The 57,671-nt window shown below is 44.6% G+C and carries 46 protein-coding genes (2 of these 46 cut by a window edge); 30 read left to right on the top strand and 16 right to left on the bottom strand.

All coding sequences use genetic code 11. The features are described from left to right. The 3 genes from Q3W13_RS01565 to Q3W13_RS01555 all read left to right on the top strand — a co-directional run. A protein-coding gene (locus Q3W13_RS01565; RefSeq protein ID WP_302860794.1) for a M20/M25/M40 family metallo-hydrolase crosses the window boundary here: on the top strand, positions 1-521 show its end. The gene continues 865 nt to the left of window position 1, outside the view; only the last 521 of its 1,386 coding nucleotides appear in the window; the start codon falls outside the window, past its left edge; the stop codon is at positions 519-521. Between the two features lie 128 nt (positions 522-649). Beyond that, the gene (locus Q3W13_RS01560) at positions 650-1,966 is read left to right on the top strand and encodes an MFS transporter (RefSeq protein ID WP_302860793.1); all 1,317 of its coding nucleotides are present in this window, start codon (positions 650-652) and stop codon (positions 1,964-1,966) included. Positions 1,967-2,176: 210 nt separating this feature from the next. Beyond that, entirely contained in the window at positions 2,177-6,373 is a 4,197-nt protein-coding gene (locus Q3W13_RS01555) for a two-component regulator propeller domain-containing protein (RefSeq protein ID WP_302860790.1), read from the top strand. 54 nt (positions 6,374-6,427) lie between these two features. Here the strand turns inward: Q3W13_RS01555 and Q3W13_RS01550 are convergent, their stop codons facing one another. After that, positions 6,428-7,417, bottom strand: a complete 990-nt coding sequence (locus tag Q3W13_RS01550) for a polysaccharide deacetylase (RefSeq protein ID WP_302860788.1) — start codon at positions 7,415-7,417, stop codon at positions 6,428-6,430. Between the two features lie 95 nt (positions 7,418-7,512). Here Q3W13_RS01550 and Q3W13_RS01545 point away from each other — a divergent pair, with 95 nt between their 5' ends. Continuing rightward, positions 7,513-8,232 (top strand): pyridoxine 5'-phosphate synthase, encoded by a 720-nt coding sequence (locus Q3W13_RS01545; protein ID WP_302860787.1) that lies wholly within the window; start codon positions 7,513-7,515, stop codon positions 8,230-8,232. 79 nt (positions 8,233-8,311) lie between these two features. Here the strand turns inward: Q3W13_RS01545 and Q3W13_RS01540 are convergent, their stop codons facing one another. Then, positions 8,312-8,611 carry a gliding motility-associated C-terminal domain-containing protein gene (locus tag Q3W13_RS01540; RefSeq protein WP_302860786.1) on the bottom strand — a complete coding sequence of 100 codons (300 nt, stop codon included), beginning with the start codon at positions 8,609-8,611 and terminating at the stop codon, positions 8,312-8,314. Between the two features lie 173 nt (positions 8,612-8,784). On the opposite strand from Q3W13_RS01540, the gene gcvP reads away from it, so the two are divergent. Both gcvP and Q3W13_RS01530 read left to right on the top strand, forming a co-directional pair. After that, positions 8,785-11,694 (top strand): aminomethyl-transferring glycine dehydrogenase, encoded by a 2,910-nt coding sequence (gcvP, locus tag Q3W13_RS01535; RefSeq protein ID WP_302860785.1) that lies wholly within the window; start codon positions 8,785-8,787, stop codon positions 11,692-11,694. Between the two features lie 297 nt (positions 11,695-11,991). Next, positions 11,992-12,354 (top strand): TM2 domain-containing protein, encoded by a 363-nt coding sequence (locus Q3W13_RS01530; RefSeq protein ID WP_302860784.1) that lies wholly within the window; start codon positions 11,992-11,994, stop codon positions 12,352-12,354. A gap of 251 nt (positions 12,355-12,605) precedes the next feature. Here Q3W13_RS01530 and Q3W13_RS01525 read toward each other — a convergent pair whose 3' ends face one another. Further along, positions 12,606-14,249 (bottom strand): M28 family metallopeptidase, encoded by a 1,644-nt coding sequence (locus Q3W13_RS01525; protein ID WP_302860783.1) that lies wholly within the window; start codon positions 14,247-14,249, stop codon positions 12,606-12,608. A gap of 483 nt (positions 14,250-14,732) precedes the next feature. On the opposite strand from Q3W13_RS01525, the gene Q3W13_RS01520 reads away from it, so the two are divergent. The 3 genes from Q3W13_RS01520 to Q3W13_RS01510 all read left to right on the top strand — a co-directional run bounded on the left by Q3W13_RS01520 (position 14,733) and on the right by Q3W13_RS01510 (position 16,651). Next, positions 14,733-15,068, top strand: coding sequence for a hypothetical protein (locus Q3W13_RS01520; RefSeq protein ID WP_302860781.1), 336 nt, complete (start codon positions 14,733-14,735; stop codon positions 15,066-15,068). Positions 15,069-15,205: 137 nt separating this feature from the next. Beyond that, complete coding sequence (locus Q3W13_RS01515; RefSeq protein ID WP_302860779.1) at positions 15,206-15,892, top strand: SIMPL domain-containing protein; 687 nt, start codon at positions 15,206-15,208, stop codon at positions 15,890-15,892. Positions 15,893-16,237: 345 nt separating this feature from the next. Further along, positions 16,238-16,651, top strand: a complete 414-nt coding sequence (locus tag Q3W13_RS01510; protein WP_302860777.1) for a hypothetical protein — start codon at positions 16,238-16,240, stop codon at positions 16,649-16,651. Positions 16,652-16,753: 102 nt separating this feature from the next. Here the strand turns inward: Q3W13_RS01510 and serS are convergent, their stop codons facing one another. Then, a complete protein-coding gene (gene serS, locus Q3W13_RS01505; protein ID WP_302860776.1) occupies positions 16,754-18,025 on the bottom strand; it encodes a serine--tRNA ligase in 1,272 nt (423 codons plus the stop codon). Between the two features lie 130 nt (positions 18,026-18,155). Between serS and rsmI the strand changes: the two genes are divergently transcribed. Then, the gene (rsmI, locus tag Q3W13_RS01500; protein WP_302860773.1) at positions 18,156-18,836 is read left to right on the top strand and encodes a 16S rRNA (cytidine(1402)-2'-O)-methyltransferase; all 681 of its coding nucleotides are present in this window, start codon (positions 18,156-18,158) and stop codon (positions 18,834-18,836) included. Between the two features lie 13 nt (positions 18,837-18,849). Then, positions 18,850-20,460, top strand: a complete 1,611-nt coding sequence (gene lnt / locus Q3W13_RS01495; protein ID WP_302860772.1) for an apolipoprotein N-acyltransferase — start codon at positions 18,850-18,852, stop codon at positions 20,458-20,460. Between the two features lie 197 nt (positions 20,461-20,657). Here the strand turns inward: lnt and Q3W13_RS01490 are convergent, their stop codons facing one another. After that, positions 20,658-20,813: a lmo0937 family membrane protein gene (locus Q3W13_RS01490; RefSeq protein WP_302860771.1), complete on the bottom strand. Its 156-nt coding sequence runs from the start codon at positions 20,811-20,813 to the stop codon at positions 20,658-20,660. 129 nt (positions 20,814-20,942) lie between these two features. Continuing rightward, entirely contained in the window at positions 20,943-22,748 is a 1,806-nt protein-coding gene (locus Q3W13_RS01485) for a M61 family metallopeptidase (protein ID WP_302860770.1), read from the bottom strand. A gap of 169 nt (positions 22,749-22,917) precedes the next feature. Between Q3W13_RS01485 and Q3W13_RS01480 the strand changes: the two genes are divergently transcribed. From Q3W13_RS01480 to Q3W13_RS01455, 6 genes are all read left to right on the top strand, one after another. Further along, entirely contained in the window at positions 22,918-23,382 is a 465-nt protein-coding gene (locus tag Q3W13_RS01480) for a MarR family winged helix-turn-helix transcriptional regulator (RefSeq protein ID WP_302860769.1), read from the top strand. 8 nt (positions 23,383-23,390) lie between these two features. Continuing rightward, positions 23,391-24,470: an efflux RND transporter periplasmic adaptor subunit gene (locus Q3W13_RS01475; protein ID WP_302860767.1), complete on the top strand. Its 1,080-nt coding sequence runs from the start codon at positions 23,391-23,393 to the stop codon at positions 24,468-24,470. Between the two features lie 3 nt (positions 24,471-24,473). Beyond that, the gene (locus Q3W13_RS01470) at positions 24,474-27,605 is read left to right on the top strand and encodes an efflux RND transporter permease subunit (RefSeq protein ID WP_302860765.1); all 3,132 of its coding nucleotides are present in this window, start codon (positions 24,474-24,476) and stop codon (positions 27,603-27,605) included. Between the two features lie 5 nt (positions 27,606-27,610). Then, on the top strand, positions 27,611-28,930 hold the full coding sequence (locus Q3W13_RS01465) for a TolC family protein (protein ID WP_302860764.1): 1,320 nt from the start codon (positions 27,611-27,613) through the stop codon (positions 28,928-28,930). 93 nt (positions 28,931-29,023) lie between these two features. Beyond that, positions 29,024-29,398 carry a response regulator gene (locus Q3W13_RS01460; RefSeq protein WP_302860762.1) on the top strand — a complete coding sequence of 125 codons (375 nt, stop codon included), beginning with the start codon at positions 29,024-29,026 and terminating at the stop codon, positions 29,396-29,398. Beyond that, positions 29,395-30,249, top strand: a complete 855-nt coding sequence (locus tag Q3W13_RS01455; protein ID WP_302860761.1) for an N-acetylglucosamine kinase — start codon at positions 29,395-29,397, stop codon at positions 30,247-30,249. Before Q3W13_RS01460 ends, Q3W13_RS01455 begins: the two co-directional genes overlap by 4 nt. A 210-nt stretch (positions 30,250-30,459) precedes the next feature. Here the strand turns inward: Q3W13_RS01455 and Q3W13_RS01450 are convergent, their stop codons facing one another. Continuing rightward, entirely contained in the window at positions 30,460-31,230 is a 771-nt protein-coding gene (locus Q3W13_RS01450) for a Ku protein (RefSeq protein ID WP_302860759.1), read from the bottom strand. Between the two features lie 88 nt (positions 31,231-31,318). Between Q3W13_RS01450 and Q3W13_RS01445 the strand changes: the two genes are divergently transcribed. Together Q3W13_RS01445 and Q3W13_RS01440 are read left to right on the top strand one after the other, a co-directional pair. Further along, on the top strand, positions 31,319-31,738 hold the full coding sequence (locus Q3W13_RS01445) for a DUF1801 domain-containing protein (protein ID WP_302860758.1): 420 nt from the start codon (positions 31,319-31,321) through the stop codon (positions 31,736-31,738). Positions 31,739-32,350: 612 nt separating this feature from the next. Beyond that, entirely contained in the window at positions 32,351-34,006 is a 1,656-nt protein-coding gene (locus Q3W13_RS01440; RefSeq protein WP_302860756.1) for an ABC transporter substrate-binding protein, read from the top strand. A gap of 110 nt (positions 34,007-34,116) precedes the next feature. On the opposite strand, the gene Q3W13_RS01435 is transcribed toward Q3W13_RS01440, so the two are convergent. Then, positions 34,117-36,384 (bottom strand): aconitate hydratase, encoded by a 2,268-nt coding sequence (locus Q3W13_RS01435; RefSeq protein WP_302860753.1) that lies wholly within the window; start codon positions 36,382-36,384, stop codon positions 34,117-34,119. A 226-nt stretch (positions 36,385-36,610) separates the two neighbouring features. On the opposite strand from Q3W13_RS01435, the gene Q3W13_RS01430 reads away from it, so the two are divergent. After that, positions 36,611-36,904, top strand: coding sequence for a type II toxin-antitoxin system HigB family toxin (locus Q3W13_RS01430; protein ID WP_302860751.1), 294 nt, complete (start codon positions 36,611-36,613; stop codon positions 36,902-36,904). Positions 36,905-36,938: 34 nt separating this feature from the next. Continuing rightward, complete coding sequence (locus Q3W13_RS01425) at positions 36,939-37,307, top strand: helix-turn-helix domain-containing protein (protein WP_302860749.1); 369 nt, start codon at positions 36,939-36,941, stop codon at positions 37,305-37,307. Between the two features lie 465 nt (positions 37,308-37,772). Here the strand turns inward: Q3W13_RS01425 and Q3W13_RS01420 are convergent, their stop codons facing one another. Next, positions 37,773-38,396, bottom strand: a complete 624-nt coding sequence (locus tag Q3W13_RS01420; RefSeq protein WP_302860748.1) for a polysaccharide deacetylase family protein — start codon at positions 38,394-38,396, stop codon at positions 37,773-37,775. Between the two features lie 104 nt (positions 38,397-38,500). Here Q3W13_RS01420 and Q3W13_RS01415 point away from each other — a divergent pair, with 104 nt between their 5' ends. From Q3W13_RS01415 to Q3W13_RS01395, 5 genes are all read left to right on the top strand, one after another. Then, positions 38,501-39,940, top strand: a complete 1,440-nt coding sequence (locus tag Q3W13_RS01415; protein ID WP_302860744.1) for a TolC family protein — start codon at positions 38,501-38,503, stop codon at positions 39,938-39,940. Between the two features lie 67 nt (positions 39,941-40,007). Further along, positions 40,008-41,342 (top strand): efflux RND transporter periplasmic adaptor subunit, encoded by a 1,335-nt coding sequence (locus tag Q3W13_RS01410; RefSeq protein ID WP_302860743.1) that lies wholly within the window; start codon positions 40,008-40,010, stop codon positions 41,340-41,342. 178 nt (positions 41,343-41,520) lie between these two features. Then, the gene (locus tag Q3W13_RS01405) at positions 41,521-42,525 is read left to right on the top strand and encodes an NAD(P)H-dependent glycerol-3-phosphate dehydrogenase (RefSeq protein ID WP_302860741.1); all 1,005 of its coding nucleotides are present in this window, start codon (positions 41,521-41,523) and stop codon (positions 42,523-42,525) included. Positions 42,526-42,589: 64 nt separating this feature from the next. Next, a complete protein-coding gene (locus Q3W13_RS01400; protein ID WP_302860739.1) occupies positions 42,590-42,901 on the top strand; it encodes a hypothetical protein in 312 nt (103 codons plus the stop codon). 53 nt (positions 42,902-42,954) lie between these two features. Further along, complete coding sequence (locus Q3W13_RS01395; RefSeq protein ID WP_302860738.1) at positions 42,955-43,281, top strand: hypothetical protein; 327 nt, start codon at positions 42,955-42,957, stop codon at positions 43,279-43,281. Positions 43,282-43,479: 198 nt separating this feature from the next. On the opposite strand, the gene Q3W13_RS01390 is transcribed toward Q3W13_RS01395, so the two are convergent. Further along, a complete protein-coding gene (locus tag Q3W13_RS01390; protein WP_302860736.1) occupies positions 43,480-45,303 on the bottom strand; it encodes a DEAD/DEAH box helicase in 1,824 nt (607 codons plus the stop codon). Between the two features lie 173 nt (positions 45,304-45,476). Here Q3W13_RS01390 and Q3W13_RS01385 point away from each other — a divergent pair, with 173 nt between their 5' ends. Beyond that, the gene (locus Q3W13_RS01385; protein WP_302860734.1) at positions 45,477-46,340 is read left to right on the top strand and encodes an alpha/beta fold hydrolase; all 864 of its coding nucleotides are present in this window, start codon (positions 45,477-45,479) and stop codon (positions 46,338-46,340) included. Between the two features lie 7 nt (positions 46,341-46,347). On the opposite strand, the gene Q3W13_RS01380 is transcribed toward Q3W13_RS01385, so the two are convergent. Then, positions 46,348-46,815 carry a DUF4293 domain-containing protein gene (locus Q3W13_RS01380; RefSeq protein ID WP_302860733.1) on the bottom strand — a complete coding sequence of 156 codons (468 nt, stop codon included), beginning with the start codon at positions 46,813-46,815 and terminating at the stop codon, positions 46,348-46,350. Positions 46,816-46,927: 112 nt separating this feature from the next. Between Q3W13_RS01380 and Q3W13_RS01375 the strand changes: the two genes are divergently transcribed. The 3 genes from Q3W13_RS01375 to Q3W13_RS01365 all read left to right on the top strand — a co-directional run bounded on the left by Q3W13_RS01375 (position 46,928) and on the right by Q3W13_RS01365 (position 50,198). After that, positions 46,928-47,443 carry a DUF892 family protein gene (locus Q3W13_RS01375; RefSeq protein ID WP_302860732.1) on the top strand — a complete coding sequence of 172 codons (516 nt, stop codon included), beginning with the start codon at positions 46,928-46,930 and terminating at the stop codon, positions 47,441-47,443. 90 nt (positions 47,444-47,533) lie between these two features. Further along, complete coding sequence (gene truA, locus Q3W13_RS01370; protein ID WP_302860730.1) at positions 47,534-48,289, top strand: tRNA pseudouridine(38-40) synthase TruA; 756 nt, start codon at positions 47,534-47,536, stop codon at positions 48,287-48,289. Between the two features lie 157 nt (positions 48,290-48,446). Then, a complete protein-coding gene (locus tag Q3W13_RS01365) occupies positions 48,447-50,198 on the top strand; it encodes an ABC transporter ATP-binding protein (protein ID WP_302861025.1) in 1,752 nt (583 codons plus the stop codon). A 7-nt stretch (positions 50,199-50,205) separates the two neighbouring features. On the opposite strand, the gene Q3W13_RS01360 is transcribed toward Q3W13_RS01365, so the two are convergent. The 5 genes from Q3W13_RS01360 to hutH form a co-directional block, all read right to left on the bottom strand. Further along, positions 50,206-51,978 carry a glycoside hydrolase family 9 protein gene (locus tag Q3W13_RS01360; protein WP_302860729.1) on the bottom strand — a complete coding sequence of 591 codons (1,773 nt, stop codon included), beginning with the start codon at positions 51,976-51,978 and terminating at the stop codon, positions 50,206-50,208. A 271-nt stretch (positions 51,979-52,249) separates the two neighbouring features. After that, entirely contained in the window at positions 52,250-53,935 is a 1,686-nt protein-coding gene (ftcD, locus tag Q3W13_RS01355; protein WP_302860728.1) for a glutamate formimidoyltransferase, read from the bottom strand. A gap of 60 nt (positions 53,936-53,995) precedes the next feature. Further along, positions 53,996-55,201: an imidazolonepropionase gene (gene hutI / locus Q3W13_RS01350; RefSeq protein WP_302860726.1), complete on the bottom strand. Its 1,206-nt coding sequence runs from the start codon at positions 55,199-55,201 to the stop codon at positions 53,996-53,998. A gap of 47 nt (positions 55,202-55,248) precedes the next feature. Further along, positions 55,249-56,922: a urocanate hydratase gene (gene hutU / locus Q3W13_RS01345; protein WP_302860724.1), complete on the bottom strand. Its 1,674-nt coding sequence runs from the start codon at positions 56,920-56,922 to the stop codon at positions 55,249-55,251. Beyond that, positions 56,900-57,671: the 3' end of a histidine ammonia-lyase gene (gene hutH, locus Q3W13_RS01340; RefSeq protein ID WP_302860722.1), read on the bottom strand. The gene runs 788 nt beyond the window's last position; only the last 772 of its 1,560 coding nucleotides appear in the window; its start codon lies off the right edge, out of view — the gene reads right to left on this strand; it ends in the stop codon at positions 56,900-56,902. The genes hutU and hutH overlap by 23 nt, the downstream gene beginning before the upstream one ends.

Below are 57,671 nucleotides of genomic sequence, written 5' to 3'. Positions count from 1 at the left end.
CGCATGACGATGGCACAGGTGTAATAGGTTCTCTTGAAGCGGTACGGCTGCTGAAGGTAATGGGCTACAAACCTAAAAACTCTATCAGGGCAGTATTTTTTATGAATGAGGAAAACGGCGACCGCGGCGGCGAGAAATATGCCGACCTGGCTGCTGAAAACAAAGAGGAACACATTGCTGCCATCGAATCAGACCTGGGTGGGTTTACGCCGCGTGGCTTCTCTTTCCAGGGAGTTTCGCCATCGCTGTTAAATAAAATAAACAACAACTGGGGGCCGCTGCTTGCACCATATGGTTCGGGCATGCTGGTAGCTGGTGGCGGCGGCAGTGATATTGGCCCGCTGGCAGGCAAAGTAAAAGGCGTTGTGCTGATCGGCTATTTACCTGATTCGCAGCGGTATTTCGACGTACACCACACACCTGATGATGTATTTGAGAACGTAAGCAAACGTGAGCTGGAACTTGGCGCGGCATCCATGGCTTCGCTGATATACCTTATTGACCAGCACGGGATTAATTAATCCATAAATAATGTTCGCATATTGTCATTTCTCGCAAATCAGGACTTACGAAGCTTTAAAAACTTCGTAAGTCATTCCTCTCATTATCGCTTAATTCGTAATTTTACCGCATCACTAACAACACATCTGTGGCAGACGGCGATAGTACCCCCAAACCAGATTCATTTGCAGCATTGCGTTATAAAGATTTCCGCCGCTACCTTGGTATGCGGTTTTTCTTTACACTTGCCTACCAGATGCAAACCACTGTTTTAGGCTTTTACATCTACCAGGTTACCCATAGCAAAATTGCCATTGCCTTTGTAGGACTAAGCGAAGCTATTCCGGCTGTTGGCATAGCATTGTATGGCGGTTATATTGCTGATAAGTATGAAAAGCGGAAAATGCTGTTATTGCTCTATACGGGCGTGTTCTTATCGTCACTGACGATATTTGTAGTTACCCTCCATAGTATGAGCGGGATTATTCACCTTGGCTGGATAGTGCCGATTATGTACGCCATGATATTTTGCAATGGTGTTGCCCGTGCTTTTTATGGTCCCGCTACGTTTATTGTGTATTCGCACAGCGTGCCGCGGGAAGTATATCCCAATGCAAGCACCTGGAGCAGTTCGAGCTGGCAGGTAGCCTCGATATTGGGGCCGTTAATCGCAGGCTTTACTTACGCATTCGGGAACCGGATTGTACAAGGTATTTCGGGCATGACGGCGACCTATTCAGTGCTTATCGTGTTCCTGCTGATATCCATGGGGATTGTTTACAGCCTGCGCAAATACCCGCCGACATTTGTTGCAAAGGCCGAAAGTAAATGGCAAAACCTGATGGCGGGCCTGCATTTTGTTTTTAACAACAAAATTATGTTTTACGCCATGAGCCTCGACTTGTTTTCGGTATTCTTCGGCGGCGCTGTGGCTCTGCTCCCGGTATTTGCGCTTGATATTTTAAAGGTAGGCTCGGAAGGCCTGGGCATCATGCGTATGGCATCATCCCTTGGGGCCGCGCTGACGATGATAGTTATGGCGCGCTTTTCGCCCATGAACAGGCCGTGGCGTAATTTGCTGATAGCGGTTACAGGGTTCGGGCTCTCTATTATCGGTTTCGGTTTATCAAAAACTTTTTTTCTCTCGTTATTATTCCTGTTTGCGCAGGGAGCTTTCGATAGTGTAAGCGTTATCATCAGGGGCACTTTGATGCAATTGCTGGTGCCCGATGACATGCGCGGGCGCGTTTCGGCCGTAAGCTCCATGTTTATCGGCTCTTCTAATGAGATCGGCGATTTTGAATCAGGAGTAGCGGCCCGTTTGCTGGGTACCGTTCCGGCCGTACTTGTGGGCGGAACCATGACGCTTCTTATTGTAACGTTTACCTTTTTAAAAACACAGAAATTAATTCCGCTCTCATTAAACCAGATTCAAATGCCTGAGGCAGCTCAGGCGGAATCTTAAGGTGCAGGCCGCTACCTTCTGGCTTTCTTTCACAACATAACCTTTATTGATATTTAACGTATAAGACATCTACAGCCTGTTACCCCTATCTTATAGCCGCACTCATCTTAATTTCCAATTAAAAGGGTGTAACATGCTGATAGAAATATTGTAATGTTATATTATAAACTCAGGTCGCTTTTTTTATTGCTTTTCCTTCTGGTGGGCGTTATGCTGTTAATCACCGGCAAGTCATTGGCACAAAATAAAGTTGTGAAATTTTCCTCGTTAACTATCGAGGACGGACTTTCGCAAAGCGATGTCAAATCCATTATTAAAGATCATTTGGGCTTTATGTGGTTTTCTACCGATGACGGTTTAAACCGTTATGACGGCTACAATTTTATAACCTTCAAGCATGACGCTAAAGACCCGAACTCGCTTCCGGCAAATGATGTAACTGATCTTTTCGAGGATAAGCAGGGAAACCTTTGGATAGGCAGCGGAGGCGGCCTTAGCTTGTTTAATTACAACACTAATAATTTTACAACATTTAAGGCCAACAAAGATGATGAAAGCACGCTTTCCGACCCCGACGTTGCTTGTACTTTCCAGGACAGCAAGGGGCGCATATGGGTTGGCAGTTATTCCGGGTTAAACTTATTAAATGTAAAAACCAAAAAGGTAAAAAGGTTCATGTATGCTAAGAATCGGGATGACATAGCCGTTCATCATATAACTTCAATCACAGAAGATAACGAGGGAATGCTTTGGCTCGGCACCGAAGGGGGCCTTGTGCAATTTAACCCGGTAACAGGGGCCGCCAAGACCTACGTGCATAATGGTAAAAATAGTATTAGCGATAACTTTATTAATACCGTATTTAAAAACTCCGACGGCAACCTCTATATAGGTACCCACGGCGGAGGCCTGGATTTATTCGATCTTAAAACCAGGACATTTACCAATTTCAATCATCAGCCGAATAATCCCGCTTCGCTGGTAAATAATAATGTATTTGCCATTACGCAGGGGAAATTTAAGAAAGTATGGCTTGCTACCGAAAACGGGCTTGATTTGTTTGACGAGGTTAAACACACATTCACTAAATATACGAGCGAAGACCAACCTAAAGAAGAAAATAATTCAATAAACTGTATTTATAATGATGGAGGTATTTTGTGGCTGGGCACCTACGATGCCGGCGTAAAATATTATGACACCAACCTGTCGATGTTCGACTATTATCACAAAAGTACATTAGGCAGCAACGGCCTTAGCAATAACATTGTAACTTCATTTGCCGAAACCACCAACGGGTATTGGATAGGTACCGACGGCGGTGGCTTGAATTTTTTTAATTCCGCTAAACAAGAGTTTAATCTCCAGTTGTCGGCACCCGGAGGAACAGCCCCATTGAGCGGGAAACATATATTGACTTTATTAAATGACAGCCGGAAAAATCTTTGGTTAGGTTATTATGGCGACGGGCTGGATTTGATTAATAATAACACCAAATCACTAACACATTTTTCCGCCGGTAATAAGCCAGGTGAAATCAGCAGCCCGAATGTTTTTGCGCTGATTGAGGACAAATCCGGCAATATCTGGGTGGGACTGGACGGCGGCGGCGTTAATGTTATTTCCAATAATAAGGTTATTAAACGTTATCGTCATAATGCGCTGGATACTTTACATTCTATATCAAATGATGATATCAGATCGATTTGCCAAGACAAACAAAACCGGATCTGGATCGGTACATTCGGCGGGCTAAATTTGTATAATGCAGCCAGCAATGACTTTACATGCTTTAAACCGACAAGGGACGGCCTGTCAAGCAATGTTATCGTCTCTATATTTGAGGACCACCAGGGTATTTTGTGGACCGGCACATTGGGGGGCGGCCTGTACCGTTTCAACAGAAATACAAAAACCTTTTCAGCTTACTCATTTCCGTCAGGCTCAAATTACTCCATAATAAATTATATAAACGAAGACGATATGGGCTTTTTGTGGGTTAGTACCAATAAAGGGCTCATAAGTTTCAGGCCCGGCACAAACGAGTTCAGAAAATATACTACCGCCAATAACCTGCAAGGCTATGAATTTTTTTCAGGTGCAGGCTTAAAGGCCTCAAACGGCGAGTTGCTTTTCGGTGGTCATAACGGTTTTAATATTGTCGACCCCTATCAGCTGGCTACTAATAAAAACATGCACCATGTAGTATTTACAGATTTCCAATTATTCAATAAGAAGGTGCCGGTTGGAAAAGGTTCGGTACTTAAAAATTCAATCAGCCTGACAAAAGAAATAAGGCTTAATTACAATCAGTTGGTTTTCACGATAGAGTACAGCGCGCTGAATTTCACGCTTCCTGAAATGACTTCGTACGCCTATACAATGGAAAATTTTGAAAAAGGCTGGAATTATGTAGGCTCACAACATAAAGCAACTTATACCAATCTTGACCCGGGCGAATATATTTTCAAGGTAAAAGCAGCTAACAATGACGGTGTTTGGAGCAAGGACACAGCTTCAATAAAAATTATTATAGTTCCTCCGTTCTACATGACCTGGTGGTTCCGGACCATTGCTATAACGGCATTATGCCTGGCTATATTCGGATTTTACCGATACCGGTTATATGCTATAAGAAAACAAAAGAAAGAGCTTGAAAAACGTGTTAAGGAAAAAACTGCAGAGGTAGTGGCCCAGTCGGAAGAATTGCAAAACCAATCAGAAGAATTGCAGTCGCTTAACGAAGAGTTGCAGGCACAGTCGGAAGAGTTGCAATCGCAGTCAGATTATTTACAGGAGCTGAACAACGAGCTCATGACACAAAAAGAACAGGAATTAAAGGCGAGGCAGGAGGCCGAAAAAGCAAATAAGGCCAAAAGCATATTCCTGGCTACCATGAGCCATGAAATCAGGACGCCGATGAATGGCGTACTTGGGATGACATCGCTACTGTGCGAAACACAGTTAACTGCCGAGCAGCGCGAATACGCCGACATTATACGTGTTAGCGGCGAAAACCTGCTGAACGTAATTAATGACATACTCGATTTCTCAAAAATTGAGTCGGGCCAGATGGAGCTCGACTACCATTCGTTTGATTTGAGAAGTTGCGTAGAAGATGTGCTGGATTTATTTTCGGAATCAGCCGCAAAAAAACAGTTGAACCTGCTGTACTATATCGCGCATGACGTACCGGAATTGCTGATAGGCGACCAGTTGCGACTAAGGCAGATATTGTTAAACCTGGTAAACAATGCTATTAAATTCACCAGCAAGGGAGAAATACTGATTGAGATAAATTTACGGGAACGGGATGGAAACAACTTAAGCATCGGCTTCAAAGTTAGTGACACCGGTATCGGCATACCTAACGAAAAGCTGAAACGCTTATTTAAAGCGTTTACCCAGGTGGATGCCTCAACTACCAGGAGTTACGGCGGAACCGGCCTGGGCCTGGCCATCTGCGAAAGGCTGGTTGAATTAATGGGTGGCTCCATTGCTATTGAAAGCGAAGCCGGAAAAGGCACATCCGTGATCTTTAATCTGAAAATAGAAGAGGATAAAATTGCAAAACCGCGCATTGGCTGTAGTCTGACGAATGAACGGAGCGGTCGCGTTTTATTGATCGACCAAAGTGTAAAAGCGCTCATTGTCCTTGCCGATCAGCTTGAACAATGGAAGCTTACGCCTGTAACAGCCACATCGGCTGAAGAAGCATTGAAGCTTTTAACAAGCGAAGACAAATTCAGCATAGTGATCACCGGCACCAATATCCCCGGCGCCGACACGCTTGAATTAACAAAAGCTATTAAAAACATCGACAAAAACGTTACCATAATATTGACATGTTCGGTACTTGAAAAAAATAAAATTACCGACCCAACCGTAAAAACGCTGTTAAAACCGGTTAAACAACAACAGCTGTGCAATGCTATACAAGCCGGGCTCATGCTGGGTAAAGCAGCCTCAGCAGAAAAGACTGCCGCGACACTACTTTCAGAACAATTTGCTAAAAAATATCCGATGAGCATTTTAATTGCTGAGGATAACCTGATTAATCAAAAGCTAATTACCAAAGTTGTCAATAAGCTTGGTTACGATCCTCTGGTGGTAAATAATGGCAACCAGGTGATTGAAGCTCTGGAAAATCAATCTTATGACATCATACTGATGGATGTACAAATGCCTGAGCTCGATGGCCTGGAAACTACCCGTATTATACGAAAAAGCGAATTTAAACAACCATACATTATTGCCATGACCGCCAGCGCAATGGCAGAAGATAAAACGGCAGCTTTAGAAGCCGGGATGAATCATTTTATCTCTAAACCTGTTAATATACAGGCATTGGTTGATGTGCTTGAGAAGTCGTACGTTAACAAGGAAGTGGATAACACGGTTGAGTGAAACCGGAACTATAACTGATAGTACAGCAGGGCTAAAGCCTCAGGCCTCAAAGGTCTACTCGCCCTGGAATTCTTCATCTACGCTTTCCCTTAAATCGTAAAGCAGCCATTGTTTTCTGGCAATGGATTGCGTTTTAGCCTTCAGCAGCCTGATAAAGTCGGTTACGCCTACCGGTTCATTACCGTTGCCATGTATTAAAACGATGCTGCCTGCTTGTGGTTGCTGTCCTTTGGCCAGCCAGGCATCGGTGCCAATTGGTATCAATCCAAAATCTGTGATTTGATAAACAAGTTTCTGATCAGATACCAACCCCGGAAACCGAAAGAAAACCGACGGCATTAACCCGTTTTTCAGCATTGCCATCTCGGTTTCAAGTACTTCGTAGTTAATATTTGTTCCGGCTTCCAATAAAAAATTTTCCTTCAGTGGCAATTTCAGGCTAACACGATGATTAAAAGAGTGGTTTATCCAGGTAATAAAAATCTCATGTTTATCCTGTAGTTCCTTTAGCCATTCCAAGTCCTGTGGGTGTTGCCGCATCCAGATACCGGTTACGGACAATGCGATGGGAACCGGCTGCTCAACTTTTTTAAATTCGGTAATAATACTGTTGAATATCCTTCTATCAAGCGGTTTACGCGATGGGCACAAATCGGCGGTAAGGCTAATTCCGGTTTGTTTGGGCATACCGCTTTCGATACCTGCGTCCTGCATGTTTACCGATTGCTTTTCGGCTTTTTGCAGGGCTTTAACGTAGGGAGTCGATTTAAAAAATGCCCGTGCCTCGTCAATGGTCATTTGTTTTATTGCGTAAAAACCGGGCTCGTCAATTTTAGTTTCCAGCGTTTGCGGATTTACCAGCAACAAGTAAGTTTTACCATCATTTACAAATTGGCGCAATATCATCCAGTCCTGGGGATAATGCTTAGCCCAGCCATAATAAGCACGGTAACTGGTAATTTTTTTATAGATACCCTGCGCTTTCGCGGACAAACCTAAAATCGCAAAAAGGTAAACCAAAAAGTATTTAGGCAGTTGTTTCATTTAAAATTACCGTTTCGAATTTAGTATTTTATAAGTTTGCATGGCTAAACGTTTTTTACTAAATCCGAAATCAAACATCCGAAATCCGAATTAAAATGACCCGTCTATCCGTCAACATCAATAAAATTGCAACCCTTCGCAATTCGCGGGGCGGCAATAATCCAGATTTAATCCAGGTAGCCAAAGACTGCGAACGTTTTGGCGCACAAGGCATCACCGTGCATCCGCGGCCTGATGAGCGGCATATCCGGTACAATGATGTTTTCGAGTTAAAAAAGATCGTGACTACGGAGTTCAACATTGAAGGGAACTGCCAGGAGCATAAACTCATCGACCTGGTATTGGCAAACAAACCGGAACAGGTGACCCTTGTCCCGGATGCGTTGGGCCAACTTACTTCCAATCATGGCTGGGATACTATCGCCAACCAGCAATATCTTACGGATATCATCAAGGTGTTTAAAAACGCGGGCACTCGCGTATCGATATTTGTAGACCCGATAGTTGAAATGGTAGAAGGCGCAGCCAAAACCGGTACCGATCGCATCGAGCTATATACCGAGGCCTATGCACACCAATATCATCAAAATAAAGAAGCGGCCATTGCCCCTTACGTAAAAGCTGCAGAGGCGGCCCATCGTCTTGGCCTCGGCATCAATGCCGGCCACGATCTCGATTTGAATAACCTAAAATATTTCGCAGAAAACATACCCCGCCTGGACGAGGTAAGCATCGGCCACGCACTCATATGTGATGCTATTTACTACGGGCTGGAGAATACTATTCAGATGTATTTACGGCAATTAGCAGTCTGAACTCGAATTTTTAGAATTAGAGAATTATTCGAATGGCGTATCGAAAATTCTGATAATTCTCTAATTCCAGTTCAAACAACTACCTCACAATGGTTAAACTTCCCGAAAGCAAATTGCAATCGGTGTTCAGGTTAATGATGTAATAATAAACACCTGCGGGCAATTGCCTGCCGTTGGTTGTTCCATCGAACGGTTTGTTATAACCTTTTGATTCAAATATTTTTTCGCCGTAGCGGGTAAATACCGCCGCTTTAGTCAGCGCCTCGCGCAATGTTCCTGGTCCGGAATCGGCGTTACTGGTAACGGTAAAAGTTGCTGCGGATGCAAGGGCAGGGATAAAGAAAACAAATAATACAATCAGGAAAACAGAGTGACGCATCGCTTAGGGAAACCGGGAGCAAAATACAATTTTTATCGATTAAGGACACTGTAAAAGAAGCTATTATTTACCATCAAAATTTTACGCTTAATACACGTTGCAGGGCCCTGGCAATTTTGATACTCCGCCTATAAAATTGTACCTTTGCACGCAAAATAACTGACCACCATTTGATGAAGTTGAATATCGACTACCAGGAGAAATTCCAGGCGCGCCACATTGCTCCAAACGAGGCAGACACCGCGCAGATGTTAAAGACCATCGGCGTTAATTCGCTTGATGAGTTAATTGACCAAACCATCCCCAAAAAGATAAGGCTAAAGGCGCCGCTCAATCTGCCGGCGGCAAAAAGCGAGTTTGATTACCTGGCATCGCTGAGGCAAACTGCATCAAAAAACAAGGTATTTAAATCATTTATCGGCCAGGGTTACTATGATGTGATTGTACCCGGCGTTATCCAGCGCAACATCCTCGAAAATCCGGGTTGGTACACGCAATACACCCCCTACCAGGCTGAAATTGCGCAGGGTCGTTTACAGGCCTTATTGAATTTCCAGACCATGGTTATCGATTTGACCGGAATGGAAATTGCCAACGCATCTCTGCTTGACGAGGGTACCGCCGCCGCCGAAGCGATGTTTATGCAATACAGCTTGCGCAAAAACCAAAACGCAAACGTATTTTTTGTCTCGGAAGAGATATTCCCGCAAACCATCGATATTTTAAAAACCCGCGCGCAGCCTTATGGCATCGAACTGCATATCGGCAATCACCAGTCTGTTGAGCTGACCGATAACATGTTTGGCGCTATCGTACAATATCCCGCGGGAAATGGAGCCGTTTATAACTACGCTGATTTTGCCGCAAAAAGCCACGAAAAAGGCATAAAACTTACAGTTGTTGCCGATATTATGAGCCTGTTGCTCTTAACGCCTCCGGGCGAATGGGGCGCCGATATTGTAGTTGGCTCAACCCAGCGTTTTGGTGTGCCGATGGGTTTTGGCGGACCTCATGCTGCATTCTTTGCTACAAAAGAGGAATACAAACGGTCTATCCCCGGCCGCATTATCGGTGTAACTATTGACAGCGCGGGCAATTATGCTTTGCGCATGGCCCTGCAAACCCGCGAACAGCATATCCGCAGGGATAAAGCCACATCAAACATTTGTACTGCTCAGGCCCTGCTGGCTATTATGGCCGGTATGTATGCTGTATATCATGGTCCGGAAGGCTTAAAGCTGATTGCGGGGCGCATCCACGGCCTGGCTATTTTGCTATCTGATTCCTTGAAGCAATTAGGCTACCAGCAGCTCAACGGAGCTTACTTCGATACGATAAAGTTTGATTTAGGTGATTTGGTTGGCCCGGTTCATGCCGAGGCTATCAACAACGAAATGAACTTTCACTACGAAGGTTCAGTTGTCAGCATTTCAATTGATGAAACCACTTCAACTGAAGATATTAAAACCATTGTCCGCTTTTTTGCCCGTGTGAAAGGCAAGACATTGAATGATGTTGATATGGATGGTTTGAAAGCTGGTCTTTCAACCGTAATCCCTGCCGAACTTCAACGTAAGTCGGCTTATTTAACACACGCGCTGTTCAACTCACATCATTCTGAACATGAGATGCTGCGCTATATCAAATCATTGGAGGCAAAGGACTTATCCCTTTGTCACTCTATGATCGCCCTTGGCTCGTGCACCATGAAGCTGAATGCTACAACCGAAATGGTACCGGTTACCTGGGCTGAGTTCAGCAAAATGCACCCCTTCGCGCCAACCGACCAGGTGGGCGGCTATATGCAGGTGTTTGATGAACTGAATAACTGGCTGAGCGAAATAACCGGATTTGCGGCCATGAGCCTGCAACCAAACGCCGGCGCACAGGGCGAATATGCCGGACTGATGGTTATCCGTACTTATCATAACGACCGCGGCGACAGCCACCGTAATATCGCACTTATTCCATCTTCAGCTCACGGCACCAACCCTGCTTCGGCAGCTATGGCAGGGATGAAGATCGTGGTAGTTCGCTGCGATGATAATGGTAATATCGACGTTGCTGATCTGAAAGCTAAGGCTGAGCAATATAAAAATGAGCTATCCTGCCTAATGGTAACCTACCCGTCAACACATGGCGTGTTCGAAGAATCGATCATCGAGATTTGCGAGATCATTCACGCTAATGGCGGACAGGTTTATATGGACGGGGCCAACATGAACGCACAGGTAGGTCTGACAAGTCCTGCTAACATCGGTGCGGATGTTTGCCACCTTAACCTGCATAAAACATTCTGTATACCGCATGGCGGCGGGGGCCCCGGAATGGGTCCTATCGGCGTAGCCAAACACCTGGTGCCTTATTTGCCAGGCCACGCGGTGGTTGATATCGACAGGGGCAAATCCATCCACGCAGTATCTGCTGCGCCATGGGGCTCTGCTTCTATCCTGATTATTTCTCATGCCTACATCGCTATGATGGGCGGCGACGGTTTAACCAACGCAACCCGTTACGCTATACTGAATGCCAACTATATCAAAACACGCTTAGAGCATCACTACCCTGTGCTTTACACGGGTAGCCACGGCCGCTGCGCGCATGAAATGATATTGGATTGCCGGGCGTTCAAAAACTTCGGCATCGAGGTTACCGACATCGCCAAGCGCTTAATGGACTACGGGTTCCATGCACCAACTGTGTCATTCCCGGTTGCGGGAACAGTAATGGTGGAACCGACCGAATCGGAGCCAAAGCATGAGCTCGACCGTTTCTGCGATGCCATGATTTCTATCCGGCATGAAATTGACAGTGTAGAAAAAGGTATATCCGATAAAACTGATAACCCGTTAAAGAATGCGCCGCATACCGCTGCGGTAATTACTGCTAACGAATGGGAACATCCATATACCCGCCAAAAAGCTGCCTTCCCGCTGCCTTACGTAGCCAATTACAAATTCTGGCCATCTGTAGGTCGCGTTAATGATACTTATGGCGACAGGACGCTGATTTGCTCCTGCCCTCCGCTTACTGATTATGAATTTGAAGAAAGCGAAGTAACCACCCCGGAATACGGAACGTGAGGTTGAGCGGATGAAATTCGTCACTCTGATAAAATTAAAGCCGGCTTTTTAACTAAGGCCGGCTTTTTTTGCCTGAACTATATTCGTAAGATTTCAGATAAAAGGAATAAGCGATAAGTTATCTTCAAATTTTCAAATCGATACATCTTAAAATTAACTCCGCATCAAAAATTTTCACCGCCAAAATTCCTCCTTTTACCGATAACTTTTACCTGCTAACCTATTTCGGATTGCCGTTTTGATGCGATGGCTATAGTTTTACAGCATAATTAATTGTTAACACAAACTAATACCATCATGAACGCTTACCAAAACTCATACGCACCATTTGCCAATATGACGATGGACGAATATAGCTTTCTACACCATGCATCAGCGGGGCTCACCCATAACCAGGTAAACACTTTTATGGCCGTTTATGCCAGCCGCCGTAAAAATCCAATGGATATACTGGTTGGTGCATTATTCGGTTTTATGGGACTTGCCGGTGTACACCGGTTTATGACCGGTCAGATATTTTTAGGGATCTTATATTTACTAACCGGCGGTTTTTTAGGCATCGGTACGCTTATCGATGTCATCAGCTACAAAAACATAGCAAACAACTACAACCGCCTGCTGGCTTATGACTGTTACCAGATTGCAAAAATGAACAGTTAATTTAATTTCACCGGGAGCGCAATGCATATCAACTGAAAAACTCCCGAACTCATATATAAGGTAAAAGCTAAAAGCAGGAAGGCGAAAGGTTGTTTCCCTCCTGTTTTTAGCTTTTGTAGTTTAAGGCAAACGCTGAAAGGTTAAAGGCGAAAGGTAGTTTTGGCTCCACTTTAAATTTAAAATTCCGCAATCGGCATTCCATTTTCCGCATTCAAAACCTTTGAGCTTTTGCCTTTAAGCTTTTATCTCCTTCACTTCCCCATCGATTTTTCCCTAACCGCCTTAAACTCGGAGCCATTTTTCCATCCGGGAAAGGTGGTTTCATCAGCCAGTTTATTGCCAACTTTAAATAACAGGTTCGCTACCTGGGCCATGCCGCCGGCATCCATATCTGCGGAGTAACTGTCTGATGGCTGGTGATAGTGCTGCTCGCCGTATTCCTTTTGTTTTTCCTTGCCGTAAGCTTCGCCGTGAGCGGTACTTTCGGCGCCGTTATTCATATCTAATGCGGGTACGCCCACCTTGGCAAAGTTAAAATGGTCTGAACGGTAGTAGCCGCCTGCACCCGGATTTTTATCCCCGGTTATTTTTTTGCCATTCGCCTTTGCAAATTCTGCTACATAATCTTCTAAATCATTCTGACCTTTACCTGTTATGGCGAAATCATTGGTTTCCCCATAGCTTCCCAGCGCATCCATATTTAAATCAGCCACAGTTTTATTAAGTGCAAAAATTGGATGAGATGCATAGTATTCAGAACCCAGCAAGCCCTGTTCTTCGGCGGTTACAGCCAAAAACACAACCGAACGTTTTGGCTTTTCCTTTAATTGAGTGAAAGCCCTTGCAACACTCAAAATAGCGGCAACTCCGCTGGCATTATCAACCGCGCCATTGTAAATGCTGTCACCCTTTGCATCAGGTTTGCCGATACCCAGATGATCCCAGTGCGCAGTGTACAACACGCATTCTTCGGGCGCGGTGTTGCCTTTTAAAACACCGATCACATTATGCGATGTCGAATACTTCAGTTTGGAGTTAACGGTAAGTGACGCATTCATATTCAGCGGCATCGCTTTAAAGTCTTTTCTGCGTGCTATTTCTCTAAAATCTCCCGTAATTCCTGCAGCTGCGAAAAGATTCTTAGCAGCATCTTCGGTCATCCAGCCTTCCACCTTGCAGCGCGACATATGCTTGTCTTTTTCCTGCAGGTAAAGCTTAGCGCCGGTAAAACTGTTGGCTACCACGCTCCAGCCGTAGCTGGCAGGCTCAGTTTGGTGAACAATGATAACACCTGCGGCGCCCTGCCTTGCGGCCTCCTCATATTTATAAGTCCAGCGGCCGTAGTAGGTCATGGTATCGCCCTTAAACAAGGTGTTGCTGCCCGACTTAAAACCAGGATCATTTACGAGCACTATCACCGTTTTGCCTTTTACATCAAGCCCGGCATAGTCGTTCCAATGATATTCCGGGGCCACCACACCATAACCCGCAAATACAAGCGGCGAGTTGGTCAGCTGTACCGATGGCATCTCCTGGCGTGTAGATGCTACAAAGTCGGTCATATAATTCAGGCTAATATTACCTTTTCCCCCGCTTATGCTCATAACAGGCGAAGGGGTGCTGGTAATTTCCACCATCGGCACATCCTGAAAGTAACTGCCGTTATTCCCCGGCTCCAACCCTATTTTCTTCATTTGCGATGAAATGTAGGCGATGGTCTTGGTTTCACCGTTAGTGAACGGTTTACGTCCCATCAGCGAATCATTTGCCAAAACTGCGATGTGGCTTTTAATTTCATCGCCGGTAATCGCATCAGGCTCCTTTGCTCCCTGCTTGCAACCTGCGGCAATTGCAAGCGAAGCCATGCATAAAATGGTGTAATAATTTATCTTCATATTTTGAGGTCTGTTTACGTCAAATGTAACTAAAAAGGATAATCCTTCGCCTGTACTGCTACATATGTTACATTTATGGTAAGCACAGCATAGGGAAAGGTAAATATTTTTTTCTCGCTAAGAAGCAGTTTAAAAATATAAATATATGGGTTTTAGCCCCACCCAAACCCTCCCCGGAAGGGAGGGCTTAAAATATCCCTAAGCTAAAGTCTTCCCAACGGGGGGAGATTTGGAGGGGCTAATGTCCTGTAATAATTATTGGCAACCGTTTTTAGACAACTTCTAACAATAAATTCTATTTTTTTACGTTTATCAAGTCATATTACCGGACAGATTTTTCCATCTTCTGCCCGAAAACGGACAATATGCTGTATCAGAATAGGGCAACCGTTTAAACCAAATCAACACAACATGTTATAAACCAACATCTTACAACAACGGCACGTGGTTTGCGCATTTTTAATTTCTAAATAGTAAGTTAAAATGAGCCAGCAAAAACCGTTGATACGACGCACCTTTTTACAGGAGCGTTATGAGATTTTGATTAAAAGGCAAAGGGAAGGCAAGGCTACGTTTAACGAACTCACCGAGCTTGACGACATTGTAAACCGCGATCCGGCCATACGCGAGATAGTGCTGATTGAAAATCACTTTATTCCTGGTGCAGACGATAATAATCACATAGATACTGATCCAACAAACGAGGTTATGAAGCAACCACAGCGCAGAACTGTGTTCACCTGGTTAAAAGATCTTTTTGAGCGTATTTTCATGCTGCCGGTAACCGAAGCGGATGGAAAAATAGCGGCTTATTTATGACAGGTTGCTCACTATTCCCCTGAGACTTGCTTAATTTATCAAATAAGAAAACCAATACTCCTTTTCCGACTTTCCGGACTTTCGGACTAAAATTAAACCTACCTTTGCGGTATTAGTCTACTTAGAAAAGGAACAACATGAAAAAACTACTGATTTTAATAATGCTGGTTGTCGCAACCAGCAGCGTTTTTGCACAGGCGGTAGATTTACGCCGCAAAATTGAAGTAACCGGCGTTGCCGAAAAAGAGGTTACTCCTGATATTATTAATATATCGATCTCCCTCCAGGAATATATGGACGGCAAGAAGAAAGTCACTATCGACCAACTGGAAAATCAATTGGAAACAGCTGTGAAGGCAGCAGGCGTACCTAAAGAAGATTTTACTGTTAACAACGTATCTGCCTGGAACAATACCTGGAACAAAAAGAAAACACCAGATTTTTTAGCAAGCAAGCAGTACGGCATAAGGGTACACGACCTGAATAAGTTTAACCAGATACTGGATAAGATAGACCCTAAAGGAATTCAATCTACCAATATCGATAGTTATGACTATTCAAAAATGGAAGACCTGAAGCGTGAATTGAAAATACAGGCGCTTCATGTGGCAAAAGAAAAAGCAGCTTACTTGTTAAGCAGCATTGGCGACAAAGTGGGCGACGTGATCAGCATCACAGAGGTAGATAACGGCGGCGGCTATCAAATGCCAAGACCGGTGATGTACTCGATGGCCAAAACCGCAGGCCCTGCCGAATCGGATATTAACTTTAAGAACATAAAACTGAGTTTTCAGATCAATGCGGTTTTCGAAATCGTAAAATAAAAGCAGACTTCAGCAGGATATCAAGTTGATATTCTGCTGATTCTTTTTTACAGAGATTGTGAGTTTGATAAAAAATAAGCGCTTTTTATAAGTAAAGCGAAATTAAAACACCTTCCCGAAAGTAACATACCTGTTACACAACCAAACATATCCCTCTCTCAAAAAAGATTAAACAGATAATAAAATTAACTTTTGATTAATTTTCTGTAAAAGGTGTGGTATATTTGCCCCATAATACGGCTAAATTGTAAGATCCTGCCGGATTTATTTACGTTATCGTAATATTAATTACTTGACAATGTGAATTTTACAATTTATATTTAAACACCCTAATTTAGTCTGAGCATGATCCGTACACGCTTCAAAAAGGTGCTGTTGGTGGCACCTGAAATTTTTCCTAATCAGCTTCTGGCTGATTATACCAACGTAAAACATATCTCTGCAGCAGGCAGTGTATTTCCTTCAATACATGAGATGAACCCAGATGTGATAGTATTTGACTATGACTTTATGGGCAGAGACTTTGAAAGGACCCTGAGACGGATACAGACTAATAAATTTTATCATAAAATAAAGATCTGCTGCTTTAAAAATTCGGCCAACACAAAGATTGACAGCTTTTTAAAAGTGCTCGGAGTAGACCACTTTATTTACCGCGATGAACTCACCGCAGAAACCAAAAATAAATCGCTGCTAAATACCTTTAGTTCGGTAATTGATGCATCCATTGTAAAATGGGTGATCAATGCAACGCATTAAATAATCGGAACCCTTAATGTTGGAGACACAAGTATGTGCCTCTGCACAACGGCGCCTATTATTTGACCGGCGATCCAAATCTTTGGTTTAAAAATCTACAACTCAATCAATCCACTCAAACCTGGTATAAGGCACAAGCGCATCCGGAATTTTAATACCCTTGTCTGTTTGATTATTCTCCAGCAAGGTGGCCACAATACGCGGCAAGGCCAGGGCGCTGCCATTTAACGTATGCGCCAGCTGTGTTTTACCCTCAGCATTACGGAAACGCAGCTTTAAGCGATTGCTTTGAAATGTTTCGAAATTCGATACGGAAGATACTTCCAGCCAGCGCTGCTGTGCTGCGCTCCATGTTTCCATATCATAGGTTAAAGCGGATGCAAAACCCATATCTCCGCCGCAAAGGCGCAGCACACGGTACGGCAGGCCGAGCTTTTGCAGCAACCCCTGCACATGCAGGCTCATTTGCTCCAATACTTCGTATGATTTATCAGGGTGGGCAATTTGTACAATTTCTACCTTATCAAACTGATGCAGGCGGTTCAGGCCCCGCACGTGCGCGCCGTATGAACCGGCCTCGCGGCGGAAACAAGGTGTATGCCCGCAGTTCTTGACAGGCAGGTCCTCGCCTTTTAAAATTACGTCACGGTATATATTTGTAACCGGTACTTCGGCAGTAGGTATCAGGTATAGCTTATCCTCGCCTACAAAATACATCTGGCCTTCCTTGTCTGGCAGCTGACCTGTTCCAAAACCTGATGCCTCATTTACCATCAGCGGAACGCTTACTTCGCTGTAACCGGCCTTTTCAGCTTCGTCAATAAAGTAATTAATGAGCGCCCGCTGCAATTTAGCGCCTTTGTTTTTATACACCGGAAAACCTGCTCCGGTGATCTTAACGCCAAGCTCAAAATCAATCAGGTTGTATTTTGCGGCAAGCTCCCAATGCGGCAGGGCGTTTTCGGGCAAGGCCGGCTTAGCACCGTTTTCAAGTACTACTTCGTTTTCTTCAGGTGTTAAGCCTTTGGGAACCGAACTGTGAGGAAGGTTGGGCAGCAATACCAATTTCTGCTGTAATTCTTCTTCAATGGCATTTAACTGTTCATTTAACCTTTTAATATCCTCTTTCCAAACGCTGGTTTTAACTTTAAGTGCCTCGGCATCTTCCTTTTTGCCGGTGCGCATTAACTCGCCGATCTGCTTTGCGGCAGCATTTGCTTCTGCAGAAGTATTATCCAGCGTGGTTTGGGTCGACCGGCGCTTGTCGTCCAGTTCAATAACTTCACTAACCAGTTCGGGCTGTTTAAAATTTTTTACAGCCAAACGTTCCAAAACCTGTTCCCTGTTATCGCGGATATAGCTAACTTGCAGCATTATTTAATTTTTTAGGCAAAGATATAAATTAGTCGATAGTCCATAGACCATAGCCCATAGTTTTTGAAGCGTTATTACACATCTTTAAAATGAAAAGTACTATGGTCTATCGTCATGGATTAAAGAAACCATGAACCAAACAGGCAAACTATACCTCGTACCTACCCCTATTGGCAACCTGGAGGATATTACCCTCAGGGCTATTCGTGTCTTAAAGGAGGTGGATTTGATTTTGGCGGAAGATACGCGCACCTCTGCGCCTTTGCTGAAGCACTTTGATATTCATCAAAAGGTTTATGCGCATCACCAGCATAACGAGCATCAATCCTCTAATGAAATCGTAAAGTTTTTAAAGGAAGGAAAAAATATCGCGCTGATATCTGATGCCGGTACGCCCGCTATTTCTGATCCCGGGTTTTACCTGGTGCGCGAAGCTTTGAAGAACGGGATCGAGGTAGAATGCCTTCCCGGACCAACAGCATTTGTGCCTGCCCTGGTAAATTCCGGCTTCCCTACAGACCGCTTTTGCTTCGAAGGTTTTTTACCGCTGAAAAAAGGCCGGCAAACGCGTTATAAGGCGCTGGCTGATGAAGAGCGCACCCTTATACTATACGAATCGCCGCACCGTTTGTTAAAGACGCTGGACGAAATGGCTCTTTATTTTGGCCCCGGGCGGCAAATATCTGTATCGCGCGAGCTGACGAAGATGTTCGAGGAGACTGTGAGGGGGACTATAAGTGAGGTTAAAACCTATTTTGAAACGCACCCGGTGAAGGGCGAGTTTGTGATATGTGTGGCGGGGAAAAATTAACAAAAACTTATTAATGAAAAAAAACATCCTTCTTTCCATTCTTTCCGGCTTAATGCTTTGGATAGCCTGGCCACCCACTCCTTATACCACCTTTTTCTTGTTTTTTGGATTTGTGCCTTTACTGCTGGCTGTCGAGAATATCATACGGTCGGACTATAAAAAGAAAGGCAAAAAGATATTTGGCACGGCGTTCCTCGGTTTTTTGGTGTGGAATGCCTTATCGGTTTACTGGGTTTATAATGCGCTTAAGATGGTTGGGGCGGTGGCAGCAGTGCCCGTATCCCTTATACCTTACTCGTTGGCTCCATTGCTGATGGCCGCCGTGGTCTGGCTGTACTACCGGCTCAGGCTTACCATCAAACGTGGCTGGGCGCTGGCCGGGTTGGTTTGTTTTTGGGTTGGGTACGAATATCTGAACCAAACCTGGGACCTCCATTTCCCATGGATGACACTGGGAAATGGCTTCGCGGTAACTCATCAGTGGGTACAATGGTATGAATACACCGGGGTTTACGGCGGCACCGTATGGATTTGGGCGTTAAATATATTGCTGTTCCTGATTTATACCGGCTTAAGGGAGGCTCCCAATAAAAAACTAAGGACAAAGCTTATTATCGCGTTTTCCGTAACGCTGGTGTTGCCGTTAAGTTTTTCGTTGTACCGCTATTATGGCTACCATGAACAAAAAAACCCTTCGAACATTGTTATTGCGCAGCCAAACATCGACCCATATGAAAAATATGGCGCTATTCCTCCTTTGGTCCAGCTTGATATTCTGAAAAACCTTTCGGACTCACTTGGCCAAAAAAATACTGAATTTTTTATATGGCCGGAAACTGCGCTGGCAAATGAGATTAATGAGGACCATATCCGTACGGATGCCGCCTTTAATAAGGTACAGCAGTTTTTAAACAAATACAAAAACGGTAATGTATTAACCGGCGCCGAGACTTATAAAGTTTACAACCGGCCAACTACCAAATCAGAATTTTACGACGAACAGTCGCGGCTCTACTTTGATCATTTTAACGCAGCCATAAACATCGAGAACTCGGCCGAGGTACAGTTTTATCATAAATCAAAATTAGTTCCCGGCGCAGAGGCTTTACCATTTCCTACTACACTCGGTTTTTTGAAACCGGTTTTTGCACAATTAGGGGGAGCCACCGGCATGTATGGCGGCCAGGATGAGCCGGGCGTATTTTATTCGCAGAGCGGGATAGGCGCGGCGCCGGTTATTTGTTTTGATTCTATCTGGGGCGATTGGGTGGCAGACGCGGTTCACGAAGGCGCTCAATTTATTGCCGTTATTACCAACGACGGGTGGTGGGAAAATACAAGCGGGAAAGACCAGCATTTTGATTATGCCAAACTTCGCGCTATCGAGACCCGGCGCTGGGTATGCCAATCGGCAAATACCGGAATTTCGGGTTTCATCAATCAACGTGGCGACGTAGTGCAGCACAGCCAGTGGTGGGTAAAAACTGCCCTTAAGCAAGACATTAACCTTAACTCAGACATGACATTTTACGTACTGCACGGGGATTATATCGCAAAAATTGGGAGTCTGCTGGCAATTTTGGGGATGGTGTTTATTGTGGTGAGGAGGTTTTGGGGGAAGTAAAATTACATCAAAAACTACGCGAGGTACAAAACAACCTCGTCACGACCTGTAGCGAGCTATATATGCCGAGCAATACATGGCAACGGGATTGCTTCGCTCGTTCCTCGCTCGCAATGACAAAATTTTAACAGAACTTAATCAAGAAGGCCCGGCGAATTGCCGGGCCTTCTCTAATTGTTGTGTTTTCTGGATTATCTTTAAACAGCCGTTGGCCTGCGGATTAGGCCCAGCAGCAGGGATATGATCGCGATAATTAGCAGCACATGTATCAAGCCGCCTATTGTTGTAAAAAAGAAACCTATTGCCCAGCCTATAATTAGTATAACGGCAATAATGTATAATAATGAGTTCATGGTTGCCTTGTTTTGATTTTTAGTATTAATATCAAAAGCAAGTGAATTGTTTTACTTTTTTTAAAGGCCGGAAAGGCCGGAAGTCCTAAAGAAAAAGCTAACAGCGGCAACTTTTAAAACCACTAAAACTTATTCAACCAATCCCAGCCATTTTTTCCTCACCACCATTTGCTCCGGGGTAACTTCAGTAAACGATTCTATTTTATATTTCACGCGGTCATTTCTCAAAAGGGTAACCGGCAGGTTCAGGTGCAGGCCATCACGCAGCACCCCCACCACTATTTTATCGTCTACCTTTTTGCCATTCAGAATGGTAGCCATATCGGTAATTGGCGTACCGTCTATGGTCATCAGTTCATCGTTAACGTTAATACCATCGGCCCAGGCAGCGCTGCCACGCAGCACGGCGGTCACAAATTTGCGGCCGGTAGCCTCTGTGGTCACTATGCCCAGGCTTGGCTCATTGGTACCGGCTGCTTCATCAATGGCTTTATAGCCTGCATAAACCAGGTACTTATTATAATCAAGCGGCGTAACACCGTATATGTAATTATTATAAAAATCATCCAGGTTTTTTCCTGCAAATTTTTCGAGGCCCTTTTTAAATTCCTGGTCAGTATAACCCCGCTTTTTCTCTTTGTAATAAGTATTGTACATATACTTCATTACGTCATCAAGCGAATGTTTACCTTTAGTAGCGTTGATAATTTCCAGGTCAAGCAGCAGACCTGCCATTGCGCCTTTGTCATAATAGGAAATACCTGTATTCACCGAGTTTTCGTTCGGGCGGTAAGCCTTTATCCACGCATCAAAGCTGGCGTCGGCAAGGGGTTGTATCTTAGCACCGGGCTGGTTATCAATGGTATTCATTTCGCCGGTCACCGCGCTCAGATAAGTCTCCGGCGTAGTTATTTGCGCGTGGCGTAAAATTATATTCTGGTAGTATGCGGTAAAACCCTCCGCGATCCAAAGGTCGGTTGTATAGTTTTCGTTATCATAATCAAACGGACCAAGTACTATTGGGCGCAGACGTTTTACATTCCACAAATGGAAATGCTCATGGGCAACCAACCCTAAAAAGTTACGGTAGCCACCCGGATTAGCATAATTATCGCGGGACGCCCCAAGGGTTGTTGAACTAAGGTGCTCCAGGCCGCCGCCACCGCGCTGGTGATTGTGCACTATAAATACATAATGCTTGTTGGGATTTTCGCCAAACACTTTGGTTTCCTGCTCAACTATTTTCGCCATATCAACCTTTAGCTTCTCCTTGTCGTAATTGCCGCCGCCAACCATGCAAACTTCATACTTAACGCCGGCAGCATCAAAGCCGAAAACGTCCTGCGTGCCCACTTCGATCGGTGAATCGAACAGAATATCAAAGTTTGGCGAGTAGCGTGTAAAGGGATCTCCGTCTACAGGTTCCAGGCTGGTTGATACAGTTGTCCATCCTTTATAAGGAACAATTTTTATGGTGGATGGAGTATTGAGCATTTTATCCGGGTAGATGAAAATACCCGTGGTTGACAGGAAGCCATGCGATGCATCCACGAAGCTGGTACGCACCGAAATTTCAAAACAATAAACCTTATATTTAACAGTGATGCTTGATAGGCCGGCAGTGTTTATACGCCAGGTATTTTTGTTTACTTTGGGCGATGCGATTTCTTTTCCATTCGCAGCTGCCGAGAAAGACTCCACATTTTTTGAAAACTCGCGCACCAGGTAAGAACCTGGCGTCCATACCGGCATTTTCAGGTCAAGAAAGTTTTGACTGATGCCGGAAATGTTCATCTCAACATCCGCGTAATGAGCTTGCGCCTCGGGGAATGTTACTGTATAAGATATTTTAACAGCGCCTGCTGCCTGGGTAGTACCGAAATTCATAAAAAGCAATATTAATAAAAAGAGGGCGGTTAGCTTAACGGTTTTCATTCTCGGGCTTATTAGTGATAATTTATCAACTCAGAATATTTTTTGGATTGGCCAAATTGGTTCGGGGTGCAAGTTATATCTTTTTTTGCTGCGTCACAGTTTCTTTACTTGTAAAATGGTTGATACATACAACTATTAAGTGCGCTAACAAATACTTTTGGGCTCGGTTATGGAATTGAAACTGATTGAGCCACTGTCGCGTAAATTAAATCATTTAGGAAGGGCCTACATAAGCCAGCTAGCAAAACAGCTTGGTCCGTTGGGGGTCAGCCGGTATTATTACGCGCTAACGTACATATGTTATCACGACGGCCGCTTAACCCAAAAAGCGCTGGCCAATGAATTAGGAAAAGACAAATCGCTAGTGGTGAATATTGTGGATACGCTTACCGAACAAGGCTTCGTATACCGGGAAACAAACCCTGCAGACAGGCGCGAGCATTTGCTAAAGGGTACTGCAAAAGGTAAAAAAGCGGCGCCGCATATAATTGAGGCTTTTGACGCGCTTAACAAAAGCATAACCGCAAACATCAGCGACGATGAGTTGAAAATATTTAACACCGTGCTAAGAAAAATGGAAGCCAATATGAAGCAGCTAACATCGACAGAGATTAACCCCCAAATAAAATCCTAATTATTACCATGAGAACAAGGTATATTATATACATAGCGTTGGCGCTGCTTATCGGCTTTTTAATTTATAACAAGTTTTTTAGCGAGAAGGGCAAAGAGGCCATGGCGTTGCGGGCCAGCAAAGGCGGCGCCAAGCGAAAAAATGGCCCTGTGCCGGTTAATCTGATGATTGTTAAGGATACGACGGTTGACAATAACATTGATGTTACCGGAACCATTGACGCCAATGAAAAGGTTAACCTTGTAAGCGAAACTGCCGGCGCCATAACCGGTATTTATTTTAATGAAGGAAGCACAGTAAAAAAGGGACAATTGCTCGTAAAGGTTTATAACCAGGACCTGATAGCGGCTTTGAAACAGAATGACTACCAGGTTGCTCTGGCCAAACAAAACGAATACCGAAATAGCATTTTATTGCAAAAAGAAGCCATAAGCCAGCAGGAATATGATACCTCATTAACATCACTAAATACCTTAAAGGCACAGAGCGAAGTTTTAAAGGCGCAGATCGCCAAAACCGAGATCAGGGCGCCATTTTCGGGCGTTATTGGTTTAAGGAACATCAGCCCCGGCGGATATTTATCACCGTCAACATCAATCGCGAGCCTGGTTAATATCGACCCGGCAAAGGTTACCTTTTCGGTACCGGAACGCTACCTGGCGATGATTAAAGCGGGCACCAAAATTAATTTCACTATTGAAAGCTCGCGCAAGAATTTTTCGGCTACGGTTTATGCTATTGAACCGGCCATCGATCTTAGCTCCCGTACTATCACGGTACGCGCAAAAGCGCCGAACCCCGATAACCTTTTAAAAGCCGGCGCGTTTGCCAAGATCAATCTAAAGCTCGATCAGATTGCCAAAACCATTATGGTTCCTACACAATGTGTTATCCCTGATTTAAAGGACAACAAGGTATTTATATATCAAAATGGTATTGCTGAGGCAAAAGTAGTGAAGACAGACTTGCGTACCGATACCCGAATAGAAATAACCAGCGGCCTGAAAGCAGGAGACAGTTTGATTGTTTCCGGCCTGATACAGATCCGCAACAAAGTGCCTTTGAAAGTTTTAAAAGTTATAAAGTAAACCATGAGTTTAGCTTCAGTAAGTATAAAAAGGCCGGTACTGGCAACGGTGATGTCCATCGTCATCGTGGTGTTCGGTATTATGGGCTACAAATTCTTGGGTGTCAGGGATTTTCCGTCGGTCGACCCTCCTATCATTACGGTTACGACCAGCTATTCGGGTGCTAACGCCGACGTAATTGAATCGCAGATAACGGAGCCGCTTGAAAAAAGCATCAATGGTGTACCCGGTATCAGGAATATTTCATCAACCAGTTCGGTTGGCTCAAGCCGTATAACCGTAGAGTTTAACCTGGATGCCGACCTGGAAACCGCGGCAAATGATGTAAGGGACAAGGTTGGGCAGGCGCAACGGCAATTGCCCCAGGATATTGATGCGCCGCCGGTAGTTACCAAGGCCGATGCCAATGCTGATAACATTCTTACCGTTACCTGCAGCAGTAACACACGTAATATTAATCAGGTTGACGACTATGCCGAAAACGTTTTACAGGAAGGCCTGCAAACCATTCCGGGTGTGAGCGAAATACGGATATTCGGGCAGCGCCAGTACGCCATGCGTTTATGGATCGATCCTAACAAGCTTTCGGCATTGGGTTTAACCGCCACTGACATCCGCGATGCGCTTGATAAGGAGAACGTAGAGCTTCCGGCAGGAAAGATTGAAGGAAACAATACCGAAGTTGTAGTGAGGGCAATAGGCAAACTTTCGACCGAGAAAGACTTTAATAACCTGATCATTCGTGCCGACAGCAATCGTGTGGTACATCTGAGCGATGTTGGATATGCGGTATTGGGTTCGGCAAACGAGGAAACTGCTTTAAAGGAATCAGGCGTACCGATGATTGGTTTGGCTATCATCCCTCAGCCAGGCGCTAACTACGTGCAAATTGCTGAAGACTTTTATAAACGCCTCGACCAGATAAAGAAAGATCTTCCGCCCGACATCCAGGTAAAAGTAATAACAGATAACACCGTGTTTATCAAGCAATCGATAAGTGAGGTAGAGGAAACCTTATTGGTTTCGTTCGTATTGGTGGTTATCATAATTTACCTGTTCTTCAGGGACTGGCTCATTGCTTTCCGGCCGCTGATTGATATACCTGTATCGCTTATCGGTGCATTTTTTATCATGTACATCTTTGGCTTCTCCATTAATATCTTAACCCTTTTGGGCATCGTGCTTGCCACAGGCCTGGTGGTTGACGACGGTATAGTGGTTACTGAAAATATCTATAAGAAAGTTGAAGCCGGCATGCCGGTACGCAAAGCAGCATTTGCAGGTTCTGCTGAAATATTATTCGCCGTTATTTCTACCTCTATAACGCTGGCCGCTGTGTTTTTGCCGATAGTATTTATGCAGGGCTTTACGGGCCGCCTCTTCCGCGAGTTTGCGGTGGTGGTTGCCGGTTCAGTATTGATATCCGCTTTTGTGTCACTTTCGTTAACCCCAATGCTTAACGTAAAGCTGATACGCAAAAGCCAGAAGAAATCAAGATTCTACGAGAAGACCGAACCCTTCTTTGTAAATATGACTAACTCCTATAAGGACACGCTGGTTAAGTTTATGAAGGTAAAATGGGTATCGTTTGTCATCCTGGCTATTTCGCTGGTTGTTACGGGAGTGCTGTATTTTGCCACCCCTTATGAGCTTGCGCCATTGGACGACCGAAGCATGCTTCGGTATTCGGTTACCGGTTCTGAAGGCGCTAGCTATGAGTTTATGGCGAAATATATGGACAGAGTGTCTGACCTGGTTGCCGATTCTATTCCCGAAGAAAATGTAAACCTTGAAGTTATCTCGCCGGGGAGCGGTGGCGGCTCGTCGAACAGCGGCTTCGGGCGTATTGGTTTGGTGCCGCCAGACCAGCGCACACGTACCCAGCAGCAACTGGCCGATTATCTTCAAAAACATCTCGCGCGTTTCCCCGACGCACGTGCGCTGGTTATCCAGGAACAGACCATCAGCGGCGGAGGCAGCGGGTCAAAAACGTCGTTACCTGTCCAATTCGTAATTCAGAACCAGGACTTTGAAAAGATACGCAAGGTACTGCCGGAATTTTTCTCCGAAGTGTCCAAAAGTCCTGTTTTCCAGGGAACGGACGTCGACCTGAAATTTACGAAGCCGGAACTGAGGGTTACAACCGACCGCGACAGGGCCAGGGACCTGGGTGTTTCTGTGGCAGATATAGCAACCGCCCTGCAGTTTAATTATAGTAACGGCCGCCTTGCCTATTTCCTGATCAGCGGGAAACAATACCAGGTAATAGCCCAGGTAAACCGGGCAAACCGCGACCAGCCTCTCGATCTGAAATCAATATACGTACGCAATGCCAAGGGAACGCTTGTACAGCTAGATAACGTTGTAAAGGTTAGTGAAGATGCAACCCCTCCGGCTATCTATCACTTCAACAGGTATAAATCGGCAACCATATCATGTGGCCTTGCACCGGGCCACACAGTTGGCGACGGCATTGCAGAGATGAACCGGATAGCAAAAAACCTGCTCGATGATACATTCAGCACAGCACTGAGCGGCGCCTCGCGCGATGCGGCAGAAAGCGGATCCAGCCTTATTTTTGCCTTTGCATTCGCACTTTTGCTTATATACCTGGTACTGGCGGCGCAGTTTGAGAGCTTTATAGATCCTTTTATAGTGATGCTTACCGTGCCGCTGGCCATTGCCGGGGCCTTTATTTCGCTTTGGCTGTTTAACCAAACGCTTAATATTTTCAGTGAAATTGGCATGATTACGCTCGTAGGCCTTGTAACTAAAAACGGCATTTTGATTGTAGAATTTGCCAACCAGCGGATGGAGCATGGCCTGGCAAAGTATGAAGCGGTTATTGAGGCTGCCACTTCGCGTCTTCGCCCCATATTAATGACCAGTCTTGCTGTTGTGCTCGGCTCAGTGCCAATCGCATTCGCGTTGGGTGCAGGTGCGAAAAGCCGTGTATCGCTGGGCATTGTTATCATGGGTGGTGTATTGTTTTCACTGGTGTTAACCTTGTATATCATCCCGATGATGTATTTGATATTCGCATCAAAAACCCGGCGCGACCCGGATGCCGAAGACGAAGACGAAGTAAAAAAAGTCAGAAAGCCAAGAACCCCAAAATTGATAGAAAACGAATAAGCGATATGGCTATTAAAAAACTAAGCTGTTTGATTTTTTGCCTGGCCTTGCTGGTTACGGCGGCCAGGGCGCAAACCGATACGGTGCTTACGCTGCAGGATGCGATTGCCATTGCACTGAAAAACAACTATCACATCATATTATCAAAAAACAATGCTGACATTGCTCAAAATAACGTAACCCTGGGCAACGCAGGCTTTCTGCCGCAGGTTACCGGCGATTTCAGCACCTCGCGCAGCATTCAAAATACCAAACAAACACGCAGCGATGGCACGGTGAATAATATACATGGTGCTAAAAATTCGTCAACATCCTACGGGCCGGCCCTTAACTGGACAATATTTAACGGCTTTTTGATGTTTGCCAATTACGACCAGCTAAAGCAATTGAACCAGCTTGGCGAAGTACGCATGCGCGATACCATACAAAGCACGCTGGCAGGAGTAATAGAGACCTATTACAACCTGATCAATCTTAATGAAGGGCTAAAGGCGTTACGCGGAGCGATTGCCATATCGCGCACCCAACTGCGTTATGCTAATGATAAGTTTCATGTGGGCCGGGCATCAGGACTTGATGTGCTGAATGCGCAGGTAAACCTCAATACGGATACAGCCAACTATCTTAATCAGCTGCAACAGTTCAAATCGGCCAAAATACAAATGAATCAGTTGCTGGTGCGCAACCTGCAAACCGATTTTTCAGTTGGCGATACTATAGTGGTTGATAATAAGCTGGTACTTGGAGATATTCTGACTAAAGCCGAAAGCCAAAACCCTTCTATCTTATCGGCACAAATCAATAAACGCTTATCTGAAATAAATTTAAAACAGGTAAAGGCCGGACGATACCCGCAGGTGTCCGTAAATTCGGGTTATACCGTAAGCAGCAGCCAGAATCCCGCGGGTTTTGCGCGCTCGCAAAACGTCAATGGTTTTAATTACGGTCTTACCGCATCTATAAATATATTTAACGGCTTTAACCAAAACCGGCTGGAGCATAATGCCCGCATCGGGATCGACAATGCTAACATTAATTACAAACAGACCGTATTGGACGTACAGGCGCAGATCAGCAATTTATATGTGAGCTATCTTTCGGGCCTGGACCTGATCAAGCTGGGTGAATCAAACATGGCTGCGGCAAAACGCAACCTCGATATTTCGCTCGAAAAATATAAATTAGGCAATATTACGCCGCTCGAAATCCGCGAAGCGCAAAGGAATTACCTGGATGCGCAATCAAAATTTTTTGCAGCACAATACCAGTCAAAAAGCGCGGAGATTATGCTAAAGGAGATTACGGGGAGTATTAATATACAATAGCCTCTATTTCCCTTGTCATTCGGACAACTTACTATTTTTCAAAAACTAAATTTTTTAAATTACTTTAAAAAGTTATTTTTGAACTTGATGGCTATGTGCTTTAAAACCTGTTTGCTGATAGATGACAATTACATTGATAATTTCGTCACGCGTAAAATTATAGAAGGCAGCAACTTTGCCGAATCTATTACAGTAGTACGTTCGGCGACTGAGGCTTTAACATCATTAGCGGAAGGCAAGATAAAACCCGACGTTATTTTTCTTGACGTACGCATGCCATTAATGAGCGGCTTCGAGTTTTTGGAAGAATATGAGAAGATAGATATCGATAAGGACAATATTAAGATATTTATGCTGTCGTCGTCGCTCGATCCGATGGACATGCGTAAGTCGACCGACAGCAAACATATTACGCAGTTTATTCATAAACCGCTAACCCAAAAAGCGCTCGAAGACCTTTGCCCATGATTTTAGTGGCTGATAGCGGGTCGAGTAAGACCGACTGGTTACTTCATCTTAAAGATGGCGAAGTAAAACAATTCAGAACCGCCGGGCTTAACCCCTACTTTTTATCGGAAAAAGAGATAGCAAAGATTCTGCAGGACCAGGCCGGCGACATGATCGGTTATGCTGGTGAAATTGATGAAATCTATTTCTTTGGTGCGGGCTGTTCCAGCCCCGACAGGCACGAGATTGTTTCAAATGCAATCAGCACATGGTTTCCAAAATCGTACATCAGCGTTGATAGTGATTTGCTTGGTTGCGCCTATGCAACCTGCGGGCACGAAAAAGGATTTTGCTGCGTATTGGGCACCGGTTCAAACATCTCGTTTTTCGATGGCGAGGATATTCATTCGGGCAAACATGGCCTCGGTTTTGTTTTGGGCGATGAAGGCGGTGGCACCTGGTTTGGAAAAGCCTTGATAACTGATTACCTGTATGGCAAAATGCCACACGATATAAGCTTGATGTTTGGCGCAGAATACCAATTGACCAAAGAAATTGTGATAAGAAAGGTTTACCAAACACCTAATGCAAACTCATACCTGGCAACTTTTGCCCGTTTCATCAGCAAAATCAGGCAAAGTGACTACGCACAGAATCTATTGCGCACAGGCCTGCTCGAATTTATAGAAACCAATATCAAATCGTACCCCCAGTACCATCGGTATAAATGCCATTTTGTAGGCTCTATCGCCTATGTGTTTAATGACGAATTAAAGGAAGTGTGCAAGAGCTCGGGGGTGCATGTCGGCAAAATTATTAAACAACCGATACATGATTTGCTGGCCTTTATTTTGAAAAGAGAAAATCGTTAGTATAAACGACTATTACTGATTAACAGCCATATACCTATCATAACAGACTAAACACAATGGTTTCAGGTGCAACCGATTTGAAACTACTTAAATTATTACAAATCAATTACTTACATTCTAGTTGCATTAAAAAACTGTAAAGTTCCTGTAAACCATTGCCTGGTGCCCTTTGGCACACGGATACTCACCAATGACGTTTTAAAATTAGGACTATGCCCCTTTCTTCGCACTCAAACTCTGCATAAGCTGGTCGTATAAATCATCGCCCTTGGTTTTTTTAGGCGTAAGCTTTTTAACGGTAGCGCGCTTGCCTTTTGCCTTGGCATGGATAATTTTTAAAAGTTCATCGTGGTATTCATCCTTATATTTTGACACATCGAACTTTTCGGCATACTGGTTAATTAAGGCCAGCCCCATATCCAACTCCTTCTTATTTACTTTAACATCATCTGCAAGCTTTAAATCTTCGGTACTGCGTATTTGCTGAGCGAAACGGATACGGGTAACCACCAATACATTATCAACCGGATAAACAATACAAAGCGACTCAGTGCTGCGTAAAACAAACCGCGCCAGGCCTGCCTTTTTCGACTTTTTTAAGGCTTCAACCAACAACGCATACGCCTTATTATTTTTCGTGTCGGGCTCGGTATAATAGGATGTTTCGTAAAACATGGGGTTTACTTCATCAATATCCACAAAGCTTTCTATTTCAATAACCTTGCTCTTTTCGGGTGCGGCATCTTCAAAATCCTGGTCTTCTACAATCACATAATCGTCGTCTATTTTATATCCCTTTACAATTTTATCGTAAGGAACTTCCTTATGCGTATGCTCATTAACGCGCTGGTACCGTATGCGCGAATGATCGCGGCTGTCGAGCATGTCCAGATCAAGCGAACTGGTTTGCACTGCGGAATATAATTTAACGGGGATGCTTACCAGTCCGAAACCAAGCGATCCTTTCCAGATTGACCTCATAACCAATTGAATTACTGAATAGATATAACTGATAAAAAAGCAAAGGGTTTGTATAAAAGACTATATTTATATAGACAAACGTAAACCTATGGCCGAATTAAAAACCAAAGTAAACGAAGCATCTGTAAAAGATTTTCTCGATAAAAAGGCCGACCCAAAAGTACGGCAGGACTGCGATACGATTATAGATATTATGCAACGCGTAACAGGCGAGGAAGCAAAAATGTGGGGAACGGCAATTGTAGGCTGCGGCAGCTATCAATATAAATACGACAGCGGCCGCGAAGGGGTAATGTGCGTTACCGGCTTTTCGCCGCGCAAACCTGAGATAGCTTTGTACGTATCTGCAGGTGCTGCAGAACAGGCGGCGTTGCTTGCCAAATTGGGCAAACATAAAATGGGCAAAGGATGTCTGTACATCAAGAAGCTGAGCGATGTGGATGCGAAGGTACTGGAGGAGATTATAGCCAATGGGGTTAGGCTAATAAGGGCGAAGTACCCGGATTAGTTTCTGACCCGGGATTAAACGGATTGGCGGATTTTCGGGATTGGGAACAGTTGAAGAATTCGGGTACTACGAAACAGCATAAAATAAAAGCCAGGCTAAGGACAGATGTCTGTGCCTCGGCTGATATGCTTTATTAATTCGGCTGTAATGTACCGTACCTGGCAGCTGCTCTTCAGCAGAGCCGCTTCAGTTTCATAGTAAATTTATTAAACATATTTAGTTACAAAAATTGTATCTCAATCAACACCAAAGAGGGCAATGCACCATTTGAAACTGTATTTAATTTACATCACGAAGTATTCATGCCTCTTTTAATTACACACAATTACTGGCGGCTTTTGATCGCGTATAACAGTTGGAGCCTTTTTTGTTACTGAATTAAATTGTATTTCTATGTGATTAAAGAAATCTTATGCCTGTTCGCTATGCTTTTCTACATAGCAGTTTATTTTACAACCTCAACTTATCCGCTCCCTCACTATCAAATGCTTAAGATTCTTCACCGCGTTCAGAATGACAAAGCGGGATACAAAACACATTCCCGTTAATTTGACATTTCATACAAAGTTTGAACTGCGGTAACGCTTTAAAATTGCCTAACTTTAAAAAGTAATGACGCATTTTAAAGCAGGCACGTTTTCGCATCTCCAAATCTTCAAATTAATCATCCTGCTTTGCGTTTGCTTTTCATGCAATACCAATACATCATTCAATAAGAAAACCGTCTTTAATATTAACCTCGACGAAGGCCTGACCACCCTTGATCCGGCTTTTGCCCGTAACCAAAACGCCATTTGGATGATCAACCAGGTTTACAACGGCCTGGTGCAAATTGACGATAGCTTAAAAACCCGCCCTTGCATTGCTAAAAGTTGGGACGTTTCGCCTGATGCATTGCTTTACACGTTCCACTTGCGAAATGATGTTCATTTTCATGATGACCCGTTGTTTGAAGGCGGCAAGGGCCGCAAGGTGGTTGCCTCGGATTTTGTTTACAGCTTCCGGCGCTTACTCGACCCGAAAGTCGCCTCATCCGGCTCCTGGATATTCAGCGATAAAGTTTGCGATACACCTTTCAGAGCAATAAACGACAGTACTTTCCAAATTAAGCTGCGACAACCCTTTCCGCCGCTTCCAAGTTTGCTTACTGCTCAATATTGCTCGGTTGTGCCGCATGAGGTGGTGGAACATTATGGAAAGGATTTCCGGCAGCATCCAATCGGTACGGGACCGTTTAAGTTTAAGTATTGGAAGGATGGCGAAGTCTTGGTGCTGCTTAAGAATGAAAACTATTGGGAAAAAGACAAGGATGGCAGCCCGCTGCCTAAGCTGGATGCTATACGGGCTACTTTTATCGGTGACAAGCAGACGGCTTTCATGAATTTTATCAGTAAAAAGCTTGATTTTTTAAACGATATCGATGGCAGCTACCGCGACGATATTTTAACCAAGTCAGGGCAGGTCACCCAAAAATACAAAGGCAAGTTTATTTTAAGCACAGGGCCGTTAACTAATACCATTTATCTTGGTATGCTGGTTGACACGAATTTGGCCATTGTAAAGACCTCGCCGTTAAGGAAGCTGAAGATACGCCAGGCAATAAACTATGCTATCGATAAGCAAAAGATGATAAAATACCTGCGCAACAGTATGGGTAGTCCAGGAGTTTCAGGTTTTATACCAATGGGCATGCCTGGCTTTGACGCTAAACTTGTTAAGGGTTATGACTACAATCCGGACAAGTCACGTGAACTTTTAAAAGAAGCGGGCTACCCAAACTGCAAAGGTCTGCCGGAAATCACCCTGCACACCACAGTAGGTTATCGCGGGTTGATAGAATATGTTCAAGGCCAGTTGGAACGGGTTGGGTTAAAGACCAGCGTTGAAATTACCCAGGGTGCCAGCCTGCGTGAACTGGTATCAAAAAACGGCGTCAACTTTTTTTACGGCTCCTGGCTGGCTGACTATCCTGACGGCGAGAATTACATGTCTGTTTTTTATTCAAAAAACAAAATTCCGTATGGTCCCAACTATACCGGTTTCAACAACAAACAATTTGATAAACTATTTGAGCAAGCTTACCATGAGGGAAACGACGAAAAACGATACGCCCTCTATCGCGAAATGGATAACCTGGTAATGCAGCAATCACCGGTTGTGGTTTTGTATTATGACAGGCGGGTTAACTTGTATCAAAGCAACATATCCGGGTACAGCCTAAACGGACAAAATCTGCTGGTGCTGAAAAGGTTAGTGAAACGCCAATAGCATAAGCCCCCTGTCAAGCTTATAAAGTCTCGAAAGCGCCGCAAGTTTACGCTCAAAAAAAAGCCCTCCCAAACGGGAAGGCCTCCATAAATAAATTCTAAGATTTCACTTTAAGATGCCATCTGACGACGGATAATATTCAAAGCGCCGCCGGCTTTAAACCATTCAATTTGCTGTGCATTGTAAGTATGGTTTACAGGGAATGACTCGGTGCTGCCATCTTTATGGTGCAATACAACGGTTAACTGTTTGCCGGGGGCAAATTCAGTTAAGCCGGTGATATCGATGGTATCATCCTCCTGTACTTTGTCGTAATCTGCGCTGTCGGCAAAGGTTATGCCCAGCATGCCTTGTTTCTTCAGGTTAGTTTCGTGGATACGTGCAAAAGATTTTACAAGTATGGCACGAACGCCCAGATGACGTGGTTCCATTGCGGCGTGCTCGCGTGATGAACCTTCGCCGTAATTTTCGTCGCCAACTACTATGGAGCCGATGCCGTGTGCTTTATAATCGCGCTGGGTAGCAGGTACCGGACCGTACTCGCCTGTCAGCTCATTTTTAACGCTATCGGCCGTATTATTAAAATAGTTGATAGCGCCGATAAGCATATTGTTCGAAATGTTATCCAGGTGGCCGCGGAATTTCAGCCATGGTCCGGCCATTGAAATATGGTCGGTAGTACATTTGCCTTTGGCTTTTATCAGCAGCTTTAAGCCGGTGATGTCGGTTCCTTCCCATGCAGGGAACGGAGCCAATAGTTGCAGGCGGGATGAAGTCGGGCTAACAATTACATCAACGCCGCTACCGTCTTCTGCAGGCGCCTGGTAACCGGCATCTTTTACGTCAAAACCTTTTATCGGCAGTTCGATACCCATAGGCTCATCCAGCTTAACCTGCTCGCCTTGTTCGTTGGTCAAATAATCGGTCAACGGGTTAAAGGTTAGGTCGCCGGCAATAGCAAATGCAGTTACAATTTCAGGTGATGCTACAAAAGCGTGGGTATTGGGGTTACCGTCCTGGCGTTTGGCAAAGTTACGGTTGAACGAAGTAATGATGGAATTCTTACGGGTTGGATCGTCGGTATGACGCGCCCATTGACCGATACACGGGCCGCAGGCATTAGCCAGCACAACTCCGCCCATTTGGCCGAAAGTATCTAAATAACCATCACGTTCCACAGTATAACGTACCTGTTCAGATCCCGGTGTTATGGTAAACTCCGCTTTGGTTTTCAGATTTTTGTCGATCGCCTGTTTTGCGATAGACGCAGAACGGGTGATATCTTCGTAGGATGAGTTGGTGCAGGAACCAATCAGCCCAACTTCCAGTCTTTCGGGCCAGCCGTTCTCTTTAACAGCGGTGGCAAATTTTGATATCGGCCATGCCAGATCCGGTGTGAACGGACCGTTTACATGCGGCTCCAGCTCGCTCAGGTTTATCTCGATTACCTGGTCGAAGTAATCTGCAGGGTTTGCATAAACCTCGGCATCGCCGGTTAAGTGCTGCTTAATTGCATCGGCCATTTCGGCTATATCGGCGCGCTTGGTACCTTTCAGGTAGTCAGCTGCTTTTTCGTCGTATCCAAATATTGAGGTGGTAGCACCAATTTCGGCGCCCATGTTACAAATGGTGCCTTTACCTGTAGCAGACAGCGAGCGTGCGCCTTCGCCAAAATACTCAACAATAGCGCCGGTACCACCTTTTACAGTAAGTATCCCGGCCACTTTCAGGATAACATCTTTTGCAGAAGTCCACCCGGATAATTTACCGGTTAATTTAACACCAATCAGCTTAGGGAATTTAAGTTCCCATGGCAGGCCGGCCATAACGTCGCAAGCATCAGCGCCGCCAACACCAATGGCAATCATGCCTAAGCCACCGGCGTTAGGGGTATGCGAGTCGGTGCCGATCATCATACCGCCGGGGAAAGCATAGTTTTCCAATACTACCTGGTGGATGATACCTGCGCCTGGTTTCCAGAACCCGATACCGTATTTATTTGAAACGGATGCAAGAAAATCATAAACTTCCTGGTTAACGTCTTTAGCAATCTGTAAGTCTGTGCTTGCGCCATCGCGGGCCTGTATCAGGTGGTCACAATGCACCGTAGATGGTACAGCAACTTTCGGGCGACCGGCCTGCATAAATTGCAGTAACGCCATTTGCGCAGTAGCATCCTGCATGGCAACGCGGTCGGGGGCAAAATCAACGTAATCCACCCCGCGGCCGAATGCTTTTTGCGCATCGCCTTCAGAAAGGTGGGCATATAATATCTTCTCAGTTAAAGTGAGAGGTTTACCGGTAGCTTTACGCGCTGCATCTATGCGGGTGCTGTAGCGGTCGTAAACCTTTTTGATCATATCTAAATCAAAAGCCATTTCGTATTTGATTTTTGGGTGAGTAAAAGAAATTAACAGCTAAATTATAGGCTAAATGCTTTTGCGGCGAAGTTACAAAAATTAGAAGTAAAAGGAAGTCAGGGCAATGCACAATTGTTATTTGGATGAATTCTAAATTAGAGACCAAGGATTAATTGAAAAGAGATCGAAGTAAAATATTTTTAGATTTTCTAAAATTTCTTTAAATTTGATAAAAAGATATTTAATGGTTATTATCAGTTATAGTAAACTTCGAAATTTTTTTGAAGTACATCCGGAAGCTAAAGACGCTTTGAATAATTGGTATCGTATAACTGAACGCGCGGACTGGGCGAACTATCACGAAATTAAAGCGATGTTTAACTCTGTTGATGCTGTAGGCAATGACCGTTTCGCTTTTAATATAAGAGGGAATAATTACAGGTTAGTCGCTTTGATATTTTTTGACATAAGAACAGTGTATATAAGGTTTGTAGGAACTCATAAAGAGTATGACCGCATAGACTGTTCTTCGATATAAAAGCAACAGCAATAATAATATTTAACCAGGTGAAATGATGGATAAGATAATTAATGAAGTTGATTATAATGCTGTAATGGCAAAAATTGATGGCCTGATGGCTAAGGGCAGCGATAAAGTTTCAAAAGAAGAGCTTGCAGAGATCCGTTTGCTGGCGTTGAGAGCGCAAGCTTATGAACAGGAAAAATATGTAATCGAAGCGCCTACAACATTGATTGGAATGATTGAAATGCGAATGTTTGAAATGCGGTTAAAACAAAAGGAACTGGCCAAAAAATTAAATGTGAGCGATGCCAAACTTTCGCTTATAATGAATGGTAAGCAAAAGCCGGGTGTCGATTTTTTAAAGGCTGTTCGTAAAGAATTAAAGATCGATGCCGATTTTATATTAGAGCATGTGTAAGCAGAAATAGTCTACAATGAAATATGTACTTTTAGTGTTGTCTTTGTCACATTACTGGTTTGGAAAGATAATAGCGACACGAAAGCGTTATTATGCCATAAATGGATACAATTTGCTTATAAAACAGTAAAGAATCATCGGCTCATCCGGTCACAAAAGACTTAGCAAAAGAATGCATTTTTAAAAGGACGGCACGTATGAAGAAATAATGTATAATAATACATTTTAAGGCTTCAGGCAACTGGTCTTTAAACCCGGAAGGAAAGAAATGAGAATTAACATTTGCCGATGTTAATGGACAAAGTATCCCTCTTTTTCCGGAAAAAAAGACGCATTATAACATTGTTATTTTAAAACTCACTGTTGACGCCTTAATTTATGGGCGAGTCTTATGCGGGAAAAGAGAATATATATTGACATGATGACTGGTGTTTTGTTAGAAAACCTTAGTGTAAATCTAATTCTCTAAGCAGTTATTCCCCTAAACTCAAAACCCTCCCTGCTCCAAAATTCCATCGCCCTTGGTAAGGCATATTCCATGCGATCCCTGGCCTTTAAACTATCATGAAATAACACAATATCACCACCTTTGGTATGTTTTACAACATTATCAAGGCATTTTTCCGGAGTGATGTTTACATCAAAATCAGCTGATAATACATTCCACATAATAGCCTGCAGCCCTGGTTTGGCTTGCTGCAGCAACTGTAGCTGCGATTTTTTCATCCGGCCGTAAGGAGGGCGAAACAGTTTAGTATCAAGCAATTTATCCGCTTCTAAAAAATTATCAAGGTAAATCTGATCTTCGGTATTCCAGCCTTTAAGGTGATTATACGTGTGATTACCTATGGTATGCCCGTAGTTTTTTACTTGTTCAAAAATATCGGGATGCTTGCGCACATTGTCGCCGATACAAAAAAATGTAGCCTTAGCATTGTATTGTTTTAAAATATTTAAAACAAATGGTGTAACAATTGGTATAGGGCCATCGTCAAAAGTGAGATAAATACACCGGGGGGAACGGGGAGCATCCCATATAAACTTAGGATACAGTTTTTTAAGCAGCCACGGTGTTTTTACCAGGTACATATACAGACGTTAGAGCTTGGATATGAGATTTTGAGCCAAAATATTTTGATGCCAAATCTAACATCTCATATCACATATCTCCAATTATATTCTGAATAACCTTTATGACTGAACATATATCAAAATTTAAAAAGGCGGCCATTTTAAGTACATTATGCTTAGGCGTAACATTCTTTACTGCAAACGCCCAGGAAGTAATCAGCCTGCAGGAAGCGGTAAACCGCACTTTAGCCAACAACCTCACCATTAAACAGGCGCAGGTAACTGAAAAGCTGGCGTCGGAAGATTACATGGCAGCAAAGTACAACCAGTTACCCAGTTTAAATGCTAATGGTCAGGGTGGGTATTATTTTGGTAAAACGCAGGTGCTGGGCGCATTTGCCTATGCACAGTCAACCTTAAACATCAATGCCAATGCCCAGGCTCAGGTTACGCTTTTTCAGGGTGGGCAATTGCGTAACCAGATCGTGCAGAACAAATTAACACTCGATGCCGACAAAACCAACACCGCTAAAATTAAGAACGACCTGCTGTTAAACGTAGTGACGGACTACCTGACGATATTGACCGATCAGGATCTTGTGATTGCAGCGCAACAGCAGATTGATCTGGCTAAAATAACTCTGGATCGTGCGCAAAAGAATTTTGACCAGGGTAATGCTACATTGGCCGACCTGGCGCAGGCAAAATCGCAGGTTTCAACTGCCGAACTGAATTTAACAAATGCACAAAACCAGGTAGACCTTGCAATATTAGTGCTGAAGCAATATATGGAGATGGATCCTTCGACTCAGATTACTGTCGAAAAACCCGATATCAGCAAATTGACAGACGTGAAAACCGTATATGACGCTACCGAGGTAATTAAAACTGCATTTACAACTAATCCTGATATTAAGCTGGCAGAATTACAACAACAGGTTTATGCCCGGGCCGTCAGGGTAGCGAAAGGCGCTTATTACCCTACACTCGTAATGTTTGGCGGATTAGGGAGCAGCTATTCAAACCAGGCGCAAACTGTTACCGGCCAAACCATAAACGGCACCACGGTTATCGGTAAGGTTGAAGGCACAAACCAGAATGTGGTGGTTCCAAACGTTGTACAAACATTATCTCCGGTTTCATTCGGCAACCAGCTGAATAACAACTTTAACCAATCGATAGGTCTAAGCCTGCAGATACCGATTTTTAATCACTTTGCTGCGCGTACTGCGGTTACCAAAGCAAAATTGGCCTATCAGAATGCAGAGTTAAACACTCAGATTGCCAAAAACAATTTAAGCAAAACCATCATCCAGGCAACGCTTGATTTATCTGCCGCGGAGAAAAGTTACCAATCCGCCCTGCAGACCTTTAATTCAAACAAGGAAGCTTTAAATGTAACCAAGCAACGCTACGACGCTGGTTTTGTTAACACCCTTGATTATAACACAGCGCTTACCAATTTCAATAAATCACAAAACGATATGATTGAAGCACAATACCAGGTGATATTCCGCAGTAAGGTTATTGATTATTATTTAGGTAACCCGATAGCATTATAAGAAAAAGGTAAAGTCTGAAAAAATAAAACTAAATCGAAATCGAAATTCCGAAATATAAAAGAGCATCATGGGAAAAACTACAAAATATATTTTGATTGCATTAGTGTCGCTGGTTGTACTGATAATTATTTTAAACGCAACCGGGATAATTGGCAAGCCAAAGAAAACGCAGGTGGCGACCGAAAAAGCCACAGAACGCGATATTAATGAATCGGTATCAGCGAGTGGTAAAATTAAGCCGCACGTTGAGGTAAAAATCAGCCCGGAGGTTTCGGGTGAGATCGTTGAGCTGCCGGTAAAGGAAGGCGATGTGGTTAAAAAAGGCCAGTTGCTCTGCCGCATCCGCCCGGACATTTTGCAATCTGGTTATGATCGCACAGTAGCAGCATATAATACACAAAAAGCAAGCGTAGGCAATACAGCACAAATGCTTAAGCAGGCAGAAGCCACCTACGAGAACCAGGCTGCCATTTACAAACGCGACCAGGCGCTGTATGCCAATAAAGTACTGACCGCCGCCGAATTTGACGCTGCGAAAGCAAGTTATGAAGGTGCAAAAGCTGCATTGGAAGCCGCCAAACAAAATGTAATAGGCGCACAATACGGCCTGGCCCAGTCTCAGGCCTCGGTTAAAGAAGCACAGGATAATCTGGCCAAAACTACCATTTATGCACCTGTTGACGGCGTAATTTCAAAATTATCGATACAGATAGGTGAGCGTGTCCTTGGAACTCAGCAATTTGCAGGTACCGAGATCATGACCATATCAGACCTTAGCCAGCTGGACGTAAACGTGGATGTTAACGAAAACGATATAAACCGTATAAGACGCGGAGACACAGCAAAAATTGAGGTAGATGCTTTTTACGGTAAAACTTTTAGCGGCAGCGTAATTGAAATTGGCAGCGCCGCGAACGTAGTTGGGACAAACGCCGACCAGGTAACCAACTTTACGGTTAAAGTGAGGATTAACCCTGAATCGTACGCATCGTTATTGCGGAAGAACAACGCCAACCAGGTGCCTTTCCGCCCGGGATTGACTGCGACCGTAGATATTAATACTAATCATGCCCGTGCACTTTCGGTTCCTATTCAGTCTGTAACTACACGCATAACCAAAAAAGACAGCACAGGTGTTAAAAAAGATGAAGATAAATCAAAACCGGCAATTACTGAACCCGCAAAGGAATATGTATTTGTGTACAATGCCGGCAAAGTAAAACAGGTGCAGGTTACTACCGGGATACAAGACGATACTTATATACAAGTATTATCGGGCTTAAAGGCAGGAGATGAGGTTGTGTCCGCGCCATTTGCCACGATCTCTAAAGATCTGAAAGATAATATGGAAGTAGAAAAAGTAGATAAGAGCAAGCTGTTTACCCCGACGGGTAACCAGTAAGCAATGGCGGCTGATAATAAAAAACGGCCGGAATAAGCATATATTAACCTCTATTTCCTACTCACAATATTTAATTAGCTTTGTCCTGTCAATTAAACCTGGCAGGACTTTTTTTGTTGATATTGGTGGTGTGGTTTACTGCCAACTGCGTTTAATACTGCCAACTGACCGAACCCCTATGAATGAGAAGAGAACGATAGCCGTTATCGGCGGTGGCAGCTGGGCCACGGCCAACGTTAAAATACTGACCGACAACGATACAGAAAAAGAAATTTTTTGGTGGATGCGTAACGAAAGCGCAGTACAGCATATACAGCGGTATAAACACAACCCCAACTATATCAGCTCGGTTGAAATTGGCGTGCCTGCCCAAAACATCTCGACCGACCTGAAAAGCACCCTCTCTAAAGCTGACTTTGTGTTGCTTAATGTCCCCGCGGCGTTTTTGAAGGACGCTCTTGAAGGTATTACGCCAGCTGATTTTTTTGGAAAAAAAGTAATATCTGCTATTAAAGGTATCGTGCCGGATGAGAATCAAATAATCGGTGAATTTTTAAACCAGCATTACGGCATCCCTTTTGAAAATTTCATAGTAATAAGCGGCCCATGCCATGCAGAGGAGGTTGCCCTTGAAAAGCTATCCTATCTAACCATTGCCTCACGGGATCATGAGCTTGCCGCGGAGTTTGCCGGGATGTTCAGCACGCGTTATATTAAGACTATCGTGTCTGATGATATATACGGAACAGAGTATGGGGCTGTGTTAAAGAATATTTTTGCGATCGCCAGCGGTATTTGCCATGGTGTGGGTTATGGCGATAACTTCCAGGCCGTATTGATTGCTAACGCTATCCGTGAATTGAAGCGTTTTGTAGATGCAGTACATCCTATTAGCCGGGATATTATGGAATCAGCCTACCTGGGCGACCTGCTGGTTACCGCGTATTCTCAATTTAGCCGCAACCGTACGTTTGGTAATATGATAGGCAAAGGGTACACCGTTAAATCGGCACAATTGGAAATGAACATGGTTGCCGAAGGCTATTATGCAGTAAATTGCCTACACCAGGTAAACAAACAGTACAATGTAAATATGCCTATTTGCAATGCCGTTTATGCTATTTTATACGAAAAACGGCCTCCCGCACTGGAAATGAAACATTTGGCAGAACATTTGAGCTAGCATAAGTCCGGAAGAAGCCGAAATAAGCTTTTCGGAAAAATTATTAAGTTAACTCAATACTACCATGAAAAATTTAGTTAAGATAGCGCTGGTTGCCGGCGGCATTTTTACATTCACAGCCGGTAATGCCCAAACTCACAAGGATTCGACACTTGGCCATCAAATTGGCCATGCTGCTAAAAAAGTAGGTCATAAAACTGCGCAGGTGGCTGCAACAGGCGCTGCCGCCGTTACTGATAAAAAATATGATAATAAAAGAGGCCCGCATGGCGAAAGCATTTACATCGATAAACATTCGCGCTATTTTTACGTGAATAAAAAAGGCCACAGGGTTTATCTAAAAAAATCGCAATTGGTGGATAAATCAGAATCTTAAGAATTTGTATATTTAACAGTGCCGCAGGAACCAGCGGCACTGTTTTTATTACCATGAAAAAGTACGCACTATTAATCCTGATTCACGTTGCAGGTGCATTTGTATTACTATGGGTTGCCTGCACGTCAAGTCCGACTCAAAACAAGCTGGAAGGCGAGTGGAGGTCTAAAGACGGTAAAGTCACCCTTAAAATAACGCCAAAAAAAATCACCACCGATGACGGCGAGCCTATCACCGAAGATTATTTTACAAAAGGCGACACCGTTTTTACCTCATTCGAAGGCAATAAGCCTTACACCGTTTTTCTTATCCAAAAGCTGGACGACCACAACCTTAAGCTAATGGGGCCTGATTCGGTTGCAGTGGAGTATTCACGTTGATGTGCGGATTTCCGATTTGCAAATGCTTGCATGTATATTAAGCCCGTCGCGATCATTAAGCGATTTCTTCATCCGCACATTTGCACATCCGCACATCATAAAACGCAAAACCCTCAGTCCTTGCGACTAAGGGTTTGCAAACAAACTAACTAAACTAAACCTGTGCCCGAACCACCAGGCACGTTATGAAAAACTAAACTAAAATCTTCTCCGTCGTTCGCCATGTTCTTCGCGGCGTTTTCCGGAGAAATCGCGGAAACCGCCACCTGAGCCATCTCTTTCGGCGCCACCACGATTGTTTCGGAAACCATCACGGCGTTCGCCGCCGGTTCTGTCACCACGGTAACCGCCCTCACGGCGCTGGTAACCTCCATCGCGGCGTTCGCTAACACCTTCGCCTGCAATTTCAATCCGTACCGGGCGGCCTTTGAATTCGGCGCCGTTAAAACCTGCCGTGACCTTGTCGACATCAGCATGCGGTACTTCGAAAAATGAGTAAACGCCTTTAACGTCAATTTTACCTACTGACCGGCCGCTTATCTTCGATTGGTTGCAGATGTAACCCAGCAAATCGCCGCGGTTAAACTCGTCAACCGAACCAAGGTTGATAAACAGGCGTGTATATTCCGACTTCCCTCCGCTGCGCGGGTACGAAGAGCGGTCGCCATCGCGCTCAAAGCGGCGGCCTTCTTCTACCGGGGCATTCAGGTCAGGTGCATTTTTGTAATAATCAAGGAAGATGTTGAACTCGATAGAGGCAAAGCGCTTGATGAAGTCTTCCTTGCTCATGTCTTTAAACTCTTCCATTATACGTGGCAGGTACTGCTCAATCTGTTGCTCATTTACCTGCACATTATGGATTTTGTGTACGATAGAAAATAATTGTTTCTCGCATACGTCAAATCCTGTAGGTATATCAACCTTTGCAAATTTCTTGCCGATAACACGCTCTATCTGGCGGATTTTACCAAGTTCCTTGGCGTTGATGATAGAGATAGATACACCGGTTTTACCTGCGCGGGCTGTACGTCCGCTGCGGTGGGTGTAGTTCTCAATTTCATCAGGCAGGCTGTAGTTAATAACGTGTGTTACGTCGTTAACGTCGATACCACGGGCTGCAACGTCGGTAGCAATCAGCAACTGTAAGCTGCGCTCGCGGTAGCGTTTCATTACCTTATCGCGCTGCTGCTGTGAAAGGTCGCCATGCAGCGAATCGGCATTGTAGCCATCCTTAATTAAAGCCTCAGCGATATCCTGTGTTTCAATTTTGGTACGGCAAAATACGATACCGAAAATATCAGGGTTAAAATCGACAATACGCTTAAAGGCAGCATATTTGTCGCGGGCACGCACCACATAGTACTCGTGTTCTATATTTGCGTTACCGGTGTTTTTTGTACCCATGGTAAGCTCGTACGGATCGGTCATGTATTTCTTCGCGATCCTGCGAACTTCGGCGGGCATTGTGGCCGAAAACAGCCATGTTTTTTTCTCGTCGGGCGTAGTTGATAAGATATTGTCTATGTCTTCCTGGAAGCCCATGTTGAGCATCTCATCAGCCTCATCCAACACAACATATTTAACCCGCGAAAAATCGATCGCATTGCGGTTAATAATATCAAGCATACGGCCAGGGGTAGCAACAACAATTTGCACACCGCGTTTTATCTGGCGCAACTGGTCAGAAATACTTGCTCCGCCATAAACAGCAACAACATGTACGTTGCTCATTTTTTTGGAGTAGTTTTTAATGTCGTTCGTGATCTGTAAACAAAGTTCACGTGTAGGGCACAATACAAGTGCTTGCGGAAAGTTTTCTTCGAAGTCCAGCAGTTCTAATAGTGGTAGTCCGAAGGCAGCAGTTTTACCGGTCCCGGTTTGGGCTAATCCGACAAAATCGTTGCTGCCTGTTAACAATACCGGGATTGACTGCTCCTGGATTGGTGTAGGATTTTCAAATCCTAACTCGGTGATGGCATTAACAATATCATGACGGATTCCCAGATTAATAAATGGGTTCATGAATTTAAATAACGTATTTGGCTACATCGCCAAATCGGGCGCAAAGGTAGGGTTTATTATTTTATAAAACAATAGTATTTTTAAAATTTCATTTTAACTTAATTTAAAGCTTTGAAACGAGGTTTTAAGCAATGGGAATGTTAATTTTATAGAAACTTATTTATTCTGTAGCGATGAAACTAAAACTTACTTTTCTGCTGCTGGCATTTATGCAAATTGCCTCTGCGCAAAATCCGCAAAAGGATATGGATACCACCCGCTATGGCCGTAATCAGGCCGTTGGGAAATATGCTGATATCCGCGGATTTAAAATGTATTACGAAGTTTATGGCAAGGGCGAGCCGCTGCTTATTATCCATGGCAATGGCGGCTCTATCAATAATTTCGTTTACCAGATACCGTACTTCGCTAAAAACTACCAGGTGATTATTGCTGATAGCCGGGCGCAGGGCAAATCTGTGGATCATAAAGACTCATTAAGTTATGAAATGATGGCCGATGACCTGAATGCGCTTCTGGACAGGCTGAACATTAAACAGGCCAACGTAATTGGCTGGAGCGACGGAGGTATTAATGGCCTGCTCCTGGCTATTCATCATCCGGACAAGGTAAAGAAACTTGCAGTAACCGGTGCTAACCTTTGGCCCGATACCAGCGCCGTGGATCCGTTTGTTTACGATATGGTTTTGAAACAAAACAAAGTGGCGGCCGATACCATCAAAAAGATAAAGAATTTAACGCCGGAAATGAAAGACCAGGTAAAGCTGTTGCATTTGCTCAGTTATGAGCCGCACATCAAACTTGAGGATGTAAGCAAAATAACTTGCCCAACCCTCGTTATAGGCGGCGACCATGATGTTATCCGCCCCAAGCACACTATGTTGATTGCAGACCATATACCGAATTCCTATTTATGGATATTACCCAACTCGGGTCATTCAACACCGCTTTTTTACAAAGATCTGTTTAACCAGGTGGTCGGCGATTTCTTTGCTAAGCCGTTTAGAAAGATTGAGAAGTACGGGAGGTTTAATTAGCCCCGCATTATCTCAACCTATCCGCGGATTTGATCAGCTTTTCGTCAGCTTTGATCCCGCGGATAGCCAGTAATACCAGCAGCATAGCAATAGAAGAAAGAAACAGACCTATGCCCCAGTTATGTGTATCGATCTGTACGTTCCCCATCACGGCTTTTGCTGCGCGCGACAGCCAGAAACTATAGCCTACAATAACCAGCAACATGCTATAACATAGTGCTATCTGCTGTTTACGGTTTTTATAAAGAAAGATTATAATCAAGGGAATGATCCCGATAATGGCCGTTGCGATGCTTATGCCCATAAAAAACTGGGTGTGGACAGGCTGCCCGTTTACATCCTGGTAAACGCCGGTAACCATTAGCGTAAGCGGCTTACCGTCTGCATAAAAATTGTGCACCAGGGGAAAAAGAAACAGGGCAAATATAGCCAGGGATGCTAAAAGCAGGTAAATGCTTTGTACTCGTTGTAACATGGTCGTAATTTATAGGGCAAATATATAATTGTTTTACCTAATAGTTTATTGCTGCTCCTGTGCAATAAATGTTGTAATTTTAAAAATCAATTACATTGCCGATTCAATTACCATGAGTGAGCCCCTGCCATCATCACAGCCCAAGGACGTACATATCGACGACCGGCTGCTAAAACGTACCTTTCTTGAGCATCTGAATTACATTTATTACAGTAAGCAGCATCTGATAGAATTCTTCTCTGAAGTTAAAAGCCTGGCTTCTCTGAATGTTTTAAAGCACGCTATTGAGGAAGCGATAGAGGATACAGAAAGCCAGATAGGCCAAATAGAGGACATTTACAAGATGATTAGTGAAAGTCCGTCAAAAACCAATACGCTTAGCATCAAGGCCCTGAGTTTAGAAGCCTACCTGGCCGTGATCCGGGGCGGCAAAACCCCGCTTGAACGCGATGTGTTTATCCTTTTTTACCTGCAGCAAATTGAAGGCATCGAGATAACGTATTTTAAGGTATTGAAAAATCTGGCTAAAGCCATAGGCTACAACCATTCATTTATCGAACAGCCTTTTGACATTGCCGTTGAAAATAAGCTGCTGTTTGAGACGATCTATAAAGAGTATATAAGTTAAAAATGTTGTAGTAGTTGTTCGGCACTACTGCAACTTTTGCAACTTTTGCAACTGCTACAACTAATACAACTTCATCACTACCTTTGCCGCGTGGCTAAACAACGGTATTTTATTGAACTTGCCTACGATGGCGCTAACTATCATGGCTGGCAGATTCAGCCGAATGCAGTTACTGTACAGGAGGTTTTGAATAAGGCGCTTGCTACTGTTTTGCGGCAGCCTGTCGAAACCGTAGGCTGCGGGCGTACAGATACCGGAGTACATGCACGTGAGTTTTTTGCTCATTTTGATTTTGTGACTATCGATGGCAGACCGTGGTCCATAAATGAAACCGGGAACATATTAAGGAGCCTGAATTCTGTTTTACCCAAAGACATCGGCATAAAAAATATTTTTCCGGTAGGGGCTGACGCACACGCGCGGTTTGATGCAACTCTGCGTAGTTACGAATACCATATTCATTTTAATAAAGACCCGTTTAAAGCGGGCTACTCATGGGAACTGCGCTATCAACCTGGTGTGGAGCTGATGAACCAGGCCGCTGCCATCATTATGCAATACACTGATTTTAGTTGCTTTAGTAAATCAAACACACAGGTAAAGACCAATAATTGCAAAATATTCAAAGCTGAATGGATACAGGGGGAGAACAGCCTGACGTTTCAAATTTCTGCTGACCGTTTTTTACGCAACATGGTGCGGGCTATTGTCGGTACTTTGCTAATGGTAGGGCGGAAGGAAATTACACCGGATGAGGTTCGCACCATTATTGAAAGTAAAAACCGCAGCAATGCCGGGACATCTGTGCCTGCATGCGGTTTATATCTGACCGAAGTAAAATATTAGCCCCCTGCCCTCCTAAAGGGGGACAAAAAGTGAAAGTTTTAAAATTATACGATACCTTTGAATTTAGGTGAGCAACGATAAAAATACAAGTTCTAAAGTTCCCCCTTCCGGGGGCGTTACCGGTAAAGCGCTCGATTGGAAATTGCTGGGGCGAGTTATGCATTACGTTAAGCCCTACAAAGTTACGTTTGTTATTGCTGCTTTCCTGACCATCTTTTTAGCCGCCAATGCGCTGTTGCAGCCAATTCTCATTCAAAAAACGTTGGATAATTATATTTTGAAAGATAATTACAACGGCCTGGTATTTATGGTGGGGCTAATGGTGTTACAACTGGTGATACAAACTGTAGCACAATATTACCAAACCTATTTAACTAACTCGCTGGGGCAGTCGGTAATCCGCGATTTACGAAAAGATATTTTTAACCATATTACCAGCCTGCGATTGAAATATTTCGACCGTACGCCTATCGGAATGCTGATAACCCGTACCGTGTCTGATTTGGAAACCATTGCCGATATTTTTTCTGAAGGGTTGATTTCTATTATGGGCGATTTACTGTTGGTATTTGCCGTAATTGGTTATATGCTTTACCAGGATTGGAAGCTGGCGCTGATTACACTGATACCGATGCCGTTCCTCCTGATGTCGACCTATGTGTTTAAGGAAGCGATAAAATCATCTTTCCAGGAGGTGCGGACGCAGGTAGCCCATCTGAATACTTTTTTAGCCGAACATATCTCGGGCATGAGCGTTATCCAGATTTTCGCACGCGAAGACCAGGAGATGCGCAAATTCAAAGCCGTAAACTCCAAATACCGCGATGCCAATATCCGCTCCAACTGGTATTACTCTATTTTCTTTCCGGTGGTAGAGATCTTGTTTGCTATATGTATAGGCCTGTTGGTTTGGTACGGGTGTAAGCGGATACTGTCAGACAAAGAACTGTTGAACATTACCGCAGACCATAAAGGAATTACGCCAGGCGTTATTACCGGCTTCATCGTATTGCTGAACATGCTTTTCAGGCCCATACGCCAATTGGCTGATAAATTCAATACCCTTCAAATGGGCATGGTAGGCGCGGACAGAATATTTAAAGTTTTGGATACCGATGAAGTTGCCCCCAACGACGGCAAACTACGTCCGGCTGATTTACGTGGCGAAATTGAGTTTAAAGATGTTTGGTTTGCTTACAACGACGAGAATTGGGTTTTAAAGAATATTAACTTCAAACTGGAGCCAGGCAAAACCCTCGCGCTGGTTGGCGCAACCGGCGCAGGTAAATCATCAACCATAAACATCCTGAACCGTTTTTATGAAATTGCCAAAGGTTCGGTAACTGTAGACGGCCACGACATCAGGGAATATGATGTAAGTTACCTGCGTTCACACATTGCGACCGTAATACAGGACGTGTTTTTGTTTTCGGACACCATTGCCAATAATATCAGCCTGAACAATACAGAAATAACCCGTGAGCAAATCATCGCGGCAGCAAAGGATGTGGGTGCGCATGAATTTATTGAGCGCCTGCCGGGAGGCTATGATTATAACGTAATGGAGCGCGGTTCAACGCTGTCAGCGGGTCAGGCGCAATTGATCTCCTTTATCAGGGCGTTGGTTTACGATCCCACTATCCTTGTACTGGATGAAGCAACATCGTCTGTAGATACCGAAACAGAAATACTCATACAGAACGCCATCGGAAAATTAATGCAGGGGCGAACAGCCATTGTAATAGCGCACCGGCTGTCAACCATACAAAACGCTGATAAAATAATCGTGCTCGATCATGGTGAGATAAAAGAAACAGGCACCCACCAGGAACTTTTGCGGATTGAAGACGGCTATTACCGCAAGCTGTATGATTTGCAGTTTAACTCGGCAGGAATTGTAAAGTCATAACTCTTATCTAATTTTTCGCCATCGCAGCTATTGCCTGCAAAAACCAGGCAGCGTGCGGTATCCATTGTTCGGTCCAGCGCCATTCGTTGCCATTGTCTTCGGTTTTAAAGTCGATACCGCTGCCATCGCCGTTTTCTTTTTTGCCGGTAATGCCATTGGATATTCCGCCTTTTTCGGAACCATGCCCAAAGTTAGAGTGCATATATGGCACGTTGGTTTTACCAAACCCATACATAAAACACATGGAATAAGGGTTACAACCCAATATCCATGATACCTGCTGTGAGGCAAAAACAGCCAGTGAATCTTTTACGCCCCAGTTGCCTTTGGCCGGATAAACCAGCCTGCCGCCAACCAGCGCCGCAGTGGATAATGAGGCAAGACGGGCGTCTTCACCCTGCCACCACCAGCCTGTCTCGTTATCATGCGGGATAAAAAAGCCATCCTGTACCTTCCCTTTGTATAAAAACGATTGCCGTGCATACCCGAACGGATTACTGACCTTATTGGTTACGCTAAGATTGTAATCGAGGGCCTTTTTGATCGTAGCGAGAGCGGCGGCGCGTAAAGATTTATCCTTTTCCCTGGTTAGGTAACGTGATAAGGCCACTACCGGCAGCCCTGCGTCCGATGCATGCCAGTAAGGACGGTCAGCATTGTTGCTAATAAAGTAGCCTTCGGGTGACATTCGTTTGTTGAGGTTTTGAGCGCGTTTACGGGCTTCATTACGGTAAAGTGGCTGGTTCGTGGCTATCCAGAGTTCGGTAGCGGCCATAAGAGCGCAGTAATCGTCGATAATATTTTCTTTGCCGTCGTCATCATATTTGATGTTGTATTTCAGCAAATGAGCGAATGCGCGTTTGGCCGCATCAAGGTATTGTTTGGAGGTATATTCGCCATGTTTTTTCCAGCGCGATATGCGGGCCAGGGCAGCAATAGCCATTCCGCCGCCTTCGCGAAACGCTGCCTGGTATTCATCGGTCGTAACGCTGTTAGCTCTTAATCCTACAATACGCCGTGCGTGCGGGTCCTTGTTAAAATAGCTAAAGATGATCATATAAAAATAGTTATCCTTTGAGAGGGCCCGCATCATATAATCCGCCCCATACAAAGCTTCATCATCCAGTTTATTCTTCAGCTTCCATTTGTTAAGTAGTTGGGGAATGCCCTCTGAGGCACTTTCCATCGACCAGACGACCAGCGGTGTTTGCTGAGGCGACATAAAATTGGCATAGGCCAAATGCGAAAAATATTTGCTTACGTCTCCCGACGCATCGCACCACCCGCCGTGTATATCGACCGTTTTATCGCCGCCGCCCTGTAATTTCATATGAGTATCAGCTTCAATTTCCTGCGGTGTATTGGCGCGTTGTTTATTATAATAATGGATGATGGATGAAAGGGTGAGTTTGGCCAGCGCATCTTCCTCAATGATAAAAGGAAATGAAGATGCGGTTTTGCCATCAATGGTAACTTTGATAACATATTTACCGGCTCTTTTAAACGCAGAAAAATCTGCCTGGTAATAGCTTTTGCCAGGCGTCCAGTCGTCTATCGTTGCTGGTCCGCTTAACACTCCCGTAAATTCTGATTTGTTTGTCGTCGTATTTATAAGGTTAAAAACAGTTTTGCGGATAAGTGGCTTATCAGCGCTGACCACTGCTATTTTGGGTTCCCTGCTATCAAACCCCACCTGGTTGGCATAAATGGTAGTTTGGGCAAAACCGGTGAGCGACAAAATACATACAGCAACAAAAAGCAATACAACGCGAAGGTTCATAGTCGGTAAAATTGATGCTGAAAGATAAGGTGTATTCGCCGAAAAGCATTCGAATACGTTAAAGGTAGTGGAAATGTAGAACCGGGGATTAAGCGGATTTTAGTTAACGGGGGCGAATTCAGATTCTGCAAACTTAGTGAGGTTGTAAAAATTCTTCGCTGTCGCTCCTTTAGACTTGCATAATTAATAATTTAGCTGAATAGATTGATAAGAAGCAGAGTAAACTATGCATCTCCAGAAGGCAAAATAAATGCCCCTGCATGGGCTCAAATTACTGTGCTATCTTGGCATTCACTATCCCAATAACCTCTTTTTCAAGAGCAATAGCTTTATTTTCAATTTCACTGCCATCAGCCAAAATTTTCTCCACAAAGGCTCTATCCTTATATCCCGAGGCATTGATCTTCACATTCATAAATGCGCCAATTACCGCACTACGGACACACAAGGCTGCTACCCCGGCATCGGTAACCGAATTGGGGTTTCCGGTTTCTGCCATGGCTTTGATAACTGTAAGGCTGTCGCAGGCGGTTTGCATCATCTTAAATGGCACTTCGATAGCACAGCGGGTAGCGTCCTGTATGGCCTTGTTCCGGGCTGCTTTTTCTTCGTCGTTGGATTTGGGTAAGCCAAAGCCTTCCATAATTTTATTAAAGGCAGCGGTGTCTTCGTCAACCAGCTTTACCAGCTCATCTTTATAGCGTTGGCCTTTTTCTGCCCAGTCGCTGAATTCCTTCCAGCGGCCATCCCATCCCTTTTTGTGGGATGACAGGTTAGCCACCATGGTTGCTAACGACGCGCCCAAAGCACCCATATAGGCCGAGATGGAACCCCCTCCCGGCGCAGGGCTTTCGCTTGCTGTTTCGTCGGCAAAATCCATCAGCGTCATCGAAGCGAGTTTAGACGAAGCCTTATCTTTTAAAAGGTATTCGATAATTCTTTCCTCCGGCACAAATGGCGATAGCTCCGATAAGCCCATCGATTTGATGGCAATCTTAACCAGCTCTTTTTCGCTCACCCCCACCGACCGTTGTTGCTTCAGCAAAAAATATTTACCTGCATCAAGCATTGCTTTTAACGGAACAAGGCCGACCAATTCGCTGCCGGTAACACGCATGCCCCGTTCTGCCGCTTTTTTGCAGACCTCATCAAAAGCCACATGCAGTGGGGTAATTTCTATATTTGTGAGGTTCATCGAGATTTGTGCAATACCGTATTCTTCAATGTACCAGCCAATAGCCTTTACCGACTTTAACGACCCGGGAATGGATTTCGGCTTGCCATTTTCATCGGTGATGATCTTACCGTTTATGGGATCGCCCTCACGCATTACGCGACCAGCCTCCCGCACATCAAAGGCAATGGAATTCGCCCTGCGGGTTGATGTTGTATTTAAATTTACATTGTAGGCTATCAGGAAGTCACGGGCGCCGATAACCGTACCGCCGCGTCTGGCGTCAAATTCCTGCGGACCGAAATCGGGTTTCCATTCAGGCAGCTTTATCTTCTTAAAAAAACCTTCATATTCTCCGGCTCTTATCACCGAAAGATTACTGCGTTTTTTATCTGTTTGTGCATATTCATACAAATAAGCCGGGATACCCAGATCCTCCCCAACCCGCTTTGCTAACCTTTTTGCGTATTCAGCAGTTTCTTCCATACTGATATTCGCTATTGGTATCAGCGGACAAACATCTGTAGCGCCCATGCGGGGGTGTTCGCCCTTATGTTTGCTCATATCTATCAGCTCACCGGCCTTTTTTATCGCCAGGAATGCTGCGTCGATAACCGGCGCAGGTTCGCCCACAAAAGTTACTACAGTACGGTTAGTCGCCTTGCCAGGGTCAACGTTTAACAGCCGCACGCCTTCAACGGATTCTACTTCATCAGTGATCTGTTTAATGATATCAAGGTTTACCCCTTCGGAGAAATTAGGAACGCATTCGATTAGCTGCATAGCGACTGGAGATTAGAGGTCAGAGATTTGTTTTATATAATAAGTAAATTCTAATAAAAATCAATGCATTATCACAGGTTTTAGCTTTCCTTGCTGGTATAATATTTCCCGGTAGTCATTAACCGGGTAAACCTGTACATCAGCCCGCATGCCTTGCGCAAGCATTCCGCGGTCGGTTAAGTTTAGTGCTTTTGCTGCACGATGGGTTAATCCCGCCAAGACTTCAGCAGTATTCAGTTTTTCGGCGGCGCTTATTACGGCGGCCTGCATCAGCAGATCTCCCATAGGAGCAGACCCGGGGTTCCAATCGCTGGCAATGGCGAGGCAAGCACCAGCGTCGAGTAATTTACGTGCCGGAGCATATTGCATACCTAAACCGAGCGACGCGCCAGGCAAAGCTACTGCCACGGTATTAGAATTGGCCAGTAATTTTATTTCGTTATTACCGCTGGCTTCCAAATGATCGGCCGATACAGCGCCGGCCGATACAGCAACCGCACTTCCGCCGGCAGTAAACTGATCTGCATGAATGGTCAAATCAAAGCCCATTTGTTTAGCTTTATTCAGGTAGATAGTTGCATTATCCCCGTTGAAAGCGCTTTCTTCTATAAATATGTCCACCCGTTTTGCCAGCTCTTCTTTTTTAATGACCGGCAGCAGTTCGTTTAAAATATATTCAAGGTATTCGGGTTGACTACCGTTAAAATCTTTTGGCACTATATGGGCAGCCAGGCAAGTTGCAACAATACTCGCTTTTGTTTGATTTGATGCAGCTTTGATAACCCGCAATTGTTTTAGCTCCTGTTCAACAGATAATCCATAGCCACTTTTTACCTCGATGGTGGTAACGCCTTCTGATAAATGTCGCTCTATGCGTTTTAACAACAAGTGTGTTAACGTTTCCTCATCAGCCGCACGGGTTTGTGTTACCGAATCCCAGATACCGCCGCCTGCTTTAGCAATTTCCAGGTATGTTTTGCCCTGTATGCGCATAGCGTAATCTTTAGCCCTGCTGCCTGCAAAACAGATGTGGGTATGGCAATCAACAAAGCCTGGTAGCAACACGTTATCGCCTTCTGTTTCTTTTATATCGGCTGCGTGAAACTCTTTTCGTAATTGCTCAAAATCTCCGACAGCCACGATTAATCCGTTTTCGACTAACAGGCCACCGTTTGTAATTATCTGCAATTGCTCATCCTTCAGCGCGCCTTTTAAGGGCATACCGGTTAAGGGGAGTATTTGGGTAAAGGGGCCTATTAGCTGCATTTATTATTATTCATTAATAAAGTTCTGTCATTGACAAATTTATTTATTTACCAAATCTTCAAATCAAACTTATCCGCCCACTCCTGCGCTTTATCGTAACCCGCATCGGCATGGCGGAATATTCCCATTGCAGGGTCATTGTACAATACCCGTTTCAGACAGGTATCTGCACGTTCCGTGCCGTCGGCAAGCACCACCATGCCCGCGTGCTGCGAATAACCCATGCCTACTCCTCCGCCGTGGTGGAATGATACCCATGTAGCGCCGCCCGCTGTGTTCGCCATCAGGTTAAGCAACGGCCAGTCAGACACCGCATCAGAGCCATCTTTCATGGCCTCGGTTTCGCGGTTTGGTGAAGCAACCGAGCCACAATCCAAATGGTCGCGGCCGATGACTATCGGGCCTTTTACTTTGCCGGTTCTTACCAATTCGTTAAACAGAAGACCTGCTTTTTCCCTGTCACCCATGCCCAGCCAGCAAATGCGTGCCGGTAATCCCTGGAACGAAATTTTCTGTTGCGCGTTGGTCAGCCATTTTGCCAGCGGTTTGTCTTCGGGGAACAGCTCCATCAGGGCACGGTCCGTCGTAAAAATATCTTCCGGGTCGCCTGATAAAGCTACCCATCTGAAAGGCCCTTTACCCTCGCAAAACAAGGGTCGAATATAAGCCGGCGTAAACCCGGGAAAATTAAATGCATTTTGTTCACCGCCCTGTCGTGCAAACTCACGCAGGTTATTACCATAGTCAAATGTGATAGCGCCGCGTTCCTGCAATTGCAGCATCAGGCCTACATGCCTGGCCATGCTTTTGAGCGACAGCATTTTATATTTCACCGGGTCTGATTTTCGTAACAATACTGCCTCCGGCAGCGATAAGCCGTTTGGAACATAACCATTCAACGGGTCATGCGCAGAGGTTTGATCCGTTAGCAGGTGAGGGATTATATCATCCTGCAATAATTTTTCCAACATGTCGCCTGCGTCGCTCACCAAACCCACTGAGAGCGTTTCGCCTTTTGCCATGGCGTCTTTAACCCAGGCAATGGCCTCATCATAGTCGTGTGTTATTTTGTCGATGTATTGAGAGTTGATGCGTTTCTGGATACGCGATTCATCAACATCCGCACCTAAGAATACCCCGCCTGCCATGGTTGCCGCAAGCGGCTGAGCACCACCCATACCGCCTAAGCCTGCGCTTACTATCAGTTTGCCGCTTAAATCATTATTAAAATGCTGTCGGCCCGCCTCTGCAAATGTTTCATAGGTACCCTGTAATATGCCCTGCGTACCGATATATATCCAGCTTCCCGCCGTCATTTGGCCATACATCATCAAGCCTTTCGAGCGCAATTCATTAAAATGTTCCCAATTAGCCCAGGCAGGTACCAGGTTACTGTTCGCAATTAAAACACGAGGCGCCTCGGGATGGCTTCTGATGATTCCCACAGGCTTTCCTGATTGCACCAATAACGAATGGTGTTCATCGAGTTCAAGCAATAGCTCAATTATCTTGCGCAGCGATTCCGGGTTACGGGCTGCCTGGCCGATACCTCCGTAAACTACCAGCTCATCCGGGTTTTCGGCAACCTGTCCGTCGAGGTTATTGAGCAGCATACGGAGAGGGGCCTCGGTTTGCCAGCTTTTGGCGTGCAGCTGCGTGCCCCGCGGCGCCTTGTACACCGGGTGGCTCGCGTAGGTTTTAATAAATTCCGAACTCGTCATCGTTAAAGTCTATTTGGTTTGCAATTGCTGTATGGTTGATTATATTCAATAACTCACCACTAATAATTAAGCGGTGAATGGCATTTATGTCATCGGCAAAAATACGGTCGTCATCAATATGCGGAACATTTTGTCGTACCAAAGCATGGCATGCTTCCACTATTGGTGTAGATTTTAGCGGTCTTCTGAAATCTATCGCCTGTGCAGCATAAAGTAACTCTATGGCCTGGATATATTCCAAATTATCAATTACCCGGTGCAGCTTGCGGCCACTGATGGAACCCATCGATACATGGTCTTCCTGGCCAAGCGAGGTTGGCACGCTATCTGCGCTGGCCGGAAAGCAAAGTGTCTTGTTTTCGGTAACCAGTGCTGCCGTGGTGTATTGTGGTATCATAAGGCCGGAATTTAAACCGGCATTGGCGGTGAGCAGCTTTGGGAGTCCGTAACGTCCTTCACTCATCAGGTAGCACCGGCGGTCGGCTATGTTGCCGATCTCAGCGGCTGCGATAGCAGCATAATCCAATACCATCGCTAATGGCTGGCCATGGAAGTTCCCCCCGCTGATGGTGTCATCTGCATTGAAAACTATTGGGTTATCGGTAACCGAGTTGAGTTCTACCTCGGTCAGTTCCTTTAAATGAAGCCAGGCGTTGCGTGAAGCACCATGCACCTGTGGCATACAGCGCAGCGAATAAGGATCCTGCACGCGGTCACAGTTTACATGCGAGTTGCATATTTCTGAATCT

Source organism: Mucilaginibacter sp. L3T2-6 (assembly GCF_030519355.1).
GTDB lineage: Bacteria > Bacteroidota > Bacteroidia > Sphingobacteriales > Sphingobacteriaceae > Mucilaginibacter.
This window is presented reverse-complemented; position numbering and strand designations above follow the sequence as displayed.

What these genes read in the sequence shown, in the direction of transcription:
- Q3W13_RS01520 (WP_302860781.1), top strand. Translation starts at nt 14,733, where the DNA reads ATGAGCCAGCAAAAACCGTTGATACGACGCACCTTTTTACAGGAGCGT.
- Q3W13_RS01385 (WP_302860734.1), top strand. Translation starts at nt 45,477, where the DNA reads ATGAAACTAAAACTTACTTTTCTGCTGCTGGCATTTATGCAAATTGCC.
- Q3W13_RS01480 (WP_302860769.1), top strand. Translation starts at nt 22,918, where the DNA reads ATGGAATTGAAACTGATTGAGCCACTGTCGCGTAAATTAAATCATTTA.
- Q3W13_RS01435 (WP_302860753.1), bottom strand. Translation starts at nt 36,384, where the DNA reads ATGGCTTTTGATTTAGATATGATCAAAAAGGTTTACGACCGCTACAGC.
- Q3W13_RS01430 (WP_302860751.1), top strand. Translation starts at nt 36,611, where the DNA reads ATGGTTATTATCAGTTATAGTAAACTTCGAAATTTTTTTGAAGTACAT.
- Q3W13_RS01455 (WP_302860761.1), top strand. Translation starts at nt 29,395, where the DNA reads ATGATTTTAGTGGCTGATAGCGGGTCGAGTAAGACCGACTGGTTACTT.
- Q3W13_RS01360 (WP_302860729.1), bottom strand. Translation starts at nt 51,978, where the DNA reads ATGAACCTTCGCGTTGTATTGCTTTTTGTTGCTGTATGTATTTTGTCG.
- Q3W13_RS01545 (WP_302860787.1), top strand. Translation starts at nt 7,513, where the DNA reads ATGACCCGTCTATCCGTCAACATCAATAAAATTGCAACCCTTCGCAAT.
- Q3W13_RS01400 (WP_302860739.1), top strand. Translation starts at nt 42,590, where the DNA reads ATGAAAAATTTAGTTAAGATAGCGCTGGTTGCCGGCGGCATTTTTACA.
- Q3W13_RS01375 (WP_302860732.1), top strand. Translation starts at nt 46,928, where the DNA reads ATGAGTGAGCCCCTGCCATCATCACAGCCCAAGGACGTACATATCGAC.
- Q3W13_RS01530 (WP_302860784.1), top strand. Translation starts at nt 11,992, where the DNA reads ATGAACGCTTACCAAAACTCATACGCACCATTTGCCAATATGACGATG.
- Q3W13_RS01420 (WP_302860748.1), bottom strand. Translation starts at nt 38,396, where the DNA reads ATGTACCTGGTAAAAACACCGTGGCTGCTTAAAAAACTGTATCCTAAG.
- Q3W13_RS01405 (WP_302860741.1), top strand. Translation starts at nt 41,521, where the DNA reads ATGAATGAGAAGAGAACGATAGCCGTTATCGGCGGTGGCAGCTGGGCC.
- lnt (WP_302860772.1), top strand. Translation starts at nt 18,850, where the DNA reads ATGAAAAAAAACATCCTTCTTTCCATTCTTTCCGGCTTAATGCTTTGG.
- rsmI (WP_302860773.1), top strand. Translation starts at nt 18,156, where the DNA reads ATGAACCAAACAGGCAAACTATACCTCGTACCTACCCCTATTGGCAAC.
- serS (WP_302860776.1), bottom strand. Translation starts at nt 18,025, where the DNA reads ATGCTGCAAGTTAGCTATATCCGCGATAACAGGGAACAGGTTTTGGAA.
- ftcD (WP_302860728.1), bottom strand. Translation starts at nt 53,935, where the DNA reads ATGCAGCTAATCGAATGCGTTCCTAATTTCTCCGAAGGGGTAAACCTT.
- Q3W13_RS01390 (WP_302860736.1), bottom strand. Translation starts at nt 45,303, where the DNA reads ATGAACCCATTTATTAATCTGGGAATCCGTCATGATATTGTTAATGCC.
- hutI (WP_302860726.1), bottom strand. Translation starts at nt 55,201, where the DNA reads ATGCAGCTAATAGGCCCCTTTACCCAAATACTCCCCTTAACCGGTATG.
- Q3W13_RS01490 (WP_302860771.1), bottom strand. Translation starts at nt 20,813, where the DNA reads ATGAACTCATTATTATACATTATTGCCGTTATACTAATTATAGGCTGG.
- Q3W13_RS01470 (WP_302860765.1), top strand. Translation starts at nt 24,474, where the DNA reads ATGAGTTTAGCTTCAGTAAGTATAAAAAGGCCGGTACTGGCAACGGTG.
- Q3W13_RS01380 (WP_302860733.1), bottom strand. Translation starts at nt 46,815, where the DNA reads ATGTTACAACGAGTACAAAGCATTTACCTGCTTTTAGCATCCCTGGCT.
- Q3W13_RS01440 (WP_302860756.1), top strand. Translation starts at nt 32,351, where the DNA reads ATGACGCATTTTAAAGCAGGCACGTTTTCGCATCTCCAAATCTTCAAA.
- Q3W13_RS01465 (WP_302860764.1), top strand. Translation starts at nt 27,611, where the DNA reads ATGGCTATTAAAAAACTAAGCTGTTTGATTTTTTGCCTGGCCTTGCTG.
- Q3W13_RS01450 (WP_302860759.1), bottom strand. Translation starts at nt 31,230, where the DNA reads ATGAGGTCAATCTGGAAAGGATCGCTTGGTTTCGGACTGGTAAGCATC.
- Q3W13_RS01485 (WP_302860770.1), bottom strand. Translation starts at nt 22,748, where the DNA reads ATGAAAACCGTTAAGCTAACCGCCCTCTTTTTATTAATATTGCTTTTT.
- Q3W13_RS01365 (WP_302861025.1), top strand. Translation starts at nt 48,447, where the DNA reads ATGCATTACGTTAAGCCCTACAAAGTTACGTTTGTTATTGCTGCTTTC.
- Q3W13_RS01415 (WP_302860744.1), top strand. Translation starts at nt 38,501, where the DNA reads ATGACTGAACATATATCAAAATTTAAAAAGGCGGCCATTTTAAGTACA.
- Q3W13_RS01525 (WP_302860783.1), bottom strand. Translation starts at nt 14,249, where the DNA reads ATGAAGATAAATTATTACACCATTTTATGCATGGCTTCGCTTGCAATT.
- Q3W13_RS01540 (WP_302860786.1), bottom strand. Translation starts at nt 8,611, where the DNA reads ATGCGTCACTCTGTTTTCCTGATTGTATTATTTGTTTTCTTTATCCCT.
- Q3W13_RS01410 (WP_302860743.1), top strand. Translation starts at nt 40,008, where the DNA reads ATGGGAAAAACTACAAAATATATTTTGATTGCATTAGTGTCGCTGGTT.
- Q3W13_RS01395 (WP_302860738.1), top strand. Translation starts at nt 42,955, where the DNA reads ATGAAAAAGTACGCACTATTAATCCTGATTCACGTTGCAGGTGCATTT.
- Q3W13_RS01555 (WP_302860790.1), top strand. Translation starts at nt 2,177, where the DNA reads ATGCTGTTAATCACCGGCAAGTCATTGGCACAAAATAAAGTTGTGAAA.
- hutU (WP_302860724.1), bottom strand. Translation starts at nt 56,922, where the DNA reads ATGACGAGTTCGGAATTTATTAAAACCTACGCGAGCCACCCGGTGTAC.
- Q3W13_RS01510 (WP_302860777.1), top strand. Translation starts at nt 16,238, where the DNA reads ATGATCCGTACACGCTTCAAAAAGGTGCTGTTGGTGGCACCTGAAATT.
- Q3W13_RS01515 (WP_302860779.1), top strand. Translation starts at nt 15,206, where the DNA reads ATGAAAAAACTACTGATTTTAATAATGCTGGTTGTCGCAACCAGCAGC.
- gcvP (WP_302860785.1), top strand. Translation starts at nt 8,785, where the DNA reads ATGAAGTTGAATATCGACTACCAGGAGAAATTCCAGGCGCGCCACATT.
- Q3W13_RS01425 (WP_302860749.1), top strand. Translation starts at nt 36,939, where the DNA reads ATGATGGATAAGATAATTAATGAAGTTGATTATAATGCTGTAATGGCA.
- Q3W13_RS01550 (WP_302860788.1), bottom strand. Translation starts at nt 7,417, where the DNA reads ATGAAACAACTGCCTAAATACTTTTTGGTTTACCTTTTTGCGATTTTA.
- Q3W13_RS01475 (WP_302860767.1), top strand. Translation starts at nt 23,391, where the DNA reads ATGAGAACAAGGTATATTATATACATAGCGTTGGCGCTGCTTATCGGC.
- Q3W13_RS01460 (WP_302860762.1), top strand. Translation starts at nt 29,024, where the DNA reads ATGTGCTTTAAAACCTGTTTGCTGATAGATGACAATTACATTGATAAT.
- Q3W13_RS01445 (WP_302860758.1), top strand. Translation starts at nt 31,319, where the DNA reads ATGGCCGAATTAAAAACCAAAGTAAACGAAGCATCTGTAAAAGATTTT.